Annotated in this window: 53 protein-coding genes and 1 tRNA gene (1 of these 54 cut by a window edge); 33 read left to right on the top strand and 21 right to left on the bottom strand. The window is 63.3% G+C overall.

The genetic code is table 11. The annotated features are described in order from the left end of the window. Nucleotides 1-127 precede the first annotated feature (127 nt). On the bottom strand, nt 128-1,021 hold the full coding sequence (locus tag NKI52_RS16275) for a LysR family transcriptional regulator (protein ID WP_352698612.1): 894 nt from the start codon (nt 1,019-1,021) through the stop codon (nt 128-130). A 151-nt stretch (nt 1,022-1,172) separates the two neighbouring features. Between NKI52_RS16275 and NKI52_RS16270 the strand changes: the two genes are divergently transcribed. The 8 genes from NKI52_RS16270 (at nt 1,173) to NKI52_RS16235 (ending at nt 7,138) form a co-directional block, all read left to right on the top strand. Beyond that, complete coding sequence (locus NKI52_RS16270; RefSeq protein WP_352698610.1) at nt 1,173-2,363, top strand: MFS transporter; 1,191 nt, start codon at nt 1,173-1,175, stop codon at nt 2,361-2,363. Continuing rightward, the gene (locus NKI52_RS16265; protein ID WP_502897759.1) at nt 2,360-2,842 is read left to right on the top strand and encodes a cyclophilin-like fold protein; all 483 of its coding nucleotides are present in this window, start codon (nt 2,360-2,362) and stop codon (nt 2,840-2,842) included. The genes NKI52_RS16270 and NKI52_RS16265 overlap by 4 nt, the downstream gene beginning before the upstream one ends. A 12-nt stretch (nt 2,843-2,854) precedes the next feature. Further along, nucleotides 2,855-3,250, top strand: a complete 396-nt coding sequence (locus NKI52_RS16260; RefSeq protein ID WP_352576066.1) for a (R)-mandelonitrile lyase — start codon at nt 2,855-2,857, stop codon at nt 3,248-3,250. Between the two features lie 26 nt (nt 3,251-3,276). After that, complete coding sequence (locus NKI52_RS16255) at nt 3,277-4,293, top strand: zinc-dependent alcohol dehydrogenase family protein (protein ID WP_352576068.1); 1,017 nt, start codon at nt 3,277-3,279, stop codon at nt 4,291-4,293. 64 nt (nt 4,294-4,357) lie between these two features. Then, on the top strand, nt 4,358-4,786 hold the full coding sequence (locus NKI52_RS16250; RefSeq protein WP_352644140.1) for a lipocalin-like domain-containing protein: 429 nt from the start codon (nt 4,358-4,360) through the stop codon (nt 4,784-4,786). Between the two features lie 40 nt (nt 4,787-4,826). Next, nucleotides 4,827-6,008 (top strand): arabinose transporter, encoded by a 1,182-nt coding sequence (locus NKI52_RS16245; RefSeq protein ID WP_352698607.1) that lies wholly within the window; start codon nt 4,827-4,829, stop codon nt 6,006-6,008. Nucleotides 6,009-6,014: 6 nt separating this feature from the next. Then, nucleotides 6,015-6,374: a GNAT family N-acetyltransferase gene (locus tag NKI52_RS16240; protein WP_352698618.1), complete on the top strand. Its 360-nt coding sequence runs from the start codon at nt 6,015-6,017 to the stop codon at nt 6,372-6,374. Nucleotides 6,375-6,574: 200 nt separating this feature from the next. Next, entirely contained in the window at nt 6,575-7,138 is a 564-nt protein-coding gene (locus tag NKI52_RS16235; RefSeq protein WP_352568107.1) for a GNAT family N-acetyltransferase, read from the top strand. A gap of 90 nt (nt 7,139-7,228) precedes the next feature. Here the strand turns inward: NKI52_RS16235 and NKI52_RS16230 are convergent, their stop codons facing one another. Then, nucleotides 7,229-7,627, bottom strand: a complete 399-nt coding sequence (locus NKI52_RS16230; RefSeq protein WP_352448190.1) for a GFA family protein — start codon at nt 7,625-7,627, stop codon at nt 7,229-7,231. A gap of 237 nt (nt 7,628-7,864) precedes the next feature. Continuing rightward, nucleotides 7,865-8,317: an Lrp/AsnC family transcriptional regulator gene (locus NKI52_RS16225; RefSeq protein ID WP_352698605.1), complete on the bottom strand. Its 453-nt coding sequence runs from the start codon at nt 8,315-8,317 to the stop codon at nt 7,865-7,867. A 118-nt stretch (nt 8,318-8,435) separates the two neighbouring features. On the opposite strand from NKI52_RS16225, the gene NKI52_RS16220 reads away from it, so the two are divergent. Next, a complete protein-coding gene (locus NKI52_RS16220) occupies nt 8,436-9,446 on the top strand; it encodes a nucleoside recognition domain-containing protein (protein ID WP_352698603.1) in 1,011 nt (336 codons plus the stop codon). Nucleotides 9,447-9,503: 57 nt separating this feature from the next. Here NKI52_RS16220 and NKI52_RS16215 read toward each other — a convergent pair whose 3' ends face one another. After that, on the bottom strand, nt 9,504-11,246 hold the full coding sequence (locus tag NKI52_RS16215; protein WP_198023539.1) for a chloride channel protein: 1,743 nt from the start codon (nt 11,244-11,246) through the stop codon (nt 9,504-9,506). A gap of 309 nt (nt 11,247-11,555) precedes the next feature. Here NKI52_RS16215 and NKI52_RS16210 point away from each other — a divergent pair, with 309 nt between their 5' ends. Beyond that, nucleotides 11,556-11,840, top strand: a complete 285-nt coding sequence (locus NKI52_RS16210; RefSeq protein WP_023675426.1) for an SCP2 sterol-binding domain-containing protein — start codon at nt 11,556-11,558, stop codon at nt 11,838-11,840. A gap of 55 nt (nt 11,841-11,895) precedes the next feature. On the opposite strand, the gene NKI52_RS16205 is transcribed toward NKI52_RS16210, so the two are convergent. Then, nucleotides 11,896-12,498 carry a GNAT family N-acetyltransferase gene (locus NKI52_RS16205; protein ID WP_352698616.1) on the bottom strand — a complete coding sequence of 201 codons (603 nt, stop codon included), beginning with the start codon at nt 12,496-12,498 and terminating at the stop codon, nt 11,896-11,898. A 208-nt stretch (nt 12,499-12,706) separates the two neighbouring features. Continuing rightward, nucleotides 12,707-13,840, bottom strand: coding sequence for an ornithine/lysine decarboxylase (odc2, locus tag NKI52_RS16200; protein WP_023675424.1), 1,134 nt, complete (start codon nt 13,838-13,840; stop codon nt 12,707-12,709). 562 nt (nt 13,841-14,402) lie between these two features. On the opposite strand from odc2, the gene NKI52_RS16195 reads away from it, so the two are divergent. From NKI52_RS16195 to NKI52_RS16180, 4 genes are all read left to right on the top strand, one after another. Continuing rightward, nucleotides 14,403-15,602: an amidase gene (locus tag NKI52_RS16195; protein WP_352644135.1), complete on the top strand. Its 1,200-nt coding sequence runs from the start codon at nt 14,403-14,405 to the stop codon at nt 15,600-15,602. Nucleotide 15,603: 1 nt separating this feature from the next. Next, nucleotides 15,604-16,503, top strand: coding sequence for a LysR family transcriptional regulator (locus NKI52_RS16190; protein ID WP_352588045.1), 900 nt, complete (start codon nt 15,604-15,606; stop codon nt 16,501-16,503). 86 nt (nt 16,504-16,589) lie between these two features. Beyond that, nucleotides 16,590-17,258 carry a DUF1007 family protein gene (locus tag NKI52_RS16185; RefSeq protein WP_352564924.1) on the top strand — a complete coding sequence of 223 codons (669 nt, stop codon included), beginning with the start codon at nt 16,590-16,592 and terminating at the stop codon, nt 17,256-17,258. A gap of 5 nt (nt 17,259-17,263) precedes the next feature. Further along, complete coding sequence (locus NKI52_RS16180; RefSeq protein ID WP_502894479.1) at nt 17,264-18,418, top strand: nickel/cobalt transporter; 1,155 nt, start codon at nt 17,264-17,266, stop codon at nt 18,416-18,418. A 174-nt stretch (nt 18,419-18,592) separates the two neighbouring features. On the opposite strand, the gene denD is transcribed toward NKI52_RS16180, so the two are convergent. The 4 genes from denD to NKI52_RS16160 form a co-directional block, all read right to left on the bottom strand. After that, nucleotides 18,593-19,564, bottom strand: coding sequence for a D-erythronate dehydrogenase (denD, locus tag NKI52_RS16175; RefSeq protein WP_352698601.1), 972 nt, complete (start codon nt 19,562-19,564; stop codon nt 18,593-18,595). Between the two features lies 1 nt (nt 19,565). Continuing rightward, a complete protein-coding gene (locus NKI52_RS16170; protein WP_352448198.1) occupies nt 19,566-19,772 on the bottom strand; it encodes a hypothetical protein in 207 nt (68 codons plus the stop codon). A 62-nt stretch (nt 19,773-19,834) separates the two neighbouring features. Further along, on the bottom strand, nt 19,835-20,818 hold the full coding sequence (locus NKI52_RS16165; RefSeq protein WP_352568118.1) for a cation diffusion facilitator family transporter: 984 nt from the start codon (nt 20,816-20,818) through the stop codon (nt 19,835-19,837). A 114-nt stretch (nt 20,819-20,932) separates the two neighbouring features. Beyond that, nucleotides 20,933-21,619 (bottom strand): GNAT family N-acetyltransferase, encoded by a 687-nt coding sequence (locus tag NKI52_RS16160; protein WP_352568119.1) that lies wholly within the window; start codon nt 21,617-21,619, stop codon nt 20,933-20,935. An 83-nt stretch (nt 21,620-21,702) separates the two neighbouring features. Between NKI52_RS16160 and NKI52_RS16155 the strand changes: the two genes are divergently transcribed. Both NKI52_RS16155 and NKI52_RS16150 read left to right on the top strand, forming a co-directional pair. Beyond that, nucleotides 21,703-22,887, top strand: a complete 1,185-nt coding sequence (locus NKI52_RS16155) for a pyridoxal phosphate-dependent aminotransferase (protein WP_352568120.1) — start codon at nt 21,703-21,705, stop codon at nt 22,885-22,887. A gap of 22 nt (nt 22,888-22,909) precedes the next feature. Next, a complete protein-coding gene (locus tag NKI52_RS16150) occupies nt 22,910-23,290 on the top strand; it encodes a YciI family protein (protein ID WP_352568121.1) in 381 nt (126 codons plus the stop codon). A 22-nt stretch (nt 23,291-23,312) separates the two neighbouring features. Here NKI52_RS16150 and NKI52_RS16145 read toward each other — a convergent pair whose 3' ends face one another. Beyond that, nucleotides 23,313-24,068 (bottom strand): SDR family oxidoreductase, encoded by a 756-nt coding sequence (locus NKI52_RS16145; protein ID WP_352698598.1) that lies wholly within the window; start codon nt 24,066-24,068, stop codon nt 23,313-23,315. A gap of 221 nt (nt 24,069-24,289) precedes the next feature. Continuing rightward, complete coding sequence (locus NKI52_RS16140) at nt 24,290-25,036, bottom strand: tellurite resistance TerB family protein (RefSeq protein WP_352698596.1); 747 nt, start codon at nt 25,034-25,036, stop codon at nt 24,290-24,292. Nucleotides 25,037-25,291: 255 nt separating this feature from the next. Here NKI52_RS16140 and NKI52_RS16135 point away from each other — a divergent pair, with 255 nt between their 5' ends. Then, nucleotides 25,292-25,651: a YybH family protein gene (locus NKI52_RS16135; protein ID WP_352568124.1), complete on the top strand. Its 360-nt coding sequence runs from the start codon at nt 25,292-25,294 to the stop codon at nt 25,649-25,651. Between the two features lie 22 nt (nt 25,652-25,673). On the opposite strand, the gene trhO is transcribed toward NKI52_RS16135, so the two are convergent. Together trhO and NKI52_RS16125 are read right to left on the bottom strand one after the other, a co-directional pair. Then, the gene (gene trhO, locus NKI52_RS16130) at nt 25,674-26,594 is read right to left on the bottom strand and encodes an oxygen-dependent tRNA uridine(34) hydroxylase TrhO (RefSeq protein ID WP_502894478.1); all 921 of its coding nucleotides are present in this window, start codon (nt 26,592-26,594) and stop codon (nt 25,674-25,676) included. Nucleotides 26,595-26,612: 18 nt separating this feature from the next. Beyond that, nucleotides 26,613-26,774, bottom strand: a complete 162-nt coding sequence (locus NKI52_RS16125; RefSeq protein ID WP_352588071.1) for a hypothetical protein — start codon at nt 26,772-26,774, stop codon at nt 26,613-26,615. Between NKI52_RS16125 and NKI52_RS16120 the strand changes: the two genes are divergently transcribed. Then, nucleotides 26,764-27,402 (top strand): 2-dehydro-3-deoxy-phosphogluconate aldolase, encoded by a 639-nt coding sequence (locus NKI52_RS16120; RefSeq protein WP_352698594.1) that lies wholly within the window; start codon nt 26,764-26,766, stop codon nt 27,400-27,402. The two genes, NKI52_RS16125 and NKI52_RS16120, sit on opposite strands and share 11 nt — an antisense overlap. Before the next feature lie 51 nt (nt 27,403-27,453). On the opposite strand, the gene NKI52_RS16115 is transcribed toward NKI52_RS16120, so the two are convergent. The 3 genes from NKI52_RS16115 to NKI52_RS16105 all read right to left on the bottom strand — a co-directional run bounded on the left by NKI52_RS16115 (nt 27,454) and on the right by NKI52_RS16105 (nt 31,402). Beyond that, a tRNA-Gln gene (locus NKI52_RS16115) sits at nt 27,454-27,527 on the bottom strand. A gap of 84 nt (nt 27,528-27,611) precedes the next feature. Next, entirely contained in the window at nt 27,612-29,465 is a 1,854-nt protein-coding gene (mepK, locus tag NKI52_RS16110; protein WP_352568127.1) for a peptidoglycan L,D-endopeptidase MepK, read from the bottom strand. Between the two features lie 359 nt (nt 29,466-29,824). Continuing rightward, nucleotides 29,825-31,402 (bottom strand): sigma-54-dependent transcriptional regulator, encoded by a 1,578-nt coding sequence (locus NKI52_RS16105; protein ID WP_352698592.1) that lies wholly within the window; start codon nt 31,400-31,402, stop codon nt 29,825-29,827. A gap of 152 nt (nt 31,403-31,554) precedes the next feature. Between NKI52_RS16105 and NKI52_RS16100 the strand changes: the two genes are divergently transcribed. The 6 genes from NKI52_RS16100 to NKI52_RS16075 all read left to right on the top strand — a co-directional run bounded on the left by NKI52_RS16100 (nt 31,555) and on the right by NKI52_RS16075 (nt 37,728). Next, complete coding sequence (locus tag NKI52_RS16100; protein ID WP_352454076.1) at nt 31,555-33,390, top strand: M3 family oligoendopeptidase; 1,836 nt, start codon at nt 31,555-31,557, stop codon at nt 33,388-33,390. Nucleotides 33,391-33,781: 391 nt separating this feature from the next. Then, nucleotides 33,782-34,570, top strand: a complete 789-nt coding sequence (locus tag NKI52_RS16095) for a helix-hairpin-helix domain-containing protein (protein ID WP_352454075.1) — start codon at nt 33,782-33,784, stop codon at nt 34,568-34,570. A gap of 155 nt (nt 34,571-34,725) precedes the next feature. Continuing rightward, nucleotides 34,726-35,877, top strand: coding sequence for an aminodeoxychorismate synthase component I (locus tag NKI52_RS16090; protein ID WP_352454074.1), 1,152 nt, complete (start codon nt 34,726-34,728; stop codon nt 35,875-35,877). After that, complete coding sequence (locus NKI52_RS16085; protein ID WP_352568132.1) at nt 35,826-36,488, top strand: aminotransferase class IV family protein; 663 nt, start codon at nt 35,826-35,828, stop codon at nt 36,486-36,488. Before NKI52_RS16090 ends, NKI52_RS16085 begins: the two co-directional genes overlap by 52 nt. Before the next feature lie 17 nt (nt 36,489-36,505). Beyond that, complete coding sequence (locus tag NKI52_RS16080) at nt 36,506-36,793, top strand: YciI family protein (RefSeq protein ID WP_352454072.1); 288 nt, start codon at nt 36,506-36,508, stop codon at nt 36,791-36,793. Beyond that, nucleotides 36,790-37,728 carry a heme-dependent oxidative N-demethylase family protein gene (locus NKI52_RS16075; protein ID WP_352698590.1) on the top strand — a complete coding sequence of 313 codons (939 nt, stop codon included), beginning with the start codon at nt 36,790-36,792 and terminating at the stop codon, nt 37,726-37,728. Before NKI52_RS16080 ends, NKI52_RS16075 begins: the two co-directional genes overlap by 4 nt. Here the strand turns inward: NKI52_RS16075 and NKI52_RS16070 are convergent. Both NKI52_RS16070 and NKI52_RS16065 read right to left on the bottom strand, forming a co-directional pair. Continuing rightward, entirely contained in the window at nt 37,725-38,168 is a 444-nt protein-coding gene (locus NKI52_RS16070) for a DUF6640 family protein (protein WP_352454070.1), read from the bottom strand. The genes NKI52_RS16075 and NKI52_RS16070 overlap by 4 nt on opposite strands. A gap of 143 nt (nt 38,169-38,311) precedes the next feature. Then, the gene (locus NKI52_RS16065; protein WP_352698588.1) at nt 38,312-38,509 is read right to left on the bottom strand and encodes a hypothetical protein; all 198 of its coding nucleotides are present in this window, start codon (nt 38,507-38,509) and stop codon (nt 38,312-38,314) included. A 197-nt stretch (nt 38,510-38,706) separates the two neighbouring features. Here NKI52_RS16065 and NKI52_RS16060 point away from each other — a divergent pair, with 197 nt between their 5' ends. The 8 genes from NKI52_RS16060 to NKI52_RS16025 all read left to right on the top strand — a co-directional run bounded on the left by NKI52_RS16060 (nt 38,707) and on the right by NKI52_RS16025 (nt 48,271). After that, entirely contained in the window at nt 38,707-39,756 is a 1,050-nt protein-coding gene (locus tag NKI52_RS16060) for a LacI family DNA-binding transcriptional regulator (RefSeq protein ID WP_352698586.1), read from the top strand. Nucleotides 39,757-40,432: 676 nt separating this feature from the next. Then, on the top strand, nt 40,433-41,152 hold the full coding sequence (locus NKI52_RS16055; protein ID WP_352698584.1) for a hypothetical protein: 720 nt from the start codon (nt 40,433-40,435) through the stop codon (nt 41,150-41,152). Nucleotides 41,153-41,274: 122 nt separating this feature from the next. Further along, on the top strand, nt 41,275-42,720 hold the full coding sequence (locus NKI52_RS16050) for a homospermidine synthase (RefSeq protein ID WP_352576117.1): 1,446 nt from the start codon (nt 41,275-41,277) through the stop codon (nt 42,718-42,720). Nucleotides 42,721-42,906: 186 nt separating this feature from the next. Further along, entirely contained in the window at nt 42,907-43,281 is a 375-nt protein-coding gene (gene omp10 / locus NKI52_RS16045; protein ID WP_023720183.1) for an outer membrane lipoprotein Omp10, read from the top strand. Nucleotides 43,282-43,471: 190 nt separating this feature from the next. Further along, complete coding sequence (locus tag NKI52_RS16040; protein WP_352698582.1) at nt 43,472-45,499, top strand: 5'-nucleotidase C-terminal domain-containing protein; 2,028 nt, start codon at nt 43,472-43,474, stop codon at nt 45,497-45,499. Between the two features lie 150 nt (nt 45,500-45,649). Next, nucleotides 45,650-46,714, top strand: a complete 1,065-nt coding sequence (hemH, locus tag NKI52_RS16035) for a ferrochelatase (RefSeq protein WP_352633666.1) — start codon at nt 45,650-45,652, stop codon at nt 46,712-46,714. Nucleotides 46,715-46,845: 131 nt separating this feature from the next. Further along, nucleotides 46,846-47,796: an SPFH domain-containing protein gene (locus tag NKI52_RS16030; protein WP_023675391.1), complete on the top strand. Its 951-nt coding sequence runs from the start codon at nt 46,846-46,848 to the stop codon at nt 47,794-47,796. Between the two features lie 10 nt (nt 47,797-47,806). After that, nucleotides 47,807-48,271, top strand: coding sequence for an NfeD family protein (locus tag NKI52_RS16025; protein ID WP_352698580.1), 465 nt, complete (start codon nt 47,807-47,809; stop codon nt 48,269-48,271). 7 nt (nt 48,272-48,278) lie between these two features. On the opposite strand, the gene NKI52_RS16020 is transcribed toward NKI52_RS16025, so the two are convergent. Further along, nucleotides 48,279-49,280, bottom strand: coding sequence for a KpsF/GutQ family sugar-phosphate isomerase (locus NKI52_RS16020; RefSeq protein WP_023675389.1), 1,002 nt, complete (start codon nt 49,278-49,280; stop codon nt 48,279-48,281). A gap of 177 nt (nt 49,281-49,457) precedes the next feature. Here NKI52_RS16020 and NKI52_RS16015 point away from each other — a divergent pair, with 177 nt between their 5' ends. Continuing rightward, nucleotides 49,458-51,197: an outer membrane beta-barrel protein gene (locus tag NKI52_RS16015; RefSeq protein ID WP_502897758.1), complete on the top strand. Its 1,740-nt coding sequence runs from the start codon at nt 49,458-49,460 to the stop codon at nt 51,195-51,197. Nucleotides 51,198-51,329: 132 nt separating this feature from the next. Here the strand turns inward: NKI52_RS16015 and galU are convergent, their stop codons facing one another. Next, nucleotides 51,330-52,053: the 3' portion of a UTP--glucose-1-phosphate uridylyltransferase GalU gene (gene galU / locus NKI52_RS16010; protein WP_023675387.1), read on the bottom strand. It continues 182 nt past the right edge of the window; only the last 724 of its 906 coding nucleotides appear in the window; its start codon lies beyond the right edge, outside the window — the gene reads right to left on this strand; it ends in the stop codon at nt 51,330-51,332.

The raw sequence follows: 52,053 nt of genomic DNA, 5'->3' as shown, positions 1-52,053 counted from the left end.
CTCCGCTAAACACGGGGGCTGCGCGGCGGACACGCCGACGTCACCGCAATGCCACGCCATTTTGCAGAACTTGACGCACACAACTTACCAATGTCAGCTTCATGATTCATAGGCACAGTCTTGGGAGTCAGATGCGATGGCGGAGCGTCTCAATGATCACCGCCATCGCAGGCGAGAGCTGTCGCCTGCTCGGGTAGTAGAGGTGATAGCCCGCAAATGGCGGACTCCAGTCGTCAAGCACGAGCCTAAGGTATCCCTTGGCGATGTGGTGGCTGACGAGGTTTTCCGGGACATAGGCGATCCCGAAACCGCTTATCGCAGCCTCGATCATGGGAATGGACGAATTGAAGGTGAGTTGGCCTTCCACCCGCACACGAAGGTCGCGGCCATCCCTGGCGAATTCCCAGGCATATAATCCGCCGAACGTCGCCTGCCGCATATTGATGCAGTCATGATCGACCAGATCCTGCGGTGCGGTCGGAACCGGATGGCGGGAAAAGTACTCCGGCGAAGCCACGGCCACGAGCCTCCAATCCGGCCCGATGCGCACTGCGATCATATCCCTGTCGATGCTCTCACCAAGCCGCACGCCTGCGTCGAAGCGCTCCTCCACAATGTTCTTCATGCCGTTGTCGCTGTAGAGTTCGACGCACACGTCAGGATAGTCGCTGAGCAAGGGCTGCAGCTTCGGCCAGACGGTCGTCTGGAGCGCATGGTCGGACAGCGTGATGCGGACCGTTCCGGAGGGCTTGTCGCGAAAGGCCACCAGACTTGCAAGGTCGGCTTCGATTTCCTCGAAGCGGGGAACAAGAGATTGGAAAAGTCGCTCGCCGGCCTCGGTCGGAGCGACGCTCCGCGTCGTACGCGTCAGCAGGCGGACGCCAAGACGAGCTTCAAGCTCCTTGATTGTCGAGCTCAGAGTCGACTGCGAGGTTCCGAGCTTGGCCGCCGCCTTGGTGAAGCTGCGCTCCCGGGCGACCGCCACGAACCAGAGCAAATCCTTCATGCCATCGCGCTGCATAGGGCACCTCCCGTCGGACATTTATATCATAAGCAGATAAGTCCATGCGAATTACTCAGTCTAATAGAATGGGTTCCTCTGCAATATCTTCCAGCATGGTGACGGGGATGGGCGGCTGATCCACCCCCGTCGCCTTGCAAGGATGCCAATTATGGAAACGACGTACGACACAAGGCTTGTCGAAGACCGCGCCGCATGGGGCGCGGTGCTGTCGATGGCTCTGTGTGTTTCCGTGCTCATCGCGTCGGAATTCATGCCGGTCAGCCTGCTGTCGCCGTTAGCGGCCGATCTCGGCATCACCGAGGGCCGCACGGGACAGGCGATCTCGATTTCGGGCGCTTTCGCCGTCGTGACCAGCCTGCTGGTCGCCGGCCTCACGCGCCGGATCGACCGCCGACTGGTCGTGACCGGCTTCACCCTTCTCCTCATCGTGTCCGGGCTCACTGTCACCTTCGCGCCGAACTACGCGTTCCTCATGGTCGGCCGAGCGCTGCTCGGCATCGCGATCGGCGGGTTCTGGTCGATGTCGACCGCGATCGTCATGCGCCTCGTGCCGCAAGACATGGTTCCGAAGGGTCTCGCCATGCTAAACGCTGGCAATGCCATTGCGGCCACCATCGCCGCGCCGCTGGGCAGTTTTCTTGGCGCCTATGTCGGCTGGCGCGGCGCTTTCTTCCTCGTCGTGCCGCTTGGGCTCCTGGCGCTGGTCTGGCAGTGGACAAGCCTGCCGGCGCTGCCCCCGCGCCGGAGGAAGCGTCCAGGCAATCCGCTGGCGCTCCTCGGCCGTCTTCCTGTCGCCACCGGCATGGCGTCGATCATGATGCTGTTCATGGGCCAGTTCGCGCTCTTCACCTATCTGCGGCCCTTCCTCGAGAGCGTCACTAGGCTCGACATCGCCGCGCTTTCGGCGATCCTGCTGGCGATGGGGCTGGCCGGGGTGCTCGGCACCCTCTGCATAGGCCCGCTTTTGCGCACGCGCCTGTTCAGCATCCTCATCGTCATCCCGCTGGTCATGGCCGCGTTGGCCGTAGCGCTCATCGCCTTCGGTACGCTGCCGATTCCTACAGCGCCGCTGCTCGTTGCCTGGGGCTTCTTCGGCACGGCCGCGCCCGTTGGCTGGGGCACGTGGCTCAGCCGGACGTTGCCGGACGACGCGGAGGCCGGCGGCGGGTTGCAGGTAGCCGTCATCCAGCTCGCCATCACCGGCGGCGCCGCCATCGGTGGCACGCTCTTCGATACGGTCGGCTGGTGGGGTGCATTCACTTTCGGCGCGGTGCTGCTCTGTGGATCGGCGCTCGCCGCCTTTGCAGCATCGCATTTGGCCCGGAGGTCGCAGCCATGACGGCAGCCATGACGATCGACCGTCCGGACCTCAGCCGCCGCGCGTTGCTCGGCGGCGCGCTCGCGGCAACGGTCCTGCCGCGGGCCGCCCGCAGCCAGCAGGGCAGCGACCCAGGCAGCCAGGAGCCCACCGACATGAGGATCAAGATGATTTTCAATGGCCGGACCATGACCGCCACGCTCTACGACAATCCGTCGGCGCGCGACTTCTTCACCATGCTGCCGCTCGATCTCACCATCGACGACTACGCGCATAACGAGAAGATTGCCTATCTGCCGCGCAAGCTGACGGAGGAGGGCAGCGGCCCGTTCGGCAACGAGCGGCCATACGACCTTTGCTACTTCATGCCCTGGGGCAATCTGGCCATGTTCTACGCCGACTACCGCCATCCCGGGCTGATCAGGCTCGGCCGCTTCGACGCGGGCGAAGAGGCCCTACACGTAAGCGGCAAGTTCCCGCTTCGCATCGAACGCATCTGACAGGAGATCACCATGGATATTCTTCGCGCAGGCACCAGGCCGTCTGGCGAGGGGCCTTCCGACTGGTTCACCGGCACGGTCCGCATCGATCCGCTGTTCAACCCGTTCGACGCCGCGCGCGTGCAGGGCGCGCAGGTGACGTTCGAGCCGGGCGCCCGCACCGCCTGGCACACGCATCCGCTTGGACAGACGTTGATCGTCGTCTCCGGCCTCGGCCTCGTTCAGAGCGAGGGCGGGCCGGTCGAGGAGATCCGTCTCGGTGACGTTGTCTGGTTCGCACCCGGCGAGAAGCATTGGCACGGTGCCTCACCCGAGACGGCCATGATCCACATTGCCCTCCAGGAGGTCAAAGACGGCAAGGTGGTGGACTGGCTGGAACACGTCAGCGACGCCGACTACGGCGCCTGACATCGATTGAACGAAAGGAAAGCAAAATGCTCGCAACCGTTCTTCATAAGCCCGGCGACATCCGCTGCGAGGAAGTCGAAGACCCAAGGATCCTTCGCCCGACGGATGCTATCATCAAGCTCTCGGCGAGCTGCATCTGCGGCTCGGACCTGTGGCCCTATCGCGGGCTGCAGCCGGTCAACGGCCCGATGCATATGGGCCACGAATATTGTGGCATCGTCGTCGAGGTCGGCGCAGAGGTGGGCACGGTCCGTCCCGGCCAGTTCGTCGTCGGCTCGTTCTGCCTCTCCGACAATACCTGCCCGCATTGCCGCTTCGGCTTCCAGTCGTCCTGTGTGCAGCGCGAGTTCATGTCGGGCGCGCAGGCGCCTTACGCCCGCGTGCCGTTGGCGGATGGCACACTGGTCGCCACCGCCGAGGTGCCGCCGGCCGAACTCATCCCTGACCTGCTGGCTGTGTCCGATGTGCTCGGCACCGGCTGGTATGCGGCCGACGCAGCCGAGGTCCGAGAAGGATCGACGGTGGTGGTGGTCGGCGACGGTGCGGTCGGCCTGATGGGCGTGCTTGCGGCCAAGGAGATGGGCGCCGAGCGCATCATCGCCATGAGCCGGCACGCCAGCCGCCAAAAACTCGCCCGCGAATTCGGCGCGACCGACATCGTCGCTGAGCGCGGCGAGGAAGGTGTGGCCCGGATCAAAGGGCTCACTAAGGACGTCGGCGCGGACTCGGTGCTGGAATGCGTTGGCACGGCGGAATCCTTCGACCAGGCGCTGGCCTGCTCTCGCCCCGGCGGCACCATCGGCTATGTCGGCGTACCGCATGGCGTGAGCTTCGATGGCCAGAATCTCTTCTTCGGCCAGAAGCGCATGCTGGGCGGCCCCGCGCCGGTGCGCCGCTTCCTGCCCGACCTCATGGACCGTGTGCTCAAGGGCAGGATCAAGCCCGGCAAGGTCTTCGACCTCAAGCTGCCGTTGGCCGAGGTCGCTGAAGGCTACCGCGCCATGGACGAGCGGCGCGCCATCAAGGTCATGCTTTCGGTGTAAGCGAAGATTGGGCGGACGGCCTGTCCGCACCCACAAACGAGAAAAAGAACAACGACATATGACGATGAGATTGAAGATCGCTGCCCTTGCGCTTGCGCTTTCGGTCGCCACGCCGGCTTTCTCCCAAGAGTCCCCGATCATCGGCGCATGGCGCATGAGGTCGCTCGAGGCCGGTGCCGAGGGAAACCTCAAGCCCGTGCCATATTCCGGCCAGGTCATCTTCACCGAGGCCCGCACCCTCTCGGTGCAGGCCCAGAACCCCGACGCTAAGGCGCCGGACACGCCTTACACGGCGAATGGCTACGAAGCCTATTACGGGCCGGTCGCCATCAACGACCAGGACAAGACCTTCGTCATCACGATCGAGTCCTCCCTGGTCCGCAACCTTGTCGGGAAGAGCATGAAACGCAAATTCGAAGTCTCGGACAACAAACTGGTCCTGACGCCGGACAATCCGGCCGAAGGCTGGCGCGTGACCTACGAACGTTACTGATCGGAACAGCCCGGCTGTCAACGTGTTATCGGTGGCCACAATGGCGCGGACTTCGGACCGAAATGGCGCGATGGCGGAACTGGTGCCAATCATGGCGGCTGTCTTCGCCGGCTTCCTCCTGATCGGCTTGGCGCTACCCGTCCTGCCGCTGCATCTTCACCAGCAACTCGGCTTCGGCCCCTTCGCAGTCGGGCTGGTGACGGGCAGCCAGTTCGTCGCCTCGATGCTGTCGCGCATTGGAGCCGGAAATTATGCCGATGGGCGCGGCGGCAAGCGGGCCGTCGTCGTCGGCCTCATTGCCGCTGCCCTGGCGGGGTTCATTTACCTCGGCTCGCTGGCATTGCTCGACCGGCCGGCAGCGTCCGCATCGGCGCTCTTCGCCGGCCGGGCGGTACTGGGCGCGTCTGAGAGCTTCATCATCACAGGCGGCGTCGCCTGGGGCCTCTCCCTTGCGGGCGGACAGAACTCCGGAAAGGTCATAGCCTGGGTGGGCACGGCGATGTTCGCAGCACTCGCGCTAGGCGCGCCGATCGGATCTGCGCTTTACACGGCGAGCGGCTTCGCCGCGATCGCACTCGCGACGGTCGGCCTGCCACTTGCGACGCTGCTTGCCATCCTGCCTATGCGTGGCACCAGCCTCGCCGCGAGCGCCGCGCGACAGTCATGGACGAGCGTGGCGCAAGCGGTCTGGCTTCCCGGCGTCGGAGCTGCTTTCAGCAGCCTTGGCTATGGCGCAATCCTGGCCTTTGGCGCGCTGCTCTTTGCCGAACGCGGCTGGCAGCCGGTCTGGCTTCCCTTCACCACTTATGCCGCGTCGCTGATCGCGGCAAGGCTGTGCTTCGGCCACCTGCCTGACAGGTTAGGGGGCGCGCGCGTCGCCGTGATCTTCGTGGCGGTCGAGGCGGCAGGGCTGATGCTGATCTGGCTTGCGCCCGGGCCCGTTCTCGCCGCCATCGGAGCGGGCCTGACTGGCCTCGGCTACTCGCTGGTCTATCCCGGTTTCGGTGCCGAGGCCGTAAGCCATCTTCCACCAAGCAGCCGCGGCCTGGCCATGGGACTCTACACCGTCTTCCTCGACGTGGCGCTCGGCTTCGGCAGTCCGGCGCTCGGCTTGGTCGCTGGGTCGGCCGGGCTGCAATTCGTCTTCTTCGCCGTCGCGACGGCGACGCTTCCGGCGTTGGGCATCGCTCTGCTGCTGGGTCGCCGTAACGCTCCACTATAGAGCCGGATAGTCTGGGCTCGAGATGTCGCGCAACTACGATCGCTCCCGCTTCGCGGGAAGCTGAGGCATCAGCCGAACCTGCTTTTGGTGGCGATAGAGGCCGATCAGGTCGTCGGATCGATCATCGCCGGGTATGACGGCCATCGAGGTTGGATATCGCGCATCGCTACCTTGCAGTCCCATCGCCAAAAAGGGATCGGCGAGGCCCTCATCCATGAGGCCGAAAGGCGGCTCGCCGGCCTTGGTTGCATAAAGATCAACCTCCAAATTGTCGCTTCCAATTCGACGGTTCTTGGGTTCTACCGAAAGTGCGGATACGAGGTCGAGGAGCGCATAAGCATGAGCAAACTGTTACCGAAAGTTTGAGGTGCTCCGCCGATTAACTCGTCGTCGCGGCTCGACGGCTCAGGTCCATTGGAATCTTGCTGCCGGTCATTATTGTGGCAGGCGAACCTCTCCGGGTGAATCGCGCTGCGGGATACGGCCGACGGCCGAAGCCGGGCGAAGTCCAGCCAGCCGGAGGGAGCCCTACATACGGTCGAATTACTGGAGCAGTGAGGACATGCATGCAGATCGCATCCAAGCCACGCGTCCGCCTGGCAAGCCGTCAGGAACTGGATGGAATTGGGTTGCTCGTCTCAGAGGCTTTCGCATCGTTACGGCCCGTTCTGGCACCGCACATCTTCGAGCCCTACGTCAAGGATGCGCGGGATGTCGCGGGGCGTTGGGCGAAAGCCAGCGTCGCGGTGCTCGAAGCCGAGGGACGCCTCGTCGGGACGGTCACCTACTACGCCGATGCCGCCTTTGACGGCATGGGCTGGCCGCCCGGGCTGGCAGGCCTCAGGACTCTCGCGGTTGTTCCCTCGGCACAGGGCCGCGGATATGGCCGCGCGCTTTGCGAATGGTGCGTCATGCAAGCGCGTCTGCAGGGCTCAGGCGGCCTTGCGCTTCACACTGCCTCGTCCATGACGTCTGCATACAAGTTGTATGAAAGTCTCGGCTTCGAGAGACGCCCCGCCCACGACCTTTTCGCCTCCGACATTATTGGCTTTGATCCAGCACTCGGCGATCAGCAGATCATCGCCTACCTGCTGCCGCTCAAGCAGGTCGAGAGCAGCCGCGATCGATAATGTTCGACCGCCGTTTGAACGGACGGAGGCATCATCTCGCTTCCGGATGCTGTCCGCAGCTTCCACCGTTTGTCTCGATGCGAGCAGATCCTAGTCTTTCGTATAGTCAGGCCCAAAACGAGTCGGCAGGTTGTCGGCGAGTTTCAACCAAGGAAGCTTCTCCTCAAAAGCGACATGCAGCGTAGGTGCAAATTTTTCTGGCTCCTCCATCGCTGCCGCAAAAAAATGCATGACATCAGACATGTTTTTTGAGCGGAAGGACAGCGGCGTACCACAGTGATCGCAAAATGTTCTTTCCACACCGGGAGAAGAGTTGAATACCTTCGGTAGCTTGCCCAGCCATCGCCATTGGCCGTTCAAGACGCCAATATAGGAGGTCATCGGCGCAGAACATTGCCGCCGACAACTTTCACAATGACAGACCACGCAGGCCTGTGCCGGGCCATCGACTTCAAAGGCAATAGCGCCACATAAGCAATGACCACGCATGCGAATTCTCCTTGAGCCAACAAGGACAGCTTCATGCCTTGGCGTGAGGGAGGCGCCATGAAATGCGTCGAGCTGGCGCCCAATTCCGACATTCGGCGCTGGCGATTGTCCTCGCGTGCGCCAGGCGTTGCCTCCAAGCTGCCTTCACTACCCCCTTTCGGCATATTGAAATGTTCGTAGAGTTTCTCCGCCGGGCCGCTGAATTCACGGCCTGGCAGGTCTATCGCAACCCGAACACTACAGTGGAATTGCGGTCACTTCCTTGGCCGTTCGGATCACGAACATCGTGTGGTATCGCGCGACGTTGCTTCGGTCTCGGAACAGTCGCTCGCACAGCGCATCGAACTCTTCCATATCCGTCAGGCGGAGCATGAGGACGGCATCGGTTTCGCCGCTCACACTGTAGGCCTGAGTGACGGCCGGTTCCTGAGCGGCCAACTCGAGAAAGTCCCGCATAAACTGCTCGCCATGACGCTCCAGTTCGACGGCGACGATCGCCTTCAAGCCCCGGCCAGCCTTTGCCGGTGCGAGAAGCGCGACAACGCGGCTGATGACACCGCTCTTCTTCAGTCGTCGTATGCGGCGCAGGCAGCTCGAAGGGGAAAGCCCGACTAACCCCGCCAGTTTGGCGTTAGTTCGTGAGGCATCATCCTGGAGCAGGTTGAGAAGCCTTCTGTCGATCTTGTCCATGTCGGTCGCGCTCATCGTCGGTGCGTTGCAATTTTATTGCACGGAATCGCAAACTTTGGCCACAAATGCGAAGCGTCTCACGCTACTCAGACGGCTCCAGGAATGATGGAGCAGCATGATGGCAATTTGCGCCGCCTTCTATCGCAAGACATTGGAGACGCTTGAAATCTATTGGGAACTGGTTCGCGTGATCGTTCCGGTTGCGATTGCCACGCGGCTGCTGCAGGACCTTGGCGTCATCCAGGCGATTTCTCCGTTCTTCTCCCCGCTCATGTTGCAGGTGGGGTTGCCACCTGAACTCGCCTTTGCCTGGCTGACGGGATTGCTGGTCGGGATCTGGGGCGCGCTTGTGATCGTACTCACCTTGGTTCCGGTTTCGGCGCTCAGCACTGCCGACATGACGGTTCTTTCGGCTCTCTTGCTGTTTGCACATGCCATTCCGATCGAGCAACGGATCATTCAGAGGGCCGGGCCGAGCTTCCTGGTCACCGCGGCGCTTCGTATTGGCGGGGGTTTGGTCTTTGCTGTCCTTCTGCATCAGATATTCGCCGTGACCGGATGGCTGTCAGGACCGGTGAAGCCGGCGTGGATGCCGACGAATGAAAGCACCGACTGGGGCGGCTTTCTCCTGGGTACGCTCAAAACCCTGGGCATCATGCTCGTTGTTCTGCTTGCGCTGAGCTGGGTGATCGAGCTTCTCAAGATGTCGGGCATTTTGGAGTGGATGAACAGAGGGCTTGCACCGCTCTTTCGGCTCGCCGGCATCGAAAAGCAGACGGTACCTTTCGCCGCTGTTGGCCTGTTTCTCGGGATTTCCTATGGCGCAGGACTGCTGATCCGCGAGGCGCGCACGCCTAGCGCCGAGCCGCGTCAGATATTCCTTGCCTGCGTGTTCATGGGTTTTGCCCATAGCCTCATTGAGGATACGTTGGTCGTTGTCACACTTGGCGCTGATGTTACGAGCGTGCTTCTCGGTCGCCTAGCGTTTGCCGTGCTCGCGACCGCCGTGATCGCAAAAGTAATCAAGGCGGTTCCCGACGCTCTTTTCTTCAAGACACTCTTCCACAAGGAAGAAGACAGTCGGCGCAATCGGATTTCGGAGCCGGCGATTAGCGGGCCGTTGACGTGAGCCCTCCTTACGCAGCAGCCGACATGTGTGTCGCATCGCAATCGGGACAGGACGCGGCTACCCCTCGCCCGACAGATCGCGCCGCGCCTTGTCGAGTTCTTCGGCATAGCGCCGCATCAGGTGGCCTTCGGTCAGCAGACCGACCACCTTGCGATCGGTGAAATCCTCGACCACCGCCAATTCCTCGGCGCCGGCGCGCTGGAAGGTCTCGGCCGCCGATTGCACGTTCATGCTCGGCACCAGCACCGCATCCCTGAATTTGGCGAAGGACAGCACCGGCATCTCGTCATCCGACAAATGGCTGTGCAATTCGGCGACGATCAGCACGCCGACATAATGCAGGTCGGCGTCAACCGCGATGACGCGCTGCGAGGCACCGAGCGGCACCTGCTTGCGGAATTCCGCAAGCGTCGTCGAGGCGTCGATGGTGCGGACATCCTTTCGCATCATCGAGCCGACAGTCAGGCTCCGCATCCAGCCGACATCATGCGCGCTGCGGATCGTTTCGCCGCGCAGGTGAAAGCGCCATGTCGAGAAGGAATAGCCGAACGTTTCGCGCACCAGGATCGCCGCCATGAGCGAGGCAGCCAGCACCACGCCGGTCAGCGTCAGGTCGCGGGTCGATTCCAGCGCCAGGAAGGTCATCGTCAACGGGCCGCCGACGACGCCGACGGCGAGCGAGGTCATGCCGACGACGGCGGCGACGGCAGGGTCGATGCCGGTCGCCGGCGAGACGAATGCCATCGCGCCGGCAAACATCTTGCCGAGCAGCGCGCCGAGAAACAGCGAGGCAAAGAACAAGCCGCCGCGGAAGCCGGAGCCGAGCGAGATCGCCGAGGCCGCCAGCTTCAGCACGAAGACGCTGGCCACCACGGCCAGCCCGTAATTCATCGCGAATTCGCGGTGCAGCGCGCCATGGCCGCTGGACAGGACTTGCGGCGTGACCAGCCCCAGCAGCCCGACCATCACGCCGCCGATGGCGGGGCGCAGCGAGGCGTCGATCGACAGCCGGGCAAAGAGGCGCTCGATCAGGCTCACCAGATGCATGATGGCGATGGAAGCACCGCCGCCCAGAAGCCCGAGCAGCATGAACGGCAAATACTGGCTGACGGTGAGCTGCGGCAGACCGGCGAGCTCCAGCGGAAACGGCACGCCGCCGAACACCTCTGCGGTCAGCGAGGCCGAGATCGCGGCGGCCATTACCGGCGCGACATTGGCGACCGAGTAGATGCCGATGACCAGCTCGAAACCGTAGAAGGCGCCGGTCAGCGGCGCGTCGAAGGCGGCGGCGATCGCGCCGGCGGCACCGCAGCCGACCAGGATGCGGACATCGTTGCGGCGCAGCCTGAACAAGCGCGCCAGCCGCGACGCCAGGCCCGAACCCACCTGCGTATAGCCGGCCTCGAGCCCGACCGAAGCGCCGAAGCCGCTCGAGATCATCGTCTGCCCGGCGATGATGAAGGTGTCGGTCAGCGACATGCGGCCGCCATAAAGCGCGTTGGCTTCGATCGGATCGACCGGCGTGCGGAACTTCCGCTTTCTCAGCCAGATCACCGTCAGCCCGAGCAGGATGCCGCCGATCGCCGGTATCAGCGCCTGCTCCGGCCTTTGCAGCGAAAACATCGCCGAAAGCCGACCGCCGGGCTGAACGCCGAACATAAGCCCATGCAGGACCTGCACCAGTCCGCTCATGCCGGTGACCAGCGCACCCGCCATCACCCCGACCAGGGCAGCCAGAATGACGACGGCAATACCGCGCGCCTCGAGCAGCGGGATCGATCTGATCAGCACCGCGCGCAACCGGCGGGCATAGACTTGCGGTTCGTTTCTGGGCGGTTCGTTTCTGGAAAGCACCGGGGCGGCTCGCCGATATTCGTGGGTGCCTGATACCCTCGGCAACATCGCATGGCAACATGCAGGCCGCCGAGGTGTCATGCCCGCGTGATGCTGCGGCGATACAACCCATCTTCATCTCGGGGAACCGCGTTGACGTAAACGTCAACCCAAAGCTATATGCGCCAGCGACCGTGGCTGTAAAACCAGGCATGCGACTTCGGCCAGGTCGAAGCGCCGGCGCGCGACAAACGCAACGAGACGAGGAGAACCGCCATGAGCGTTCAGGAGATTGCCGACAAGATCAGGTCGCGCGTGGCGAGTGCCGGGTTCGATCGCTCCGTGAAATTCGACACCGGCAGCGACGGCGTCGTCGTCATCGACGGCGCCGATGTCTCGACCACCGATGCGCCGGCCGATTGCACCATAAAGCTGTCGCTCGACGATTTGGACTCGCTGATATCAGGCGATCTCAACCCGACCATGGCCTTCATGTCCGGCAAGATAAAGGTCGAAGGCGACATGAGCGTCGCCATGGCGCTCAGCCAACTGATCGGCTGAGCACTTGAGGTGAAACAAGCCGCCGCGCGATGGGCGGGCGGCTTGCTTCGAACCATCAGGCAGCGAGCGGCAGCCCCTGCGCCTTCAGCTTGCGCCCTGCCGCCTTCAGCGTGCCTTGCGCGCCGTCGAGCGCGCCGACAACCAGTTCCCGCGCCAGCAGGCGGTGCCGCTCGTAAGGCCCCGGCATGGCCAGCGAGCCGGTCTTTGCGGCCGAAAACCCGAAGCGCTCGTAATAGGGCGCGTCGCCGACCAGCAGGATCGCCGCATGGCCAAGCCGCTCGGCCTCAGTGACCGCATGGCGCATCAGCGCCGAGCCGATGCCGGCATTTTTCAGCGCCGGGTCGACCGCAAGCGGGCCGAGCAGCAGAGCTGCCGTGCCGCCCTCGCCCAGCACCACGTCCCACAGCCGCACCGTGCCGGCAACAGTGCCCGACGCATCGCGCGCGACAAAGGCCAGGCCCTCCGAAGGCCGGCGGCCGCGCCGCAGCTTTTCCGACGACTTCTTCCGGCGCTTCGGCCCCATGGCGCGATCGAGCAAAGCCTCGCGAGCCGGGACGTCGGCGGCGGTTTCGGCGACGACCGCAATCTCCCCCCTCGAGGGGGAGATGTCGCCGAAGGCGACAGAGGGGGTTGTCGCGCGTGAAGCGCCGGCCTCCATCTGCGGCAGGAGGCCGAGTCCAGTCGAACCGACCCCCTCTGGCCGCTTCGCGGCCATCTCCCCCTCGAGGGGGGAGATTCCCACGCCTTCAACGATGAGATCTGCAATGTTCATTTCCGCGATCCTTCACAAGCGGATTGTTCCACAGGCGAGCCCGGGCGGGCGACAGGCGCCCACCGGGGATGATCTGAGCAACTCTTGCGAGCCCTCAGATCACGTAGGATCGGAGAGGCTCGAAGCCGTTGAAGGCGACCGAGGCGTAGGTCGTCGTGTAGGCGCCGGTGCCCTCGATCAGCACCTCGTCGCCGATGGTCAGCGATAAGGGCAGCGGGTACGGCGTCTTTTCGTACATCACGTCGGCCGAATCGCAGGTCGGGCCGGCGAGCACGCAAGGCGCGGTCTCGCTGCCGTCATGCGCGGTGACGATCGGATAGCGGATCGCCTCGTCCATGGTCTCGGCAAGACCGCCGAACTTGCCGATGTCGAGGAACACCCAGCGCACATTGTCGTTATCGGCCTTCTTCGAGATCAGCACGACCTCCGACTTGATCACCCCGGCATTGCCGACCATGCCGCGGCCCGGCTCGATGATCGTCTCGGGGATGGCGTTGCCGAAATGCTTCCTGAGCGCCGAGAAGATCGCCTGGCCATAGGCCTGCGCCACCGGCACATCCCTGAGATAGCGGGTCGGGAAGCCGCCGCCCATATTGACCATCTTCAGCACGATGCCTTCGTCGGCCAGCGTCGCGAACACCTTCTTGGCGTCGGCCAGCGCGCGATCCCAGGCGGTCAGGTCGGTCTGCTGCGAGCCGACATGGAATGATACGCCATGGGCGTCGAGGCCGAGCGCCCTGGCATGGCGCAGCACGTCGACCGCCATCGCCGGCACACAGCCGAACTTGCGCGACAGCGGCCATTCGGCACCCTCGCCGTCGGTCAGGACGCGGCAGAACACACGGGCGCCGGGAGCGACGCGGGCGATCTTCTCGACCTCCTCGACGCAGTCCACCGCAAACAGCCGGATGCCGAGCTGGTAGGCGCGCTGGATGTCGCGCTCCTTCTTGATGGTGTTGCCGAAGGAGATGCGGTCCGCCGGCGCACCGGCGTCCATCGCCATCTCGACTTCGGCAACGGAAGCGGTGTCGAAGGACGAGCCCATCGCAGCAAGCAGGCGCAGGATTTCCGGCGCCGGATTTGCTTTCACCGCATAGTAGATCTTGGAATCGGGAAGCGCCTTCTCGAAGGCGCGGAAATTGTCGCGCACGACATCGAGGTCGACGACGAGGCACGGGCCGTTCGGACGTCGGGTGGCGAGAAAGTCAAGGATGCGCTGGGTAGCCATCGGGGTCTCTCCATCAGCGCCTTTCGGCGCGCACAAAGGCTTGCGGACGCGGGCTCTCGGCCTCGCGAACACGCGGTGGACAAAGGCGGGACGGAAATCCATGGAACCAGCCGGTGGAGACCCCGGAACCATGAAGCGCCGTCTCGCGGCGGTGAACCTTGGCCTTGCCCGGCCTCGGTTCGCTTTGTCTGCCTTGGCTTGGATGGGAGACCCGTCCGCACTGCCGGCAATGAAGGTGTGCCTCTTCAGTAACCCCGGTCTTTGGACGACCGGCAGAACACCAGAAAGGCCCGCACCGTCGTTGCTTCAAGGTGTCCTCGGTTGGCGGTTGGCCGCTAAACCGACTGGAGGGGTTGGCTCCAGTTACCTTACCGATTGCCCTCACCATTCGAGGATCGGCGGACACCCACAGGCACGTGCGACTTTGGGCAAGCGCGATATAAGATCGAAAGATTTCACAATCAATAAAAATCGTATCGCAGGTTGTAAAATTTGTGGCATCGAACAATGCTGCGGGACCAGAAGAACAATGCTGCGGCAAGCACACCCGGATATCGAACGCATGACAGGCACTCGCGGCCCGCTGAACGCTTTTCTCGATCTTGATCAAGTCCCTGTTACCAATGCGCAATCCGGCCCGCTTGCCGGCTTGCGGTTGGCCGTCAAGGATATCTTCGACGTCGCCGGCTACCGCACCGGTTGCGGCAATCCGCAGAAATACCGCGAAGCCTCGCCGGCCACGGCCACCGCGCCGGCCGTCCAGACGCTGCTTGATTCGGGCGCCCGCTTCGTCGGCAAGACGCAGACCGACGAACTCGCCTTTTCCCTGCTGGGGCTGAACGCGCATTTCCCATCGCCGATCAATCCGGCGGCACCCGACCGCGTCACCGGCGGCTCGTCCTCGGGTTCTGCTTCTGCAGTCGCCGGCGGGCTGGCCGATATCGCCACCGGCTCCGACACCGGCGGCTCGATCCGTGCGCCGGCAAGCTTCTGCGGCCTGATCGGCCTCAGGACCACGCATGGCCGCATTTCGCTCGACGGCGCCATGCCGCTGGCGCCTTCGCTGGACACGTTCGGCTGGTTTGCCAGGGATATCGTCACCTACGAAAAGGTCGGCACGGTGCTGCTCGGCGACGATCCGCACCGCCACGAACTGGTACGCCCTCTTGCCCTCGACGCGCTGGACAGCCTCGTGCTCGGCCCGCTGGAGGCCGAGGAATATCGCGCCATGGTCCGCAGTGTCGCTTCGGTGCTGGGCGCGCCGCGCAGCGTTGGCCCGCTGTCGCATTCCACTGACGATCTTTATTGGTGCTTCCGCAAGCTGCAAGGCTATGAAGCCTGGCAAAGCCACGGCGCCTGGATCGCTGGCGGCGACCGCATGCTGGGACCCGGCGTCAAGGAGCGCTTCGAGCATGGCGCGACCGTCGGCCCGGCAACCGCGCAGCACGAAACGGAACGTCGCGTTTCGTTTCGCCTCGAGCTTACCGACCTGCTTGGCGAGGACGGCGTTCTTGTGCTTCCGACCGCTCCGGGTGCGGCGCCGCTCAAGGCCGAATTATTTGATGATTTGCAGATCTATCGCGAGCGCGCGCTGAGATTGCTGTGTCTTTCCGGCCTGTCCGGTTTTCCGCAAATCACGCTGCCGCTCGGCAAGGTCGGCGGGGCGCCGTTCGGCCTTTCGCTGCTCGGTCCGAAGAACAGCGACCGGCAGCTGATTGCGCTGGCCGCCCGCATCCTTTCAGCCCCCCAAGGAGGCGCATGACATGGATACGCTGACCCGCATGCGTGCCTTCATCGATGTCGTCGAGGCCGAAGGCTTTTCGGCGGCGGCACGCAAGATCGGCCGCTCGAAGGCGCTGCTGTCGAAATATGTGCGCGAGCTGGAGGACGAGCTCGGCGCGCTACTGCTCAACCGCACCACCAGGCAGTTCTCGATGACCGAAGCCGGCCACACCTATTACCGGCGCGCCTCGGAGATCGTGCGCGAGGTCGACAGCCTTGCCGATGCGGTGCGCGAATCCTCCGGCGACGTGCGCGGCAGGATCAAGCTGTCGGCGCCGCGCACCTTTGCCGACGCGCCGATCGGCCAATCGCTGATCGACTTCGCCAAGCAGCATCCCGACATCGTGCTCGACATTCATCTCGACGACCGCTTCGTCGATCTGGTCGAAGAGGGTTTCGATCTGGCAGTGCGCATTTCGCGGCTGGAAAATTCCTCACTGATCGCCAGGCGCCTGGCGCCGTTTTCGGTACGGCTTTGCGCGTCTCCCGAACTGATCGCCAAGCACGGCATGCCGGTCAGGGCGCAAGACCTTGCCCGCGTGCCTTGCATCATCGACACCAATGGCCGCTGGCTCACCAACTGGCCGTTCAAGGGCGACGGTGCCGATACGGTGAGTGTTTCGGTCTCCGGCCCGATCGAGGTCAACAGCCCGATGGCGGCGAGGGCGGCCGCCGTGGCTGGACTGGGGTTTTCCATCCTGCCGGATTTTATCGCCGCGCCCGACATCGAAAGCGGCAAGCTGGTGACTGCGCTGGATGACCGCATTCTGCCCGGCGGCGGCATTTTTGCTGTCTATCCGCACCGGCGCTATCTGCCTGCAAAAGTTCGCGTTTTCGTCGACTTCCTGGTGCAGTGGTTCAAGACGCTGGACAACGCATGAGCTTTCAGCCGCGTTGCGGTCCCATTTTCGCCCGCTTTCTGGTAACTGTCGGCAATTCACCGAAGCCGATTGAATCGCGACCGAGAATGCACCTGAAACGGCAAGCAATGATGCTGGCTTCGGCCTTGACCGCGACGTTTGCCGCCGTCGGACCGGCTGAGGTGCATCCCCACGTCTTCGCTGAAGCCCGCCTCGAAGTGGTCCTCGGCCCGGATCACCAAACTGTGAAGGCATTGCGCCATGTCTGGCGCTTCGATGATTTGTTTTCGAGCACGGTGATGATGGAGTTCGACAAGAATTCCGACCTGAAACTCGACGACAAAGAGCTGAAGGATGTCGCCGACACCGTCCATGCCTCGCTTGCCGAGTTCAACTATTTCCAGCTCGTCACCGTCGACGGCAAGGACGTGGCAATGACCCCGCCGCCTCATTTGATGGCCAATTTCGACAATGACCAGTTGATCATCCTGTTTGAATCTGAACCGAAGGTGCCGATCAAACTGAGCGGCAAGATAGATATCGGCGTCTACGACCCGACCTTCTACACCGCGATCGATTTCACCGAGGATGCCAATCTGCAGGTCGATGGGTTGCCGCCGACCTGCACCAGCAAGGTTGTCCGCCCGAACCCGGACGAGGCGATCGCCCAGAACCAGAAGACCCTGACCGAGGCCTTCTTCAACGATCCGACAGGCACCGACATGAGCAAGATCTTTGCCACCAAGCTTGAACTGACCTGTCAGCCGGAAGGATAGATCCAGTGACCAAACCGTCCCTGCGTTTGGCATTCGGTCTTCTGGCCGTCGCCTTTGTGATGACGCACTTTCTCGGCACCGCCCACGCCCAGAGTTCACTCGGCATCGGCACCAATGACGGCATGGCTCCAACCGCCACCGGCCCGTTCGCCCACATCCTGATGTGGATCAATCTGCGCCAGCAGGAATTCTATCATGCGCTTGCCGGCGCGATGAAGGCGATGCGCCAGGACGGCAGCAAGTTGTGGCTGCTCATCGGCCTGTCCTTTGCCTATGGCATTTTCCACGCCGCCGGCCCCGGTCACGGCAAGGCGGTGATCTCTTCCTACATGGTGGCCAATGAAGTGGCGCTCCGGCGCGGCATCATGCTGTCCTTCGTCTCGGCCCTGCTGCAGGCGCTGACCGCGATCGTGGTGATGCTGGTCGCCTATTTCTTGCTGCGCGGCACTGCTGTCTCGATGACAGACGCCGCATGGTTCCTCGAAATCATGAGCTATGTCTTCGTCACTCTGTTCGGCGCCTGGCTGCTGTGGCGCAAGGCCGGCCCGGCCATCCTTCGCCTGTTCGGCGCAAATCCGGGCTACAGCCTCTCGGCTGCCCATGCCGGCCATTCACATTCCGGCCATTCACATGCCGCCCATTCACATGCCCATGCGGCACATTCCCACGCGCTTGATGCGCATGACCACCACGATCATGCGCATGACCATCACGATCACGGCGCCCACGACCACGCCCATGCTGCGCACGATCACCACAGCCATGCGGCGGGCGAGGTCTGCGAGACCTGCGGACACTCGCATGCGCCCGACCCGGCGCTGCTTTCCGGTGATCGCTTCGATTGGCGCACGGCCTGGTCGGCGGTGGCTGCCGTCGGTATCCGCCCCTGTTCAGGCGCGCTGATCGTGCTGAGCTTCGCCTTGCTGAACGGGCTGTGGTTCGGCGGCATCCTTTCGGTGCTGGCCATGGCACTCGGCACCGCAATCACCGTCTCGGCCCTGGCGACGCTTGCGGTGACCGCGAAGAACTGGGCGGTGTATTTCGCCGGCGACGGCCGCATGGGCAACCGCATCCATTCCTTCGTCGAGATCGGCGGCGCCGCCTTCGTCTTCCTGTTCGGCCTGCTGCTGCTCTCGGCCAGCCTGACGACCGGCGGGTGACGTCCAGGCGCGACTCTCCCTTCTCCCCTTGTGGGAGAAGGTGTCGCCGAAGGCGACGGATGAGGGGTGTTCCAGCTTGGCGCCAACAGCGCTCTGTCCAGCACCCCTCAACCGTCTTGGCGCTGCGCGCCAATCCACCTTCTCCCACAAGGGGAGAAGGAAGACGGCGCCACGTTAAATCCTGCCGCCCAGCTCATCCTCAATATGGACGCGTATAATCTCATCAAAACTCGTCTCCGCCGCAAAGCCAAGCTCCCTCGAGCGCCGCGCCTCGAAGCGCGTCGGCCAGCCCTTGACGATCGCCCAGATCGTCTCGTCGGGCTCCTCGCGGATCAGTTTCACCGCCTTGGCGCCGGCGACACGTTCCAGCGCTTCGATCTGTTCGCCGACGGTGACGTCGACGCCCGGCATCGTCAGGTTGCGGCGCGGGCCGACGGCACTGCCGTCGATCTGAGCCGCATGGATCAGGAAATTCACCGCCGAACGCGGGCTGGCGTGTGTGTGGACGACCGAGCGCGGCACCGGCAGGATCGCTTCATGGCCGCTCAGCGGCTCGCGGATGATACCGGAGAAGAACCCTGAGGCCGCCTTGTTCGGCTTTCCCGGCCTGACGCAGATGGTCGGCAGCCTAATGCCGATGCCGTCGAAGAAACCGCGGCGCGTATAGTCGGCAAGCAGCGCCTCGCCGATCAGCTTCTGCGTGCCGTAGGAGGTCAGCGGCGTCGGGTGGAACTCGTCCGGAATGATGTCGGGAAACGGTGCGCCGAACACGGCGATCGACGAGGTGAAGACGACGCGCGGTGTATAGGCCGCCAAGCGGATGGCATCGAACAGCGCCCTTGTGCCGTCGAGATTGACGCGATAGCCGAGATCGAAATTGGCCTCCGCCTCGCCCGACACCACGCCGGCGAGATGGAAGATCACGTCGGGGCGCGGCGCGACCAGATTTGCCGTCGCGCCCGGCGCTGCAAGGTCGCCGGTGTGGACGCTAATGCCGACGCTGTCGAGGACCGGCGCCTGCGGCGGCACGATGTCGTGAAGGTCGAGCGCGGCGATCTTGCGGCCGCCGAGCGTCCCGTCCTTGGCCAACCTGGCGATGAGCTTGTGGCCGACCATGCCTGCCGCGCCGGTAATCAGAATGCGCATGTCACTTTCCCTTTTTGCGCTGGCTGCGGCTACGCAGCCAGAACACGACGAAGATTGCCACCATGAAGATCGCCGCGACGACGCCGGCAAGCACCGTCGAGACCTTGCCGACCGCCAGCATCACTGTTGGAAGATAATAGGCTGCGATGCCGAACAGCAGCAAAACCCAGGCGGCGCCGATCGCCGCATTGCGGGTGTCGCGGTCCATCACGCGGCGCCAGGGTGGCGAGAGTTCATGTCAATCGTTGCCAATGCCCAGAACTCCCGAAGTCAGTGATAATGGCCGCGGTGCGGTGCCGTATCATGCGCATGATCGTGCTCGTCATCATGCTCATGGCTGTCGGCACATCGGCCGAATTCCGGTTCGACCGTGGCATGGGCTATGCCATGTTCCGCCGCAAGCCGCTTCTTGATCGCGCTGACCGCCATATGCGCGTCGACGCCGTCATTGAGGCAGGCATGCAACGTCGCCATGTTGCTGGAACCGTCGATCGACCAGACATGCATGTGATGCACCTCGCGCACGCCCTTGATCGAGCCTTCGATGTCCCTGGCGATCAGGTCGCGGTCGAGGCTTGCCGGCACGCCTTCGAGCAGGACGTGGGCGGCCTCGCGCATCAGCGACCAGGCCGTGGACAGGATCAGCAGCGCGACAAGCACCGACAGGATCGGATCGATGGGCGTCCAGCCCGTCGCCAGGATCACCAGCGCCGCCACGATCGCCGCGGCCGAGCCTAGCAGGTCGCCGAGCACGTGCAGGATGGCGCCGCGCATGTTCAGGCTGCCGCGGTCGCCGCCATGCAGCACGTAGAACGAGCCGAGATTGACCAGCAGGCCGGCGATCGCGACGACCAGCATCGGCCCGCCGAGCACCGGAGCCGGCGCTTGCAAGCGGCCCCAAGCCTCGTAGACGATCCACAGCGCGATGGCGAAGATGGCGATGCCGTTGGTGTAGGCGACCAGCGTCTTGACCCGGCCGAAGCCGTAGGTGAGGCGCACGGTCGCCGGCCGGCTCGCAAGGTGAAAGGCATACCAGGCAAGGCCGAGCGCGACGCAATCGGCAAGCATGTGGCCGGCATCCGCCAGCAGCGCCAGCGATCCCGTCAAGAGACCGCCAAGCGCTTCGACGACCATGAAGCCGGCGGTCAGGCAGGCAGCGATCAGCACGCGCTTCTTGTCGGTCGAGCCGTGCACATGACCTGCGCGATGGCTGTGGTCGTGGACCTGCGAAGCGTGGTCGTGGGTATGCGCCATCTATAGCCCCTGCTAGAGCCTGATCCATCCCGGCAGACTCGGGATGGAGGCTCTATCTTTCTATTTGACCATGATCTTACCCGAAAAACCGGATACCACTTTTCGGGAGCATGGTCAGGCGCCGAACTCGGCGCGGAAATCCTCGAGCCGCCGCTTCTGCTGGCCATCGCTGTCGAAATTAGCCGGATCGAGCCACGCCTCATAGGCTCTGCGCAGATCAGGCCATTCCCTGTCGATGATCGAATACCACGCGGTATCGCGGTTTTCGCCCTTGACCACAAGATGCTGACGGAAAATGCCCTCGAACTTGAAGCCGAAACGTTCCGCCGCGCGCTTCGACGGCTCGTTGCGATTGTTGCATTTCCATTCGTAGCGGCGATAGCCAAGCTCGTCGAAGACATACTTCATGAACAGGAACTGCGCTTCCGTCGCGGCCGGCTTACGCGAGATCAGCGGGCCCCAATAGATGTTGCCGATCTCAATGACGCCGTAGGTGGCGTCGATGCGCATCAGCGTCTGGCGCCCGGCGACCTTGCCGCTGGCCTTGTCGATGACCGTGAAGAACAGCGGGTCTTCGCTGGCTTCCGCCTTGTCCAGCCATGGCTGGAAGGCGGCGCGGCTCTCCGGCGGGTAGTCTGGCAGCCAGGCAAAGCGGCCGTCGACATCGGCCACCGACGAGGCCTCAAACAGGCCGTCGCCGTGCTTTTCGGCGTTGAGCGGCTCCAGCCTGACAGTTCGCCCCTCCAGCACCTTGCGTTCGGGCCGCGGGCGCGGTTGCCAATTCTTGAGATTTTCCGACACCGAAAACTCCAATCCGTTTGACTTTTGCGGGCGGACGCTCACAAAAACGCACGCTCGCTGAAAGAACCACACGGACAGGAAAAATGCTCCACACGATTTCGGCCTTCGACCGCCTCGGCGAGGAAAATGCGTTCGCAGTGCTGGCGCGTGCCACGGCACTTGCCCACCAGGGCCGCGACATTGTCAATCTCGGCATCGGCCAGCCCGACTTCAAGACGCCGCAGCACATCGTCGAGGCCGCGATCAAGGCGCTGCGCGACGGCCATCACGGCTATACGCCGGCCAACGGCCTGCTGGCGACGCGCGAAGCGGTGGTCCGCCGCACGCTGGCCACTACCGGCGTCGAAGTCTCGCCCGAAGCGGTGATGATCCTGCCCGGCGGCAAGCCGACCATGTTCGCGGCCATCCTGATGTTCGGCGAGCCGGGCGCCGAAATTCTCTATCCCGATCCCGGCTTTCCGATCTACCGCTCGATGATCGAGTTCACCGGTGCTGCCCCCATCCCGGTGCCGATGCGCGAGGAGAACGGCTTTGCCTTTTCGGCTGCGGAGACCTTGGCGCTGATCACGCCGAAGACCAGGCTGCTGATTCTCAACTCGCCGGCCAATCCGACCGGCGGCGTCACGCCGCGCGCCGAGATTGAGAAGCTGGTCAAGGGGCTGGAAGCGCACCCGGACGTCGCCATCCTCTCCGACGAGATCTACGACGTGATGACCTATGACGGCGAGACGCACTGCTCGCTGCTCGCCTTCCCCGAAATCCGCGACCGGCTGATCGTGCTCAACGGCTGGTCGAAGACCTGGGCGATGACCGGCTGGCGCATGGGCTGGTCGATCTGGCCGAATGGCGACAAGGGCGCGCATCTCTACGACAAGGTGCGCAAGCTGGCGGTCAATTGCTGGTCCTGCGTCAACGCGCCGAGCCAGTATGCCGGCATTGCCGCCATCGACGGCCCGCAGGACGATGTCGACAAGATGATGCGCGCCTTCGACCGCCGCAGGAAGGTCGTGGTCGAGGGGTTGAATGCCTTGCCCGGCGTTTCCTGCATTACGCCGAAAGGCGCCTTCTATGCCTTCCCCAATGTTTCCAAGACCGGCTGGAAGGCCAAGAAGCTCGCCTCGGCGCTGCTCGAGGATGCCGGCGTGGCGCTGATCGGCGGCCCCGATTTCGGCATTCTCGGCGAAGGCTATGTCAGGCTGTCCTACGCCAATTCCGAGGAGAACATCCTGCGCGCGCTGGAGCGGATCGAGGCGTTCCTGGCGAAGTGAGGACGGCGAAAGGAGAAGCCAGATGTTCTATGCCATTCTTGCCTATCACGAGGAAGAAGCGATTACGGCACTGACGCCTGAGCAGGATGCGGCGCTGATGACCGATCTTCTCCAGATCAACGATCGGCTCTACCAGCAAGGCACCCTTGGGCCGGCGGCCCGGCTCGGCGCGACACAAGACGCCTGCACCTTGCGCGGGCCAGGCACCGGAATGGTTATCGACGGCCCCTTCGCCGAGACCAAGGAACAATTGCTGGGGCTCTATGTCGTCGACTGCGCCAACCGTGACGCCGCCATCGACATTGCGCGCGACCTTCGCCGCGTCAATCCGACCGCCGTCTACGAAATCCGCCCGATTTCGCTATATTTACCCGGCGTGCCGCTTCCGGTCACCCGGCCCTGATTTAGACCGGGTTGAGACTAATTTAGCCTCGCCCGACAAATGGCATCTTCGTCGCCATCACGGTCATGAACAGGACGTTCGCGTCGAGCGGCAGGCTGGCCATATGGAGGACGGCATCGGCGACGCGCTCGACATCCATCACCGCTTCGGCGGCAATGGTGCCGTTGGCTTGCGGCACGCCGACCGTCATCGCTTGCGCCATGTCGGTCAGCGCGTTGCCGATGTCGATCTGGCCGCAAGCAATGTCGTAGGGCCTGCCGTCCAGCGCCAGCGTCTTGGTCAGCCCGGTGATGGCGTGCTTGGTCGCCGTATAGGGCACCGAGCCCGGCCGTGGCGCATAGGCCGATACCGAGCCGTTGTTGATGATGCGGCCGCCCATCGGCTGCTGCCTGCGCATGGCGCCGAACGCGGCGCGAGCACACAGGAACGAGCCGGTGAGATTGACCCCGACGATGTCGTTCCACACGTCGACCGGGATGTCGTCGATCAACGTCGATTTGTAGCTCGTGCCGGCATTGTTGAAGAGCAGGTCGACGCGCCCGAAAGCCGCAGCCACCGTCTCGAACAGATCGTCGACCTGATCGGCCTTGCTGATGTCGCAGGCGAAGGCCAATGCCTTGGCCTGCGTCGGCCCGGCCGCGGCGATCGCATCCTCCAGCACCGGCTTGCGGCGACCGCAGAAGACCGTGTTCCAGCCGGCCTTGAGCAGCGCCGTGGCGACGCTTTTGCCGATGCCCGTACCGGCGCCGGTGACGATGGCGGTTTTATAGTCGGTCATGGCTGTACTCCCTGAAAGGGATGAGGCATCGCAAATGACGGGAACCATGGCAAGCCGGCCCAAAGCCTGTGCTCACAAAAAGGGCGGCCGTTGGCGACCGCCCCTGATCCGAACCGGGCATGGGAGGAGGAAAGCCGATCCGACTGGCTGAAATCATGCGCTCACCGGATTAACGAGAAGCTAACGCCAACGGCGCCGAGCTCCGAGGCTTCCTCTTCAAGCTACCAGCGCGAGCCTGCGACCGGCTTGCCCGTGCTGCCCGCTGCCGGCACCTTCGCCGCCGTCACCGTCGCCTCGACATGGTCGACCAGCGCATCCGGCAGGCCGAGACGGCCGGCAAGCAGGTCGAGATAGCCGCGTTCGGCCCGCGTGTCCGGATCGATGGCAAGACGCGAGGCGGTGTAGAGTTCCAGCTTTTGCGCATCGGTCTTGGCCCCGGCGATCAGCACATCCAGATCGAGCGGCGCCTCCAGTTCCGACATCAGGAATTTCTCCGCTTCGGCGCCGACGCCCGCTAGGCTGAGCTTGCCGGCGATCTTCTGCCGCTCTTCGTCATCGACGTGACCGTCGGCCTTCGCCGCCGAGATCATCGCCCTGACCAGCGTCAGCGTGAATTCGTCTTCGCCCTGCGGCGCTTGCGACGGATGGAAGGCGGTATCGGCCGGCGGCGGCAGCAATTCCGGTTCGCCTGCAGCTTGCGTCTCGGCCGGCGCGTTGCCGTTCTTGTAGTTCTGGTAGGCCTTGTAGGCGAGGCCACCGATCGCAGCCAACCCACCAAGCTTCACCGCCGCACCGGTGACCTGGCGGCCGGGGCCGGTTCCGAGCAGCACCGCGGCCAGCGCACCGGCGGCAAGCGGATTGTCCTTGGCCATCTGCACCGCCTGCCCGGCCTTGTGGCGGACGGTCGATCCGGTGCCGGGAATTTGCGAGCCGAGCAGATCGTCGAGGAGCTTCTTGGGATCGAACATCTATGCCTCCAGAATTGGCCCGGCCGAAGGTGCGCGGGCAGGTTTGCACGTCGAAGACCTAGGTCCCGCAGTTTGACATTACAATGACGGGGTGCATCGTTTTGCCCGCTGCCACGCATGACCTCGAATGGAGGTCTGCTGGGATTTCACGCGGAAATTAAAGTGCTGCAGCCTCCTTCCGCGCCAAAAAACGCGTGTCGAAACCAGCTTCGACTTCGAGTAATGTCGCGGCACGTCGCTTGGGAGGAGCCTGGCATGACCAATGAGACAGCCCGCCAGCCGGCACGCGATCCCCAGGAGCTGGAGCGCCTGCTGATTTCACGGCAATGGGTCGGAGACATTGACGGCATGGCAGCGCTTTTCGAGCAGCATGCCGTCATCGACAGCGGTAGCGGACAACTGACGTTCGGCCGCGAAGCCATCCGGGGGCTGTTCGCGGAGATCACCGCAACCGGCCGAAAATTTCAGTCCGGAGATCAGCGCCCGGCTGTCGTCAATGGCGACCTGGCGCTCACCTCGACCCGGCTTCCCGATGGCACCATCACCACCGAGGTCGCGCGCCGGCAGAACGACGGGACATGGCTGTGGGTCATCGATCGCTTCTCTGTTGCTTGACGTGAAGTTGCTTAACGTGAAGCTAACTTCCGATATGGCGATCGCCGCGCGCTTGCGCCAGCTCGACCTGGTGCTGGCGCTCGGCGTAGCGGGCGCGATCTTCGTTCGAGCGGGCATCGAAGCAATGCGGGCATGAGATGCCGGCAGCATATTTCGGCGACAGCCGGTCTTCTGCAGCCAGCGGATGCCGGCAGGCGCGGCAGAGTTCGGCCTCGCCTTCGAGCAGCCCGTGCGATACCGAAACGCGCTCGTCGAAGACGAAGCATTCGCCTTGCCACAGGCTCTGTTCGCCGGGCACGTCCTCGAGATATTTCAGAATGCCGCCCTTGAGGTGGAACACATCCTCGAAGCCGAGCGACTTCACATAGGCGGTCGCCTTCTCGCAGCGTATGCCGCCGGTGCAGAACATGGCGACCTTGCGCCCCTCGAGCTCGTGCCGATGCTGCTCGACCCAGGCCGGGAATTCGCGGAAGCTGGTGGTGGCGGGATCGACAGCACCTTTGAACGTTCCGAGCGACACCTCGTAGGCGTTGCGCGTGTCGATGACGATGGTGCCCGTATCCGAGATCAGTGCATTCCAGTCGGCCGGCGCAACATAGGTGCCTGCACCTGCCGCCGGATCGATATTGTCCACGCCCATGGTGACGATCTCGCGCTTCAACCGCACCTTCATGCGGTGGAACGGCATCGTTGCGGCGCTGCTGTATTTGATCTCGAGACCGGCGAGACCGTCGATGGATTCGAGATGATCGATGAGCGCCGCGATTGCCGGTTCACTGCCGGCGACCGTGCCGTTGATGCCCTCACGCGCCAACAGCAGCGTGCCTTTGACGCCGCGCGCGCAGCAGAAGGCGGCGAGCGGCGCGCGCAGCGCCTCGAAGGTGTCGAGCCGGGCGAAGCGGTAAAGCGCGGCAACGCGGAAGGCTTGGCTGGGAAGTGTCATCACCAAGCCACTAGACGCTCACGACAGCCGGATCAAGGCAGAGCCGGGAGCGGTCTGATCGCGGAAGGTTTCGAACACCACGCGTGACATCGCGACACGCCGCGTTTCGTGGACAGAAAAACCGCCTTCTGCTAACCGGTCGACTTGATCAACAGAGGAGAGACGACGAATGCCCAGCACGACCGAAAAGCTCCTGTCGCTCCTCAACGGCCAGCCGGTCATACCGGTGCTGAAGATCGCCAATCCCGCCGACGCGGTGCCGCTGGCCCGGGCGCTGGCCAGCGGTGGCCTGCCGGTGATCGAGATCACGCTGCGCACCGCCGACGCGCTGGAGGCGATCCGCCGGGTGGCAGGCGACGTCGAAGACGCGGTCGTCGGCGCCGGCACCATCCTGGACGCCCGCCAGTTCGGCGAGGCGGCGGCCGCCGGTTCGAAGTTCATCGTCAGCCCCGGCATCACCCGCGAGCTTCTCGCGGCAGCCAAGGACAGCGACGTGCCGTTGCTGCCCGGCGCCATTACGCCGGGAGAGGTCATGGCCGCCCGCGAAGCCGGCCTGCGCTTTCTGAAATTCTTCCCGGCCGAACAGTCGGGCGGCATTGCCTCGCTCAAGGCTTTCGCCGCGCCGCTTGCCGACGTGAAATTCTGCCCGACCGGCGGTATCACCGGCAAGAACGCCGCCGACTACCTCAGCCTGCCCAACGTCATCTGCGTCGGCGGTTCCTGGGTGGCGCCGGACGATCTGGTCAAGGCCGGCAAATGGGACGAGATCGAAGCCTTGGCACGCGCTGCGAGCAAGCTCGGGCGATAACGTCTTCTGCATCAAAAGCCGCCGCCGATCTGGCCGATCCGGTTCGCCGGCTGGTTCCCGCTCATGGGCTCGAACCACGATTCACGCCTTCAAAGGGCGCTGTCCTACCATTAGACGAAGCGGGAGAATGCCGACCAGTGGTTAGCATCCCTGGATGAAGGAAGCCAGTGCCGGCGGTGGAGGCAGCCGCGCGAGGTGCCCAGCGCGGCCTACTCGGTCTTGAAGCGGGCAACCGACATGAACTTGACGGCTTTGCCGGTGAACCGGTTTGCGTCGGCCATCTCGTTGCCCGGTTGGAAGCCTATCGTATAGACCTCGCTCGGTGCCGTACGGACGAAGTCGTAGGCGTAGCGCGGCGCCGTTGTCGCATCTGAAACGGTTGCGACATACTCACCGCTGTGCAGCGCCCACCGGGCGGACTGCGGCGCGGCGGCGACCACCACCGGCTTGGGGCCGGGCTTCAGGTCGCGGGCGGTGGCCCTGGGTTCCTTGCGTGTGGTCTTCACGCCTGCACCGATGACGGCGGCCGGATCGGAGCCTGCCGGGCGGGCAACGATGGCCTCGCGCGGCGATGCCCCGTCGCTCGATGCCCCGTCGTCGCTCGCCGGTTCCTCGAACACCGATGCTTGCTCGGAAAGCGACGCGACCTTGTATTCGTCGGTCGCGCTGACCCGTTCCAGAACGGCCTTGACCTCGTCGGGCTGGGAACTGTCGGGCCGCGCCGACGGCAATACCGAGAATGCGTCGGTGGCGGTGTTGCTCCGCTCGGCCGCACTCGCCAGCGCCAGCAACACTTGCTTGTCCTGCGGCGCAAGACCCACCGACGAAAGATCGGCCGGCAGCGAATGATTGGGCCGCCAGCTCGGCACGGGAATGTTGTTTGCCGCGACCTGCACCGGGCCGGCCGCAGCAGACGGGTCTGCTATGCCGAACGGAACATTTGCCGGCGCCACGCTTGCCGGCGCTTGCGCGGTCGCCACCGCCTGTTCAGTCGATCCAGCCGCATCCGCCACGCCGAACGGAACGTTTTCAGGCGGCTGGGCGCCGACGTCGGTCTTCGGACGCGGAGCAAAATCCGGCAGCGGAATGCTGCGGGCAGGCAATGCCGCGATGATCGTCTCCGGCGTGTCGTTCTCCGGTTCAGGCGCAGGCGCCGGAGCATCGGCGACTTCCGGAATCTGAGCGCGCTTGGCATCCTGAGGCGCCACGATGGCAATGCCAGGCAGGTTGCTGCTCTTGGCGGACGGCGCCGGCTTCACGTTACGGGGCTTTGGCGCCGGCTCGGCCATCGCCACATCGGCGCTGTCGTCCGCCTCGTCGTCGCCACCGCCGAAGAGGGCTGCCAGGAACCCACGGGATTTTTTGGCACCGCCGCTTGCGCTGGCGAGTTCGATGGCCGGTGCGCCGGCGCCCTTGCGGGCTTTGTAGGAGGCGAGCGCCTGTTGATAGCCAGGCAGCGGCTTGCCGTCGCTCGGCACATGCAGCGTCTTGCCGTTGGGGAACACGCGCGCCAGTTCCTGGCGGCTGATGCCGGGCCAGTGGCGTACATTGCCGACATCCATATGCACGAACGGCGAGCCGGAACTGGGATAGTAGCCGACGCCGCCGCCCTGCATCCTGAGGCCGACGTCGCGCAGCTTCTTCAGCGGCACGCCGGGAATATAGAAATCCATCGCCCTGCCGAGCATGTGCTGGCTTTTTTCGGCGACGCCCCTGCTGCGGCTGCGCAGCATCGAATTCGTGGCCGGCGAACGATAGCCGCAGACGACCTGGATGTAGTCGGTCGCGCCGCTCTCCCGATAGGCCTCCCAGACCAGGTCCAGCAGGCGCGGATCCATCTTGGTCGGCTCGTTGCGACGCCAGTCGCGCAGGATGATGTTGATCTTTCGCAAGCCCGCCTGGTCGTAGCGCCCGTTGCGCTTGTAGACGATCTCCGCCTTTTCATGCGTGTGGAGATGATAGAGCTTCAGCGAACGTGTCTCGGCGCTGGCGCCGGTTGCCGCTGCTGCAAGGAACCCGACGGCAACAATCACCGCTGCCAGCCATCTCGGCCAGACGCTCATGTGATAATGCCGCCCGTTTTTGTGTCGTTCGATTCTGTTCAAATCAAAAGGCCTTGCAGGCTGCCGTTTTGTCCCCGGATTTGACCAAACGGATGCGTGGTGTGTGCATCCGAATATCGATCCTAATGGTTAATCATCGCTTATTGAAGCCGAAATGCGGTAACACGGTGGCGATATCCCGCCAAAAATATTGCGCAGGATATCTTGGTAAACCGCTGGTTTAGATCATGTTTTGGCGCCAGCTCGAAACACGATCTGTTACCGTCCGCCTTAATACGTGAACACTGTGGCGAACACCTCGTTTCGAGGCGCAGTTGCGTGGAATGATGTCCGGATGAGAACCGGCTTGGCCCTGTGACTCAGGAAGCGAGCCGTTCGACGCGGCCGGTTTCCGGGTCGATGCCGTATTCCTTGAGCTTGCGGTAGAGCGTCGACCGGCCGATGCCGAGGCGGCGGGCGACTTCGCTCATCTGGCCGTTATAGTGATCGATGGCGAGCTTGATCATTTCGAGTTCGACGTCGGCCAGCGCACGCACATTGCCGCGCTCGTCGAGCGCCCGCAGCGTGCCGAAACGAGGCTTGGCTGGTGCATCGGCGTCGGCGGCTGCGATGCCGCCAGCGGCCGATATGTTGTCGCGCGGCTGGCTGCCCGAAGCCACTCCGGAAGCTGGCCACCCTGGAGTTGGCCCCCCTGAAGCTGGCCACCCTGGAGCTGGCAAGGCGATACCCGAATCGAGATTGACCGTGCCCTCGACTTGCGCCCGGATCTGCGGGAATTCTTCTTCGGTCAGCATGTCGCCGTCGGCGAGCACCGAAGCCCGGAAGACGGCGTTTTCGAGCTGCCTTATGTTGCCCGGCCAGTCATAGGCCTGCAGCATGGCAAGCGCCGCAGGCGAGATGCCTCGCAGGCGGTGGCGCGGATCGGCGGGCGCCACCTTCTCCATGAAGTGCTCAACCAGATACGGGATGTCGTCGCGACGGTCGCGCAATGGCGGCACGAAGATCGGATAGACGTTCAGCCGATAGAACAGGTCCTCGCGGAACTTGCCGTCCTTGACCTGCTGCAGCAGGTTGCGATGGGTTGCCGAGATCAGCCTGATGTCGACCCTGACGGTCGAGCGCCCGCCAACCGGATCGACCTCGCCGTCCTGTACGGCGCGCAACAGCTTGACCTGCACGTCGAGCGGCAGGTCGCCGATTTCGTCAAGGAACAGCGTGCCGGTGTGCGCTTCGACGAACTTGCCGGTATGTTTTTCGGTGGCGCCGGTGAACGAGCCCTTCTCGTGCCCGAACAGGATCGATTCGACCAGATTGTCGGGGATGGCGCCGCAATTGACGGTGACGAAGGGTCTCGAGCGGCGGTCGCCGCTGCCCTGGATGGCGCGCGCCACCAGTTCCTTGCCGACGCCGGATTCACCTTCGATCAGGATCGGAATGTTGGACGCCGCCGCCTTGCGGCCGAGCCGGATCACCCGATCCATCGCCGGACTGTGGGTGATCATGTCCTTGAACGTCAGATGGCCGCCGCGCTGCCGTGACGAGCGCTTCACTTCGCCTTCGAGCGCTTCGACCTTGAGGGCGTTGCCGATCGACGCCTGCAGCCTATCGGGGGAGGCCGGCTTGACGACGAAGTCGAAGGCGCCGTGACGCATTGCCGAAACGACGGTTTCGATGCCGCCCTGCGCGGTCTGCACGATGACGGGAATGTGGATGCCACGCTCGCGCATCGCCTTCAGCACGCCGATGCCGTCGAGCCCGGGCATCATAAGGTCGAGGATGACCACCGACACGTCGCGCGCATTGGGTCCGTCGACAAACTCGAGACCCGCCTCGCCGCCATCGGCGACGATCGCGGTGTGGCCGAATTTCGTCACCGCCGCCTCGAGAAGCCTGCGCTGCACGGGATCGTCATCGACTATGAGTATGGAAGCTGCCATGACTGATCCGACCGTGCCCGCCCGAGAATGCGCCCTATGGATCATCTTGGCACAGGGTTCTAAATAAGCTTTCAAAAAACCCGGTGAATGAATTCCTTAGGATTTGACCGGCTTCTCGTTTCCTCGAATTTTTGTGTCTGGAAGGATCGGCAATGCGCATGGTTTTTGCTCGAAAGCTGGCGGCGGCGCCCGGTCAGGGCGTGGCGGAGCTTGGCGACCTGCCGGAATGGAATCTGGCCGATCTCTATTCGGGCATGGAAGCGCCCGAGTTGAAGCGCGACATCGCCAAGGCCGCCGTCGATGCCATCGCCTTCGAGAGCCGTTGGAAAGGCACGCTCGCCGCCGAGGCCGGGCGTGGCAGCGCCGGCAGGCTTGGCGAGACGCTTCAGGCCTATGAAGCGCTGGAGGAGCTGATCGGCCGCATCGTCTCCTATGCCGGGCTTGTCTATGCCGGCAACACGTCGGATCCGCAGCGCGCCAAGCTCTATGGCGACATCCAGGAAAAGATGACCGATGCCAGCGCGCACCTGCTGTTTTTCGCGCTCGAGCTGAACCTCATCGACGATGGCGCGATCGAAAACGCACTCGCGGCCGATCCGGCCTTCGCCCATTACCGGCCCTGGGTGCTCGATCTGCGCAAGGACAAGCCCTATCAGCTCGAAGACCGCATCGAGCAGCTCTTCCATGAAAAATCGATCACCGGGCGCGGGGCCTGGAACCGCCTGTTCGACGAGACGATGACCGATTTGCGCTTCGACGTCGACGGCGAGGAGCTGACGCTGGAGCCGGCACTCAATCGCCTGCAGGACGCAGACAGCGAGGTGCGCCGCCGGGCGTCCGAGGCGCTGGCCACGACCTTCCGCAAGAATTTGCGCGTCTTTACGCTGGTCACCAACACGCTGGCCAAGGACAAGGAGATTTCTGACCGCTGGCGCGGCTTCGAGGACATTGCCGATTCCCGCCACCTCGCCAACCGCGTCGAACGCAGCGTGGTGGATGCACTCGCCGCCGCGGTTCGCGACGCCTATCCACGCCTGTCGCATCGCTATTACGCGATGAAGGCGCGCTGGCTCGGCATGGAGGTGATGAACCACTGGGACCGCAATGCGCCATTGCCCGAGACCCCGCAGGCAGTCATCGGCTGGGACGAGGCCAAGAACACCGTGCTTTCCGCCTACCAGCGCTTTTCGCCCGACATGGCGGAGATCGCCAGAACTTTCTTCGACCGCAACTGGATCGATGCACCGGTGAGACCCGGCAAGTCGCCTGGCGCCTTCGCGCATCCGACCGTGCCTTCGGCGCATCCCTATGTGCTGCTCAACTACATGGGCAAGCCGCGCGACGTGATGACGCTGGCGCACGAGCTCGGCCACGGCGTGCACCAGGTGCTGGCCGGCGGCCAGGGCGCCCTGATGGCATCGACGCCGCTGACGCTGGCCGAAACCGCATCGGTGTTCGGCGAAATGCTGACCTTCCGCTCGCTGCTCGAGCAGACCACCGACAAGCGCGAACGCAAGGCCATGCTCGCCCAGAAGGTCGAGGACATGATCAACACGGTCGTGCGCCAGATCGCCTTCTACGAGTTCGAGCGCAAAGTGCATGCCGAGCGCAGGAGCGGCGAACTGACCTCCGACAAGCTCGGCCAGTTCTGGTTGGAAGTGCAGGCGGAAAGCCTCGGGCCGGCGATCAAGCTGCGCGAAGGGTACGAGATTTTCTGGACCTATATCCCGCATTTCATCCACTCGCCTTTCTACGTCTATGCCTATGCATTCGGCGATTGCCTGGTGAACTCGCTCTACGCGGTCTACCAGAACGCCGAGCGCGGCTTTCAGGAGAAATATTTTGCCATGCTGCGCGCTGGCGGCACCAAGCATCATTCCGAGCTTCTGGCACCGTTCGGCCTCGACGCGGCCGACCCTGCCTTCTGGCAGATCGGGCTTGGCGTGATCAGCGGACTGATCGACGAGCTGGAAGCACTGGACAATTGATGCGCAACACTGGGTGATGCGCAACACCGGATGACCGGGTTTTCCAGAACAGTTTAGCTGCAATGCATATTGGCGATGGTTCTATTCTTGTCTTGGATATTTGTTCTTAAATAACTTTCCATGGAAGTTTTCCGTTAGATTCCCGTAAGCTGTATGATAGCGTCCGCCCTCAAGCTCAGCCGGGCACGAATGGATCCGGTCGGAAAATCCCGACCGGTCATGGCGTGTCGGCGGATGCGACAACGGTTGTTGGCCAGGGGCAAACCGGTCGCCGACAGCTCGATCGAAGCCGGCTGTTCTGCAAATTGCGGAACCACCATCGAATGGTCCTTCGCCGAGGTCATGGCTCCACAGGCCAGGGCGGACGGATCGGACTGGAGAGAGAAAGACAATGGGCACTTTTTTCTACATGCTCCTGGCGTTCCTGGTAGGTGTGTTGGTTGGCTGGTTCATTTGGGGACGCCTGCGTGGCGAACTCGACAGTTTGCGCGGCGATCTAGACCGCACGCGCAGCGAACGCGACAGATTGCGGGCCGATAGCGACCGTCTGACCGGTGAGTTGGATGCATGCGGCCGCGCCCGCGCCGATCTCGAACGCCGGCTGGGCGAGGCGAAAACCACCCAGGCGCCAACCGCGAAGGCGGCAACAGCCAAGGCGCCAGCCGCCAAGACCGGCGCGACCAAAGCCGCGATGCAGGCGCCGTCAACGCTGATGTCGACATCCGCACCGGCTAAACCGGCGCCGAAGAAATCTGCAACGGCGAAGGCCGCGACCGCGCCACGCGCAAGTGCCGCGAAAACGGCAACGCCGAAACCGCCTGCATCGAAAGCGAGCGCCGCGCCGACGACCGCGCCAGCGGCAAGCAAGGCTGCGCCGGCGGCAAAGAAAGCCGCGACCGGCAAGGCAACAGCCACCGCGGCAGGCAAAGCCAACGATCTGCGTCGCCTGATCGGCATCGGCCCCACCAACGAGCGGCTGCTCAAAGGGCTTGGGGTCACGACCTATGCCCAGATCGCCGCCTGGACGCCCGACGATGTCAAGCGGATCGAGGCGACGTTGAATTTCGACGGCCGTATCGAACGTGAACGCTGGATCGAGCAGGCGAAACTGCTTGCCGCCGGCGACGAAAAGGAATTTGCGCGCCGCTTCCCGACCGCGGGAGAAGCCAGCAACACCTGATCCATCGCAGGCGGCATCTGGAACAAGGCGGCGCCCTCTGGCGCCGCATTTGTTTTTGCCGCCGCGCCTTTGCGTCTTGAGACGCCGCTCCCTCGATTGCACACGGTCGAGCCCCCATATAGATCGATCGCTGGTGACCGCAGCATCCGAGCCTTATGTCCCTGCCCCTGCCCTTTGCAATTTTCAGGAACGACGAGACCGCGCGGCAGCTCGTTTTCGACCGGCCGGCCGAGATAATCGCAGCGCATGGCGAGGCGGACTTTTTGCCTGCCCTGGAAGCCGCGCAGGTAGCACATGACGGCGGCAAATGGCTGGCCGGTTATTTCTCCTACGAGGCCGGTTACCTGCTCGAACCCAAGCTCGTTCCGCTGCTGCCGGCCGGCCGCCGCGCCCCGCTTTTCTGCCTCGGCGTGTTCGACGCGCCAGTCGAGGAGACGATCGCGCCAGGCGATCTGCCGGCTAGCAACGGCCCAATCTTCGACGCCAAGGCAGCCTGGTCTTCGGACGACTACGCCAAACGCTTTGCCAGGCTGCATGACCATATTCGCAAGGGCGACTGCTACCAGGGCAATCTGACCTTTCCGGTCCGCGCGCAATGGTCGGGCGATCCGCTGGCCGCCTTCAACGCGCTGACCGAACGCCAGCCGGTGAAGTATGGCGCGCTGGTCGCGCTCGGCGATCCGATCGTCTTGTCGCGTTCGCCCGAACTGTTCTTCGAGGTGGACGCGGAAGGCATGATCGAGACGCATCCAATGAAAGGCACCGCGCCGCGCGGCGCCACCAAGGCCGAGGACGATCGCCTGAAAGCGTTCTTGCGCAACGACGAGAAGAACCAGGCCGAGAACCGGATGATCGTCGATCTCCTGCGCAACGACATCTCACTGATCAGCGAGGTTGGCACGCTCGATGTGCCGGAGCTTTTTCGCATCGAGAGCTACCCGACGGTCCACCAGATGGTGAGCCGCGTGCGGGCAAAACTTTTGCCCGGCCTCGCCATCCGCCAGATTTTCGCCGCGCTGTTCCCCTGCGGTTCGATTACCGGCGCGCCGAAGATCCGCGCCATGGAGATCCTGCGCGAGCTGGAAGGTGGCCCGCGTGACGTCTATTGCGGCGCCATAGGCTGGATCGCGCCCGGCGGCCGGATGCGCTTTTCGGTGGCGATACGCACCATCTCGCTCTTTGCCAATGGCGAGGCGGTCTACAATGTCGGCGGTGGCGTCGTCTTCGATTCGACAGCCGAAGAGGAGTACCAGGAGTGTCTGCTGAAAGCCCGTTTCGCGACGGGAACACTGCCGATTTCGAACTGATCGAAACAATGCGCTGGGAACCCGGCTCGGGTTTCGTCCGTTTCGACCGCCATCTCGCGCGGCTTTACGGTTCGGCAAGCGAACTCGGCTTCGCCTGCGACCCGCAAAGGGTCGGCGAAGCGCTGATGAATGCGGTCGGCCGCCAGCACATCGCATTGCGCACTCGCCTCGTCCTGTCGCGCAAGGGCGAAGTGGCGGTGTCGGTGCAGCCCTACGAGCCGCTCGCCGCAGACAAGGTCTGGACCCTGCAGCTGGCGCGCGTGCGGCTTGATTCGAGCGACATGCTGCTGCGCCACAAGACCAGCGGCCGACAAACCTATACGCGCGCCCGCGCCGAATATCTCGCCAGCCGCGCCAACGAGGTGCTGCTCGCCAATGAGCGCGGCGAAATCTGCGAGGGCACGATCACCAACGTCTTTGCCGATTTCGGCGACGGCGTGCTGGCCACGCCGCGGCTCGATTGCGGCCTGCTGCCTGGCGTCCTGCGCGGCGAACTGCTGGATCAAGGCCGCGCCGGTGAAGCGGTCTACACGTGGAACGAACTGCAATCGGCCAAGGCGCTGTTCGTCGGCAACTCGCTGCGCGGATTGATCCCGGCGCGGCTGGGCTGAAGCATCTGGAGACAACAATGTTCGTGGTTTCGCTGAACTACAAGGTGCCGCTGACCGAGATCGACTGCCTGCAGCAAGCGCATGTCGAGTGGCTGAAGGCCTGCTATGCGCAAGGTATCTTTGTCGCCTCCGGGCCAAAGCGGCCAAGGACCGGCGGCATCATCATCGCGCGCGGTCCACGCGAGGAGCTCGATGCCAGACTGGCGGACGATCCCTTCGCCAAGGCAGGTGCCGCCGATTACGAAATCACCGAATTCACGGCGAGAATGGCCGCTGCCGCACTGGAAGCCTACAAAGAGGCATGAGTTTCCGCCCACCGACCCACACACCCTATGACGGCTCGTCGAAACTGTTCACCATCGGGCTGAAGCCGCTCAATCTCGATAGATGGATCGAGGTCGACCAATATCTGCTGCCCTATCTTGCCGAGAAATGCCGGCTTTACGCGGAAATTCCCGACAAGGTTTTTGTCGAGGAGCAAGCAACGCGCGACGCCCAGCGCGAAGTGCTCGATCTGGTCGGTGCGCATCTGGCGGCGAACTTTCCTGAGACCCACAGGCGTACCGCCGACGGGATCGAGGTGATCGGCGGCACCGACGATCTCGAAGGCTCGGGCACCGCAGCTTCTTTCAGCGATGCGCCGCTTGCCGCGGCCTCGTTGCTCGTCCAGGAAGATTTGATCCTGATGCGCCGCGACGAGAGCGGCTGGCGTCTGGCGGCCGGCTCGCTCTGCTTCCCCTCGTCATGGTCGCTGATCGAAAAATTCGGCAAGCCGCTGCAGCAGATCCACGCGCCGGTACCGGGTTTCGGCCCGGGCACACGCCCGGCCGATCTCATCAACCGCATGTTCGACGGCCTCCAGGGCCAAGCCGTCGAGCGCTACAACTGGTCGATCCAGGCGGGCGACGCGCTCTACCATCCGCTCTCCAACCTCGAACGCATCGACCGCGCCAGCTGTCGCCCGTCGAGATTCCCGGATGGCGACATCGACGCCCATGCCTTTATCCGCGTCGAACGGCAGACGCTGAGAAAGCTCCCCGTTTCGGGCGACGTACTCTTCACCATCCGCATCCATCTCGACCCGCTCGCCGTGCTGGAACGCCACCCCGACCGCGCGGCGCTCGCGGCGTCCTTGGCCGAACAACTTCTGGCGCTGGACGAGCCACAACTCGACTACAAGGGGATGACCGCCGACCGTGACCGGCTGGTCGCGTGGCTCAGGGCGCTAGTGCTGTCCTAAATCGCGGCCAGGCCCAGCAGCAGGATCGCGGACATTGCGGTAAAGACGGTGACGTTGACATCCCACCGCCAGCCCGCCGGTCCAAACGGCGGCCGGAACGGCGGATAGCCGTTCTCGTCATACAGCACGCCACCGTAGATCGGCCGCGAGAGCATGGCCGCGAAGAATGCTCCATACATAGCCGCGGCCAATCCCCCGGCGAGATAGAGCCGCTCGGCTTCGAGTTGTCCCTTGATCCAGATAAGTCCGAGCGCAATCAGCGCCACACCGGTGTAGCTCAGCACCTGCCAGACGACATGAAACCGGGCGTGTGGGGTCCACAACGGATTGGTTGCATGTGTGGCGTTGAAGTCGGCTTTGATCGTCGCTACGCCGTAGCCCACGGTCGCGACGCTTAGCAGAATTCGGGCAAGCAGATGACTATCGTAAGCGAGCTCCATCGCATTTTCCTCCCTTATGCAGGAACGACTTGAATGGCACCCTGGGCACAGAAGAGCTGCCCATCGGCCAGCCGCGCATAATTATGGACGATCCCCTTCTCGTGATCCTGCAACTGCACGATGAAGTTGCCGCTCTGCTCCGTCTAACTCGCGAGCACGAGATTCGGGCGTACGCTGGTCAGGTCGACCTTGACCATCTCGTCGATTTCGGTGGTCCCGATCGACGCCTGGATATGCAATTCCTGCGGCGAGAAAAACGTCAGCCGTGGTACGAAGGGGCCGAAAACGCAGTCGAAAGTCTTGCCGACGAGCGAAGCTGGAAAAGCATCGGTTTCTGCCATCATCCTCTCCTTGGGCATGGCCGCCGCTGCGGGCCACGCCATTTGACGATTCTCGGTGTCGCAGTCGCATAAACATCCGAATATATGCCCTTGGAGCGCTCCAAGGAATACGATCCGCCTATTTCGGTTTTGAGTCAATAAAATTCTTGGAGCGCTCCAAAAAATGGTCTACCTCAGGAAAAACGAGTGAATCGCCAATGCCAACCCTAGCCGATGTCGGCAAGGCTGCCGGAGTTTCCCGGGGGACTGTCTCCAACGTCTTCAACCGGCCGGAGCTGGTCAGGCCCGAATTGCGCGAGCGCGTCGAAGCGGCCGCGCGAGCGCTCGGGTTTGGCGGCCCCGATCCGAAAGGACGATTGCTGCGGGACGGCAAGTTCAATGCCATCGGGTTCATGCCGCCTGGCGCCTACGCCATCTCCGAAGTGATGAGAAGCCCCTATGGCCGTGAGCTGGTGCTCGGCGTTTCGCTCGCCTGCGACGAGGCTGGAACGACGCTCAGCCTTGTAAACGGCACCGATGACACGCGCTTCGCCAGCATCCGCGATGCGCTGGTTGACGGCTTTATCCTTGGTCACAGCGCCGACATTGGTCTCATAATTTCGGTACAGAGACGGCGTCTGCCCTTCGTCATTCTCGAAAGCGACGCGGGTCCCGACATCAATTCGATAAAGATCGACGGTAGGAGTGGAGCGGTTGCTGCCGTCCGGCATTTGATCGGGCTGGGGCACCGGCATTTTGCCATCCTTTCGGTGCGCCGGACTCCCGGCCCGCCGATTGTCCACATGCCCGGACAGGCAACGCGCCCGCTTCTGGCCGGCTTCCCGCTCGACGATGAAAGGCTCGATGGTTTCAAACAGGGTTTGGCGGAGGCGAATTTGTCGATCGACGATGTCCCGATCATCGAGACGATACCAGGCGAGCCGTCTGCCGGAGCAGTGGTGTTCGACAGGGCGCCTGAAGTAACCGCGATCCTGACCATGTCGGATTGGCAGGCGATCACAATACTGGACGAGGCGGTTCGCCGCGGCATCGACGTGCCGGGCCACGTATCGGTCGTTGGCTTCGATGGGACCGCTGAATCCGCACGCACCACGCCTCCGATGACCACTGTGGCGCAAGACGTGATCGGAAAAGGCAGGCTGGCCGCCCGAATGGTTCTTGACAATGAGGCCCCCCGCCAGGTCGTTCTGCCGGTAGAACTGGTGGTTCGAGCCTCCACGGCCGGGCCGAGGGCAAAAGTCCGCTGAAACGCGCGGATGCGCCATCCGCATCAGGGGCGGCGCTGGCAGCGTCTTTTCGCTAAGCAGCGTCTGACACTGAACGGGGCACAACTTGACTATAAGGGCCTGACAGCCGACCGTGACTGTCGGCGGAAGACAACTGTAACTTGTGGCTTGGGGGAACAATGATCCAGCATCTTGGCAGGCCGGTCACGTTCATGGCCGCGATCCTGGTACTGTCGACAGCAGCTGAGGCGGAGCCGGTGACTTATGCCGGCAAGCTTGGAAAAAGCGATATCGTCGTCGAATTCACCGGCGACCCCGCGACCGCCGACGGCCCGCTGGCCGGCCGCTACTTCTACCGCTCGAAGGGCGTCGATATCCCGCTGCAGGCCAGGTTGCAGAAGGGCAGCAAGTTCGAACTGGCCGAGGAGGAGGCATGCGGCGCCGATAATTGCGATGACGGAAAGGCCGCGCCGATCGCCGCTGTGTGGCGCCTGGCCTCATCCAGTAACGGCAAGACCCTTGAAGGCAGCTGGAACGGAAAGAAGGCGCTGCCGCTCAGATTGGAACGGGTCGCAAGTCGGCAAGTGACCGGGAACGAGCCCAGCACCCCGCTCGATCTCTACGATTTCAGCTTCATGAACTTCTTCGCCATGACACGCCGCTCACTATGGAAACGTCCCCTTATGACTATCTGCGGATGGACACTCAGCTCGATAACGGCAAGACGACTGGCTGGCCGGACGCAACCTACCGCTATGTTGTCGACCCTCGCACCAAATTCGCCACGCCGCGCATTGTCGAACTGTCCGCCAACGTTCTGATCGAGGCCGCGAATGCTCTGCTGCAAGACAGGCACTGGCGCGCAAACATCGGCGCACTGGGCTGTGTGGCGGCGCAATATGCCGGCTTCAACGAAGGCGGGCCGATTGACAGCATGAACGACGGCACGCTCGGCGGCTATGAGGACAGCACATTCGAAGTGAGCTCGCTGACGTCGAGGCTGATGAGCTGGCGGGAGTCCGGCAGCATCTTCTGCGGCGGAGCGCATCCGACCAACTATTCGGACGCCTACATCATGGATATGCGCCGCGGCGTCCTGCTTGGCCTTCAGGACATTTTCTCGGATACGGTGGATGGCAAGCCCGGTCCTTCCCTCGCCTCCTTGGTCAAGCAGCGGCGCAAGAAACCGACCGATCAGACCGATATCGATCACGAAGCCGAATGCGGCATGGACGATCTCATCGGCGAATATCTAGCGGTCAGCCTCTGGCGTGAGGGCGACAAGCAGGTTCTGGTGTTCGGGCTCCAGACCCTATTGCATGCCATCCAGGCCTGCGCCGACGATCTGCTGGAACTGCCGGTCTCCGGGGCACGTGACCTCTTCAAGCCTGAATTCGCAAGACTGGTCGAGCCGTAGCCGGGATGGCGCGGCGTGAGGCCGGCCGTCCGCTTTTCGCTTTATTGTGACAATGATCTATGGTTTGTCGCGCCGCGGCCAAGCCGCTGTTCCGAAGCGTTTTTTGAGGGAGTAATCGATAAATGGCGAATGAAAACTGGCCCGTTTACGGTGAGATCACCGGCCCTGTAGTGATGATCGGCTTCGGCTCGATCGGACGGGGCACGCTGCCGCTGATCGAGCGCCATTTCAAATTCGACAAGTCGCGCATGACGGTCATCGACCCGCGCGACACCGACCGCAAATTGCTCGACGAGCGCGGCATCACCTTCATGCAGGATGCGGTGACCAAAAAGAACTACAAGAAGCTGCTGACACCGCTTTTGACCAATGGCGGCGGCCAGGGCTTTTGCGTCAACCTGTCGGTCGACACTTCCTCGCTTGAGCTGATGAAGCTCTGCCGCAAGCTTGGCGTCCTCTATATCGACACGGTGGTCGAACCCTGGCTCGGCTTTTATTTCGACGAGAAGGCCGACAACGCCTCACGCACCAACTATGCGCTGCGCGAGACCGTACGTACTGAAATCGCGAAGAACCCTGGCGGCACCACGGCGATCTCGTGCTGCGGCGCCAATCCGGGCATGGTCTCGTGGTTCGTCAAGCAGGCACTGGTCAATCTCGCCACAGATCTTGGCCTCGACTTCTCGGAACCCGCGCAGCACGATCGCGAAGGCTGGGCCAGGCTGATGAAGAAGGCCGGCGTCAAGGGCATCCATATCGCCGAGCGCGACACCCAGCGCACCAAGAAGCCCAAGCCGATGAACGTGTTCTGGAACACCTGGTCGGTCGAAGGCTTCATTTCGGAAGGGCTGCAGCCGGCCGAGCTCGGCTGGGGCACGCATGAGGCGTGGATGCCGAAGAACGCCAAAAGCCACAAGAACGGTTCGAAGGCCGCGATCTATCTGGAGCAGCCCGGCGCCAATACACGCGTGCGCACATGGTGTCCGACGCCCGGCCCGCAATACGGTTTCCTGGTGACACACAACGAAGCGATCTCGATTGCCGATTTTTTCACGCTGCGCGGCAAGAAGGGCAAGGTGCAATACCGGCCGACCTGCCATTACGCCTATCATCCCTGCAACGACGCCGTGCTGTCGCTGCACGAGATGTTCGGTGTCGCCGGCAAGGCTCAGCCCGTGCATCACGTGCTCGACGAAAATGAACTGGTCGATGGCGTCGACGAACTCGGCGTGCTGCTCTACGGCCACGCCAAGAACGCCTACTGGTACGGCTCGCAGCTGTCGCTGGCCGAGGCGCGCAAGCTGGCGCCCTATCAGAACGCCACCGGCATGCAGGTCACGTCGGCGGTGCTGGCCGGCATGGTCTGGGCGCTGGAAAATCCCGAGGCCGGCATCGTCGAAGCCGACGAGATGGATTACAAGCGCTGCCTCGACGTGCAGAACCCATATCTCGGGCCGGTCAGGAGCTATTATACCGACTGGACGCCGCTCGACAATCGGCCTGGTCTGTTTCCCGAGGATCTCGACACCAAAGACCCGTGGCAATTCCGCAACATCCTCGTTCGATAGCAGCGTTGCCTCGACACTCCGCCAGCTTGCAATCGCCCGGAAATCGGGCGATTGAAGAGGGGCGGCCTAGAGCGACGTGCGTCCATTTGGACGCACAAAGTACGCTCTAGCACTTTGAATGTGCGCATCGTGCTTTCCGAAAATCGGATCGATTTTGGGCCGATGCGAGAGGAGAGGATCTTGAAGATGACGATTGCGCAAAGACTGCTTTCGGCTGGCATTGCCGCGGCCGCTACGGTCGCGTTGGCGGCCTGCACGACAACCGGCCCAGGCGAGCCGCCGGTGATCACGGCCAAGGGGGTTGAAGGCTCCTGGATCGACGCGCAGGGCACGGGCTTGTCGACCTTCAAGGGCGGCAGCTTCGCGACCGTCGCCACCGATACCGGCCAGAAGCTTGCCGATGGCAGCTACACCATGACCGGCGGCACCTCGGTCGAGATCCATGGCACTTCGCTGATCCGCCAGACGCCAATCAGCTTCAACTGCTTGATGGTCTCCACCAGCCAGCTCAATTGCACCAGCGCGAGCGGACAGAATTTTGTGCTGACCAGGCGCACCTGAAATCCGATTCCGAATTTACTTTGCACAAGGGCGGCGGCTTCAAGCCGCCGTCTTCTTGCGCCGGCAAAGCTGATGCCGATTTCCGCTTGCATCGACTGAAACGCGATGTGAACATAGCCCAAGAGGGCTGTTACATCCCAGTCAAACAAGAGCGTTAAACGCCTCTGGTCAAGTTATCCGGGAGACGAGAATGAAGAAGATTGCTGCCATCGCCGCGCTGTCGGCATCGGCGCTTGGCCTGTCGGCAGGGGTATCCTTTGCCGACTACACGCTCAACATCCTGCACATCAACGACTGGCATAGCCGCATCGAGAGCAACAACAAGTACGAATCGACCTGCTCGGCCGAGGAGGAGACCAAGGGCGAATGCGTCGGCGGCGCCGGCCGCCTGGTCACCGCGATCGCGCAGGAGCGCAAGAAGCTGGAAGGCCAGAACGTGCTGCTGCTCAGCGCCGGCGACAATTTCCAGGGCTCGCTCTTCTACACGACCTACAAAGGCAAGACCGAAGGCGAATTCCTCAACCAGATGAAATTCGATGCCGAGGCTCTCGGCAACCATGAGTTCGACGATGGCGAGTCGGCGCTGGCGCCGTTTCTCGACATGATCAAGTTTCCGGTGCTCGGCGCCAATGTGAAGGCCAATGCGCAATCCAAGCTCGGCGACCGCGTCAAGCCGTCGATCGTGGTCGAGGTCGGCGGCCAGAAGATCGGCATCGTCGGCGCGGTCACCAACGACACGCCGGAGCTTGCCACCCCTGGCCCGAACATTGCCATCGAAGACGACGTCAAGTCGATCACCGCTGAGGTCGAGAAACTGAAGCGAGAGGGCGTCAACAAGATCATCGCGGTCACCCATATCGGCTACAAGCGCGAGCGCGACGTGATCGCCAAGATCCCGGGCATCGACGTGGTGGTCGGCGGCCACAGCCATTCGCTGCTGTCCAACACCGACCCCAAGGCGGAAGGCCCATATCCGACGATGGTCGACAATCCGGACGGTTACAAAGTGCCGGTCGTGCAGGCGGCGTCCTATTCGAAATATCTCGGCGAGTTCAAGGTCGTGTTCGACGACAACGGCGTCGTCAAGGAGGCAAGCGGCGATCCCATCCATCTCGACAAATCGATCACGCCCGACCCCGCCGTGCTTGCCCGCATCAAGGAACTCGGCGCGCCGATCGAGGCCTTGAAGAACAAGGAAGTCGCCGAGACCACCAAGGCGATCGACGGCAGTCGCGAAAACTGCCGTGCCCGCGAATGCGAGATGGGCAATCTGGTCTCCGACGCCGTCCTCGACCGGGTCAAGGGCCAAGGTGTCGAGATCGTCATCTCGAATGGCGGCGGCTTGCGCGCCTCCATCGACCAGGGCACGGTCACCATGGGCGAGGTTCTCACCGTCCTGCCGTTTCAGAACACGCTGGCGACCTTCCATATCTCCGGCAAGGATTTGGTTGCCGGCCTCGAAAGCGGCCTCAGCCAGGTCGAGGACGGCGCCGGGCGCTTCCCGCAGGTTGCCGGCCTGAAATATGCGTTCGACAAATCGGCGCCGCCTAACGGACGCGTCAAATCGGTCGAGGTCATGGAAGGCGGCGCCTGGACGCCGATTAAGCCGGACAAGGATTACCTGGTCGCCACCAACAACTATGTCCGCCAGGGCGGCGACGGCTACAAGGTGTTCGCCGAGAAGGCCAAGAACGCCTATGATTACGGCCCGGGGCTTGAACAGGTCGTCGCCGACTACCTAGGCGCGCACCGGCCCTATACGCCGAAGCTCGACGGCCGCATCACCGAGATCGCCGCGACCGTGGCCCCGGCCGCAGAACCTGCCAACCCTGCCGAACCGCCAAAACCTGCTGAGGCTGCGCCGGCAAAGCCCGTTGAGCCGGCAATGCCCGAAATGCCGGCCGGCTCCGGCGACATTTCCAAGACCCCGCCGGCCGTCCCGGCTGAAACAGCGCCGGCACCCGCACCCGCCGAGCCGGCCCAGCCGGCGGCACCTGCGGCTCCGGCCACACCGGCTCCGGCGACCCCTGCTCCGGCTGAGCCGGCACCGGCCGAAAGCAGCCATGTAATCGTCGCCGGCGATACCTATTGGGATCTCGCGGTGAAGGCTTATGGCGACGGCACCAAATGGAAAATAATCTCCGATGCCAACAAAGCCTACGAGCCACGCCGCCTTCCGGTCGGCGCAACCTTGACGATCCCGGCGGCCTCGAAGTAATCCGGCCGCAGGAACGCAATGCACCCGCCCGGCAGACCGGGCGGGTCTTTCATTTCTGGGATAAGGTGCGGCCAGACGCAGCATTTGAAAACCGGCGCGGCATCGCTACTTTCGCCGCGGCACCGTTGGTTCGCGGTGTTGGAGAACCTCATGACGCTTGCCAACCCTGCTGAAATCAAAGGCGAGAAGACTGCCGCCTCGCCGTCGGCAGGGCGCCCTCTGGTCAGGACCGGCAAGGTCGGTGTCATGCTGATCAATCTCGGCACCCCGGACGGCACCGGCTTCAAGCCGATGTGGCGCTACCTCCGGGAGTTCCTGTCCGATCCGCGCGTCATCGAGCTCAACAAGGCGATCTGGTATCCGATCCTCTACGGCGTGGTCCTCACCACCCGGCCGAAGAAATCAGGGGCCAACTATGCCAGGATATGGAACCGGGAGCGCAACGAGTCGCCGCTGCGAACCTACACCCGCGCCCAGGCCGAGAAGCTCGCGCTCGCGCTCGGCGAGCTACCCAATGTCGTCGTCGACTGGGCGATGCGCTACGGCAACCCTTCGACCGAGAGCGTGGCCGAGAGACTGGTCGAGCAAGGCTGCGACCGCATCCTGTCTTTCCCGCTCTATCCGCAATATTCGGCGACGACGACTGCGACTGCCAACGACCAGCTGTTTCGCGCGCTGATGAAGATGCGCCGCGCCCCGGCCATTCGCAGCGTGCCACCCTATTACAACGAGCCGGCCTATATCGAGGCGCTCGCCCGTTCGATCGAAAAGCATCTGGCGAGCCTCGACTTCGAACCGGAAATTGTCATCGCTTCCTATCACGGCATTCCGAAACCCTATTCCGACAAGGGCGACCCCTACCAGGCCCATTGCCTCGAGACGACCCGACTGCTGCGCGAAAAGCTCGGCTGGGATGAAAACAAGCTGATTACCACCTTCCAGTCGCGCTTCGGCGCGCAGGAGTGGCTGCAGCCCTACACCGACAAGACGGTCGAAAGACTAGGGCGCGAAGGCGTGAAATCGGTCGCCATCGTCAATCCAGGATTTTCCGTCGACTGCATCGAGACGCTGGACGAGATCGGCAGGGAAGCGTCCGAGACCTTCCATCATGCCGGCGGCGAAAAGTTCGCACACATCCCTTGCCTCAACGACAGTGCCGAGGGCATGGCGGTGATCGAGGCGATGGTGCGGCGCGAGCTGTCCGGCTGGGCCTGAACAGATTACCCGTCTATGCACCCGCAATCCGTGATCACCTGATTGTAACATTGCTGAAACACACTTAAGTGTTTGATGGGAATCGGTCGCGTGGAATATCCAACATGGCCGGCCTTTGAGGGGAGAGCCAAATGGGTTTCAGTGGTTTTGATATCGCGCTTCTTGTTCTTGTCGCCCTTGTCGTGCTGGTGCTTATCAAGGGCATCCGAACAATTCCGCAAGGCTATAATTATACCGTCGAACGTTTTGGCCGTTACACCAAGACATTGAACCCAGGCCTCAACCTGATCGTGCCTTTCGTCGACCGTGTCGGCGCCAAGATGAACATGATGGAGCAGGTGCTCGACGTTCCGACGCAGGAGATCATCACCCGCGACAATGCCACCGTTGCCGTCGATGGCATCGCCTTCTATCAGGTGCTCAACGCGGCGCAGGCCGCCTACCAGGTCTCCGGCCTGCAGAATGCGATTCTCAATCTCACGATGACCAACATCCGCACCGTGATGGGCTCGATGGACCTCGACGAACTTTTGTCGAACCGCGACGCCATCAACGAGCGCCTGCTGCGCGTCGTTGACGAGGCGGCGCATCCCTGGGGCATCAAGATCACTCGTGTCGAGATCAAGGACATCAACCCGCCGGCCAATCTCGTCGAATCGATGGGCCGACAGATGATGGCCGAGCGCAATAAGCGCGCGCAGATCCTCGCCGCCGAAGGCCTCAAGCAATCGCAGATCCTGGAGGCCGAAGGCCGCAAGGAAGCCGCCTTCCGCGATGCCGAGGCGCGCGAGCGCTCGGCCGAGGCTGAAGCACGCGCCACGCAGGTGGTGTCGGAGGCGATTTCCAAAGGCGACGTGCAGGCGCTCAACTACTTCGTCGCGCTGAAATACACCGAAGCGCTGACCAAGATCGGCTCAGCGACAAATAGCAAACTCGTGCTGATGCCGATGGAGGCCTCATCGCTGATCGGCACGCTCGGCGGTATTGGCGAAATCGCCAAGGAAGTTTTCCGAAGCGAAGGCACCGCCGGTGCCGCACGACGGGCCGCCCGCCCGCCGGTCGTTCGTCCGAGCGAAACCTGAGGCCACAGCCATGCTCGACCGCATTGTTTCCGAACTCGGCCCGTGGAGCTGGATGGTCCTCGGCTTCGTCCTGCTGGTAATGGAGGTCATCGCGCCGGGCATTTTCATGCTGTGGATCGGCATTGCCGCGCTGTTGATCGGCGTCGTCTCACTGCTCATCTGGGATGCCGGTTTCTGGACCTGGCAAGTCCAGGTCCTCGCCTTCCTCGCGCTGTCGCTGGTCTCGGCCTATGTCGGCAAGCGGCTGGTGGGCGGGCGCCATGATGAAACCGACCAGCCCCTGCTCAACCGTCGCGGCGTACAGATGGTCGGCCGGACGGCGACCCTTGCCGAGCCGATCAAGGACGGGCGCGGCCGCATAAAGCTGGGCGACACGTTGTGGCGCGTCTCCGGCCCTGACCTGCCGGCCGGCACGCAAGTGCGCGTGACGGGCGCCGCTGATACCGACCTGGAACTGACGGTCGAGGCGGTCTAGAAGCCCGCTAGGCAGCACCGATGCGCAGCAGGTCGTGCAGATGGACGAGCCCGATCGGCCGCCTGCCTTCGACCACCATCAGGCTGGTGATAGCCGAGTCGTTGATCGTCTGCAGCGCCGTCGCAACAAGCGTGTCGGGCGCGGCCATTTTCGGCTCTCTGGTCATCACCTGATCGACGCTCATTGCCAGGAGATCGCTGCCGATATGGCGCCTGATGTCGCCATCGGTGATGATGCCGATCAGCTTGCCGTCCGCGGCAGTCACGGCCACGCAGCCAAACCCCTTGCGCGACAATTCGAGGATTGCCTCGCGCATGCCGGTACCTGACGACACCAGCGGCAGCCTGTCGCCGACATGCATGATCTCGCGGATCTGCGTCAGGTTGGCTCCGAGCTGGCCGCCGGGATGGAACGTGCGGAAATGGTCCGGGGTGAAGCCGCGTGCCTCGAGGAGCGCGATGGCCAGCGCATCGCCCATCACCATTTGCAATAGTGTCGAGGTCGTCGGCGCAAGCCCGTGCGGGCAGGCTTCCGGTGCTCGCGGCAGCAGAAGCACAACGTCGGCCGCGCGCGCCAGAGCCGATTTTTCACCCGCGGTGACCGCGACCAGCGGGATCGAGAAGCGCCTCGAATAGGCGATGATGCCCTTGAGCTCAAGGCTTTCGCCCGACCACGAAAGCGCGATTATGGCGTCGTTTCTGGCGATCATGCCAAGGTCGCCGTGATTGGCTTCGGCAGGGTGGACGAAGAAGGCCGGCGTGCCGGTCGAGGCGAGCGTTGCGGCGATCTTCGAGCCGATATGGCCGCTTTTGCCGACCCCGGTGACGATGACGCGGCCATCGATCTGCGACACCATGCCGACGGCTCGTGCGAACGGCTCGGCCAGCCCGTTTTCGAGAGCGTCTGCCAGTGCCGCGACGCCGGCCTGCTCCGTCGCCACGGTTCTCAGCGCCGAGGCAATCGCGGCCTGCCCGTCATGCCGCTTCCTGTCTGGGGATTTCACGTCCATGGACGATGCGATTAGCGCTTCGGCGCGCGCCTGTCCAACGGAATTGCCGTCCCGAACCTCCTGACGGGCCATGCCTCAACGCTCCGTTAACCATCCCCATTTACGGTTTCGTAAGTATGGCGCGCGTGCGCCGCGCAAGCAGTGGTGCCGATGTCCGGGTTTCAGCCTCAAAACAAAATGGGACGAAAGGGCAAGGCGGTCTGCGCTTTGCTGCTGGCAACCAGTGTCTTTGCGTTGTCGCGGCCGGCACTGCTTTGCGCCCAGGAAACCGAGCTGCGCGGCGAGGTTTCAGAATCGACAATCCTGGACGACCAGCAGTACAAGATCAGGCAATCGAGCATAGCCGGAACCCAAGCCGCGCAGGCTGCTGCAACCGCCAACGACAATACGCCGCTGCCTACCTATCGCCCGGCCAGTCAAGGGGCGTTGCCTGACGACGGCACGGGCGAGGCGGCCACAACCGGCGGCACTTTCGATCAACCAGCGGCCAGCGGCGATCCATTTCCCGACAACCCTGCTCCGCCCCCCCGACGGCGGCCAAGCCCGACACAACGCGCCGCCAATGCGGCCAACGCCGAAGACGAGACCGCTGACAGCCAGAAGCGCAAAAGAACCGCGACTGCAGCCGCGGCGGCGACCGATGACACCGATACCGCCGCCATAGACGAGCAGGATACGGTCAACCGCCGTGCCGTCACCATCGATTCCGCCGAGAGGCTCAAGCTCGACCCTGGCGCCGAGCGCACCGAAGCCATCGAAGGCCAGGACAACAAGAACGAGGACGACCCGTTCGCCGCCACCGGCATCAAGCTCGGCTCCTTCGTGATCCGGCCGACGCTCGAGCAAGGCCTGACGTCTTCGACAAACGCCGATTCGAGCAGCCTCGGCAAGCCGGCCTTGCTGTCGGAAACGACGCTGCGCTTCAACGCCGTCTCCGACTGGCGGGAGAATTCGGCGACGGTTGAGGGCTATGGCATCTTCCGCGAAACCTTGTCCGGCTATGACATTCACGAGGCGCAAGGCCGCGTCGACGGCACACTCAACATCGATCTCGATAATGATCTGCGCGCCATCGCCAAGCTGGGCTATGAGGCCTTGCCCGAATCGGCCTCGGCGCCGGACGCGGTCGTCGGCGCCGTTGGCCAGCCGGTGCGCCAGACCGTGAACGGCAGTCTCGCCGTCGAGAAGGATGCCGGCAAAATGCGCTTCGCGCTGACTGGCGCGGTCGAGCACGACATCTTTGGCGACGCCAAGCTTTCGTCGGGCGGATCGCTGTCGCAGAAGGGCCGCGACTCGACGCTCTACACGGCCATTTTGCGTACCGGTTACGAGATCTCGCCTGCCATCACCCCGTTCACCGAAATCGAGATCGGCCGGCGCGCTTATGATTTGCGCGTCGATCCAAACGGCTTCCAGCGCTCCTCGACCAGGCTTGGCGCACGGGCCGGCGTCGAGCTCGATCTCCGCGAGAAGCTTAGCGGCGAGTTCTCGGTCGGCTGGCTGCGCGAAGCTATCGACGACGATGCCCTGCCGGCTATTTCGGGCGCGACGGTCAATGCCGATCTCAAATGGTCGCCGGAACGCGGCACCACGATCGGGCTCACCGCACAGACGACCGCCGAGAACACGACGAATGCGGGCGAAAGCGGCGACATGCTCTATTCCGGCAGCCTCACCGGCGAGCGGCAGATCCGCGCCAACCTGACCGGAAATGCCGCTCTCGGCCTTGAATGGCGCGACTATACCGGCTCCGACGATCATGATTTGACGCTGAGCGCCGAGGCTGGGCTGACGTGGTGGCTGAACCGCTACACCGGGCTCACCACCCGCGCCAGGACTGAAAAACTGACCAGCAACCTGGTTGGGCGCGACTACACGGCCAACAGTATCTTCGTCGGCTTGAAGTTGCAGCGCTAAATGCATGTCGCGCAAAAGTGTGCAGCGGTTTTGCGATAACGACTTGCGTAAAACAAGAACCTAAAGCGCGTCGCATGAGGCCGGTCGAACGCGGCGCGCTTTAGCCGATCAGCGCGGCAACCGGTGTTGAAACTACAAGGCTACGCCGCGGCGTTCTGACGGCGCGAGTTCGTCGAGAAGCGTGCGAATGACACCGGCCATGCTGGCATTCATGTCTCTGCGCCACAGTGCGAAGGCAACGTTGGCCTCGACGAAGCCTTCGGGCGAGCCGCAGTCGAACGTCCGCCCGCGGTAGTGGTAGCCGTAGAAGGACTGTTGCTTCTGCAGCTTCAGCATTGCATCGGTGAGCTGGATCTCGTTGCCGGCGCCTTTTTCCTGACCTTCGAGTATCTTGAATATCTCCGGCTGCAGGATATAGCGCCCGTTGATGTAGAGGTTCGACGGCGCCGTGCCGGTCTTCGGCTTTTCCACCATGCCGGTGATGCGGAAACCGTGATGCGCGTCCTCGCCGCGGCCGACAATGCCGTATTTGTGCGCCTCGGCCGGATCGCATTCCTGCACGGCGACGATGTTGTTGCCGGTCTCGGCGTAAAGCTCGACCATGTCCTTCATGCAGCTTTTTTCCGACTGCATGATCATGTCGGGCAACAGCAGCGCAAAGGGCTCGTCGCCGACGAGCTCGCGCGCGCACCAGACGGCGTGACCAAGGCCGAGCGGTACCTGCTGGCGGGTGAAGCTGGTCTGCCCCGGCGCCGGCTGCAGCCGCTGCAGGCGGGCGAGCTGGTCGTCCTTGCCGCGCTGCGCAAGCGTGTCGTAGAGCTCGAACTGGACATCGAAGTGATCCTCGATGACCGCC

Origin of the sequence: Mesorhizobium sp. M0590 (assembly GCF_040320905.1) — a bacterium.
Lineage (GTDB): Bacteria > Pseudomonadota > Alphaproteobacteria > Rhizobiales > Rhizobiaceae > Mesorhizobium.
This window is presented reverse-complemented; position numbering and strand designations above follow the sequence as displayed.

Bases quoted from the DNA above. Each gene is read 5' to 3' on its own strand.
- NKI52_RS16020 (WP_023675389.1), bottom strand. From the start codon at position 49,280: ATGGACGTGAAATCCCCAGACAGGAAGCGGCATGACGGGCAGGCCGCG.
- NKI52_RS16105 (WP_352698592.1), bottom strand. From the start codon at position 31,402: ATGGCAGCTTCCATACTCATAGTCGATGACGATCCCGTGCAGCGCAGG.
- NKI52_RS16190 (WP_352588045.1), top strand. From the start codon at position 15,604: ATGGATACGCTGACCCGCATGCGTGCCTTCATCGATGTCGTCGAGGCC.
- NKI52_RS16040 (WP_352698582.1), top strand. From the start codon at position 43,472: ATGAAGAAGATTGCTGCCATCGCCGCGCTGTCGGCATCGGCGCTTGGC.
- NKI52_RS16260 (WP_352576066.1), top strand. From the start codon at position 2,855: ATGGATATTCTTCGCGCAGGCACCAGGCCGTCTGGCGAGGGGCCTTCC.
- NKI52_RS16255 (WP_352576068.1), top strand. From the start codon at position 3,277: ATGCTCGCAACCGTTCTTCATAAGCCCGGCGACATCCGCTGCGAGGAA.
- NKI52_RS16015 (WP_502897758.1), top strand. From the start codon at position 49,458: ATGGGACGAAAGGGCAAGGCGGTCTGCGCTTTGCTGCTGGCAACCAGT.
- hemH (WP_352633666.1), top strand. From the start codon at position 45,650: ATGACGCTTGCCAACCCTGCTGAAATCAAAGGCGAGAAGACTGCCGCC.
- NKI52_RS16155 (WP_352568120.1), top strand. From the start codon at position 21,703: ATGCTCCACACGATTTCGGCCTTCGACCGCCTCGGCGAGGAAAATGCG.
- NKI52_RS16025 (WP_352698580.1), top strand. From the start codon at position 47,807: ATGCTCGACCGCATTGTTTCCGAACTCGGCCCGTGGAGCTGGATGGTC.
- NKI52_RS16270 (WP_352698610.1), top strand. From the start codon at position 1,173: ATGGAAACGACGTACGACACAAGGCTTGTCGAAGACCGCGCCGCATGG.
- NKI52_RS16070 (WP_352454070.1), bottom strand. From the start codon at position 38,168: ATGGAGCTCGCTTACGATAGTCATCTGCTTGCCCGAATTCTGCTAAGC.
- NKI52_RS16135 (WP_352568124.1), top strand. From the start codon at position 25,292: ATGACCAATGAGACAGCCCGCCAGCCGGCACGCGATCCCCAGGAGCTG.
- NKI52_RS16230 (WP_352448190.1), bottom strand. From the start codon at position 7,627: ATGCGTGGTCATTGCTTATGTGGCGCTATTGCCTTTGAAGTCGATGGC.
- denD (WP_352698601.1), bottom strand. From the start codon at position 19,564: ATGCGCATTCTGATTACCGGCGCGGCAGGCATGGTCGGCCACAAGCTC.
- NKI52_RS16210 (WP_023675426.1), top strand. From the start codon at position 11,556: ATGAGCGTTCAGGAGATTGCCGACAAGATCAGGTCGCGCGTGGCGAGT.
- NKI52_RS16235 (WP_352568107.1), top strand. From the start codon at position 6,575: ATGCAGATCGCATCCAAGCCACGCGTCCGCCTGGCAAGCCGTCAGGAA.
- NKI52_RS16075 (WP_352698590.1), top strand. From the start codon at position 36,790: ATGAGTTTCCGCCCACCGACCCACACACCCTATGACGGCTCGTCGAAA.
- NKI52_RS16100 (WP_352454076.1), top strand. From the start codon at position 31,555: ATGCGCATGGTTTTTGCTCGAAAGCTGGCGGCGGCGCCCGGTCAGGGC.
- NKI52_RS16185 (WP_352564924.1), top strand. From the start codon at position 16,590: ATGCACCTGAAACGGCAAGCAATGATGCTGGCTTCGGCCTTGACCGCG.
- NKI52_RS16225 (WP_352698605.1), bottom strand. From the start codon at position 8,317: ATGGACAAGATCGACAGAAGGCTTCTCAACCTGCTCCAGGATGATGCC.
- NKI52_RS16030 (WP_023675391.1), top strand. From the start codon at position 46,846: ATGGGTTTCAGTGGTTTTGATATCGCGCTTCTTGTTCTTGTCGCCCTT.
- odc2 (WP_023675424.1), bottom strand. From the start codon at position 13,840: ATGGCTACCCAGCGCATCCTTGACTTTCTCGCCACCCGACGTCCGAAC.
- NKI52_RS16080 (WP_352454072.1), top strand. From the start codon at position 36,506: ATGTTCGTGGTTTCGCTGAACTACAAGGTGCCGCTGACCGAGATCGAC.
- NKI52_RS16170 (WP_352448198.1), bottom strand. From the start codon at position 19,772: ATGGACCGCGACACCCGCAATGCGGCGATCGGCGCCGCCTGGGTTTTG.
- NKI52_RS16275 (WP_352698612.1), bottom strand. From the start codon at position 1,021: ATGCAGCGCGATGGCATGAAGGATTTGCTCTGGTTCGTGGCGGTCGCC.
- NKI52_RS16145 (WP_352698598.1), bottom strand. From the start codon at position 24,068: ATGACCGACTATAAAACCGCCATCGTCACCGGCGCCGGTACGGGCATC.
- NKI52_RS16120 (WP_352698594.1), top strand. From the start codon at position 26,764: ATGCCCAGCACGACCGAAAAGCTCCTGTCGCTCCTCAACGGCCAGCCG.
- NKI52_RS16065 (WP_352698588.1), bottom strand. From the start codon at position 38,509: ATGGCAGAAACCGATGCTTTTCCAGCTTCGCTCGTCGGCAAGACTTTC.
- NKI52_RS16140 (WP_352698596.1), bottom strand. From the start codon at position 25,036: ATGTTCGATCCCAAGAAGCTCCTCGACGATCTGCTCGGCTCGCAAATT.
- NKI52_RS16055 (WP_352698584.1), top strand. From the start codon at position 40,433: ATGGACACTCAGCTCGATAACGGCAAGACGACTGGCTGGCCGGACGCA.
- NKI52_RS16265 (WP_502897759.1), top strand. From the start codon at position 2,360: ATGACGGCAGCCATGACGATCGACCGTCCGGACCTCAGCCGCCGCGCG.
- NKI52_RS16050 (WP_352576117.1), top strand. From the start codon at position 41,275: ATGGCGAATGAAAACTGGCCCGTTTACGGTGAGATCACCGGCCCTGTA.
- trhO (WP_502894478.1), bottom strand. From the start codon at position 26,594: ATGACACTTCCCAGCCAAGCCTTCCGCGTTGCCGCGCTTTACCGCTTC.
- omp10 (WP_023720183.1), top strand. From the start codon at position 42,907: ATGACGATTGCGCAAAGACTGCTTTCGGCTGGCATTGCCGCGGCCGCT.
- NKI52_RS16220 (WP_352698603.1), top strand. From the start codon at position 8,436: ATGGCAATTTGCGCCGCCTTCTATCGCAAGACATTGGAGACGCTTGAA.
- NKI52_RS16195 (WP_352644135.1), top strand. From the start codon at position 14,403: ATGACAGGCACTCGCGGCCCGCTGAACGCTTTTCTCGATCTTGATCAA.
- NKI52_RS16090 (WP_352454074.1), top strand. From the start codon at position 34,726: ATGTCCCTGCCCCTGCCCTTTGCAATTTTCAGGAACGACGAGACCGCG.
- NKI52_RS16165 (WP_352568118.1), bottom strand. From the start codon at position 20,818: ATGGCGCATACCCACGACCACGCTTCGCAGGTCCACGACCACAGCCAT.
- NKI52_RS16150 (WP_352568121.1), top strand. From the start codon at position 22,910: ATGTTCTATGCCATTCTTGCCTATCACGAGGAAGAAGCGATTACGGCA.
- NKI52_RS16245 (WP_352698607.1), top strand. From the start codon at position 4,827: ATGGCGCGGACTTCGGACCGAAATGGCGCGATGGCGGAACTGGTGCCA.
- NKI52_RS16250 (WP_352644140.1), top strand. From the start codon at position 4,358: ATGAGATTGAAGATCGCTGCCCTTGCGCTTGCGCTTTCGGTCGCCACG.
- NKI52_RS16060 (WP_352698586.1), top strand. From the start codon at position 38,707: ATGCCAACCCTAGCCGATGTCGGCAAGGCTGCCGGAGTTTCCCGGGGG.
- NKI52_RS16095 (WP_352454075.1), top strand. From the start codon at position 33,782: ATGGGCACTTTTTTCTACATGCTCCTGGCGTTCCTGGTAGGTGTGTTG.
- NKI52_RS16205 (WP_352698616.1), bottom strand. From the start codon at position 12,498: ATGGAGGCCGGCGCTTCACGCGCGACAACCCCCTCTGTCGCCTTCGGC.
- mepK (WP_352568127.1), bottom strand. From the start codon at position 29,465: ATGAGCGTCTGGCCGAGATGGCTGGCAGCGGTGATTGTTGCCGTCGGG.